Raw genomic sequence first — 57,671 nt, forward strand, 5'->3', positions numbered from 1 at the left:
GCCGATCTGGAAATCGGCGAACTCGACCACCAGGACCTCCCGGTCCCGGGCACGGCGCTCCAGATCCGGGTCCGGCGCCGACCGGCAGACCAGCGTGGCGGCCCGGCCCGGCCGCTCACGGCGCACCACCTCGGCCACGAAACGGTCCACCAGGTCGTCGTCCGGCGCGCCGTCGACGACGCCGATGCAGCGGCGGGCCCCCGACGGGTCGGCGACCAGATAGCCACCGGCCGCGCCCGGCCACTCCCGTTCCACCAGCGACACCCCCGGATGACGGGCCCGGTACGCCCGGGCGACCAGCGCCAGCAGATCGGACCGGCCCGCGTCACCGGGATCGTCGGAACTCCGCGCCGACGGCGGCGGATCGGCGGCCGCCAGCCACCAGTGATCGCCGTAGGCGTGCGTCTCGTCGTGCCCCGCCGACGACACCCGCAACGCGCCCGGGCGCAACTCGACCGTCTGCGCGCCACCCGGATCGCCGACCGACGGCACCCCGGTCAGGCCCAGCTCGCGGACCCCGCCGTCCCGGCCGTGCAGCACCACGTCCAGGAACGGCACCAGCGCCCCGGCGACGGCGGGATCGTGGTGCAGCACGCCGATCCGCAGCCAGCCACGGTCCTCGTAGTCCCGCAGCCGATCACCGAACCAGGTCGTCTGCGCGTCACCCAGGCCGCCCTCGCGGCCGCCCGGCAGGTGACTGACCGGCACCGTGGAGTTCAGCGCGGCGACGACCGTACGCAGGGCGGGGATCTCGAAGAGCTGCCACGGCTGATGCCGCTGGAAGGCGGTGCCGCCGGGCAACCGGGCGGTCAGCGCCGCGAACGGCTCCCACTTGGGCCAGTAGGGCGGCACCGGCTCCAGCCCGTCGGCCTCCTGATCACGGAAGTACGCGAGACAGCGGCCCGCGTTGACGTCGGACAGGCCCGGCACCACCACGATCCGCCCGGCCGGCAGCCGCAGCGCGGCCCTGAGCTCCTCCAGCCGCCGCACCGCCGCCCGGTACTCCGTCGGCGTCGCCCGCCCGGCCACCCCACCGGTCACCACGACCAGGTCGGGCGGTGCGCCGGTGCCGGGGACCGCCGCCGACGGCCCGTTCAGGTGCAGCACCGTCACCCGGTCCCGGGCCCGGCGCACCGGCAGCGCCGTGCCGGTCCCGCCGAGGAACCGCCGCAGCAGGTCGGCCCGGATGCCGGCGAACGGCTCCACGGCCCCCGGAACCTCGCGGCCGGCCGGCGGCGGTGCGGCCACCGGCGGCGAGGCCAGCGCGGTGAACAGGGCGCCGGTGCGTTCCGGATGCTGGTCGAGATAGGCCGACACCGCCGTGTAGACGCGCTCCGGGTCCTCGTCGGCCAGCGTGCCGCCCAGCACGTGGCGCACCCCGGGCAGGAAATCGAACTGCTGCTCGTCGGCGTCCGCGGTGGCCGCCGACAACGGGCGGAGCAGGTTGCCGTAGAGGACCTCGGCCAGGTGCGACGGGCGGGAACCGGGCACCATGACGGTCTGCAGCAGCCGCATCACGGCCAGGTTCAGCGGCCGGGCCACGGTCAGGTAGCGGGCCAGCTCGTACGCCGGGGCCGACGCGCCCGCCCGGAAGTCGCGGACCCGCTGCTCCGCGGAGGGCCGGCCGGTCCGGGGCCGGGCCGGGGCGCCCCGCCGGCCGGTCACCGCCGTCACCACCGCGTCGATGCCGCCGGCCGCCCGGCCCGCGACCAGCCGTGCCCAGGCCTCCAGCCAGCGCGGCTCGATCTCCAGCACCGGCACCGGTACGCCGTCGGCGGGGAACCGGCGGCGGCGCAGCGCCGAGACGAACCGGTAGGCGGCGGCCGGTGCCCCCGGGCGGGGCGCGAAGAGACGTCCCGGCATCGGGGCCAGACCGGTGCGTGACCAGAGCCGCTCGGGCAGGGGCTGGAGGATCGCGACCGGGGCGCGACGGGACCAGCGCCGGAGCAGACCGGCGAAGCCACCGTCGTGCCAGGGCGGGCCGACACAGTCGCTGAGCAGGAGGATCAGGTTCTCACCGGGGCGGTCGGCCAGGCCCGCGGGTGATCGGTGGGTGCCGTCCGGCCGTACCAGATGGATGGTCGTCGCGGTGAGGCCGAGGCGCACCACCCGCAACGTGCGGAAGGCGCCGAGCCGTTCCAGCATGGTCTGGATCTCCTGGCCGAGCCGCCGCCAGACACCGCTCACCGACGTCTCGTCGAGGACCAGCGTCAGATGCAGCCAGCGGTCCGGTGCGGGCCGCCACACCGGCGTCCACAGGCGCCGCTCGGCGATCTGCCGTGCGGTCGCGTCCTCGTCGAGGACGAAACGCCGCGCCGAGAGACGCCGGCGTTTCAACGGGCGCAGCGCGCGCATCACCCGGCCGCTCTGCGGCAGCGCCCCGGCGGTGTGCACCCGCATCGGCCGGCCCGGCGCGGCGGAGAAGCCGACCCGGCCGCCGGACCCGGGCACGTCCACCTCGGCCGGCGGATCCGGCTCCACCGGAACGGGATCGGTGGGCCCGGGCGCCTCGGCCCCGTCGGGCAGCCGCAGCTCGACCTGCCCGGACGGGCCCGCCGGATCCGGGGTCGCCGGCTCCGGACCGGACAGGTCGACCCGCAGGGCGAGCCACAGCGCCTCGGCCACCTCGACCGGGGTCAGGTCCACTCCGGCGGTCCGCAGGACACGCAACAGCCGGTCGAGTGGGGCGGTCACGCCGGACCGGTCAGCCGGCGCATGATCGCCTCCTCCAGCTCGCGGCGGTCCGGCTGCGCCGCGCCGCCGGCCTGGTGCAGCAGGTAGACCGCGTTGAGCAACTGGTCGGTGGCGAGCTGGCCCTGCTCGCGGCGCTCCAGGAAATCGGCGATCAGATCGTGCGCGGCGGCCAGCGCCTCGGCGCCCATCTGCGCGTGGACGATGGCCCGCAGCCGCTCCGGGTCGGGCTGGGCGAGGTCCAGCTGGACACAACGGCGCAGGAAAGCGGGCGGGAACTCGCGATCGCCGTTGCTGGTCATCACGACGAAGGGGAACTCCCGGCAGCCGACCCGGCCGTCCTGGATCGTCACCCGATCGCCGTGATCGGCCGGCCGGACCAGCACCCGCGGCGTCGAGTCGGCGATCCGCTCCAGCTCGGGGATGCCGTACTCGCCGACCTCGAAGATGTCGAGCAGCTCGTTCGGCAGATCGATGTCACCCTTGTCGATCTCGTCGATCAGCAGGACCCGGGGCAGCTCGTACGGCGCGAACGCGGTGCCGAGCGGGCCCAGCCGCAGGAACCGGCCGATGTCGGACTCCTCCACCGACCGGTTGCTCGCCGCCTCGATCCGGCCGACCGCGTCGTAGTGGTAAAGCCCGGACGCCAGCGTCGACCGGCTGGTGATCGCCCAGCGGAGCACGGCGCCCAGCCGCAACTCGTGCGCGACCGCGTAGGCCAGCGTCGACTTGCCCGTCCCCGGATCGCCGGTGACCAGCAGCGGGCGCCGCAGATGCAGGGCCACGTTCACCATCCGTACGGTCGCCTCGTCCGCCTGATAGGAGGCGGACCGTGCGCGGTCCGGCAGACGGCGGCCGACCGGGGCGTCCCGGTCCAGAGGGGTGACCGGGCCACCGGCGAACACCCGCCACGGGGGAGGGTCGGCCCGCCGCCGGATCCGCTCGCCCTCCTCGTCGACGGTCCCCGCCCCGAGATAGATCGGGAACTCACCCACCCGCGTCCCCCCTCGGTGCCGTCATCGGTGACCGCCGCGGCCGGCGACCCGGATCGTCCCAGAACAGCACCAGGTCGTTGCCGCACTCCGGCTGCCCGCCGGCCGCCGCCTGGTTCCGCAGCCGCATGATCTGCTCGGGCACGTCGTCCCGCCCCGACTCGGCCAGCGCCCCGCGCACCGCCGAGGCGAGCCGCGCCCCGGCGCAGTCGTCGTGGTCGACGCCGTCCCCGCCGCCGCAGCCGCTGCGTCGCCACACCATGATCGGGACCCCGGTGTAGAGGCCGACGTCCAGAACGGTGCGCAACGCCGTCCGCTGCCGCGGCGTGTCCGGCAGCACCACCGCGCCCAGCACGGTGTGCAGCTCCAGCTCGGAGTAGAGCGCCGTCTCGTCGCGCCGCTCGTCGCAGTCCACCTGCAGCACCGTGCCGCCGATCCGCCGTCCGGCCAGCGCGTCCCAGCGGGCCTGCCAGTTGACCAGGATCTCCTCGTCCTCCGGCTCCACCGGGTCCAGCTCGAACCGCTCCTGGTCCCGGACCACCACCGGGTTCTTCTGCCCGATCAGCGGCCACGGGTTGCGGCCGGTCCGCGGCCAGCGCTCGACCTCCTCGTCGATCAGGTCCGCCGGCAGCACCAGCTCGATCATCGGCGCCGGCCCCTCGGCCTGGCCGCGCCGGATCAGCCCGGGCAGCCGGTCCCGCAGGTAGCCGCGCAGTTCCTCCGCCGAACGGTCCGGGCCCTCGGTCTCCACCGGGGACAGATCGTCGCCGTCGTGCCGCCAGATCTCGCACCGGTACCGCTGCCTGTCCGGACCGGACGGCCGTACGTGCACCAGCACCGACGGCACCCCGGCCGGCCGCTGGTCACCGTCGCCGCCGGCGGGCACCGCACCGGCCAGGCGGCTCTGCACCAGCTCCCGCTCGTCCGGCGACGGCGCGGCCATCAGCGCCCACTGGGTGAGCTGCGCCGCGATCCGCGGATCCGCCGAACGCGCCCGGTGCAGCGCATAGGCCAGCAGGTCCGGGAACGGCTCGTCGGCCGGCGGCAGCCCGGCCAGCTCGGCGACCACGTCACCGTGGTCGTGCAGCCGGTGGCTGACCGGGACCGCCCGGTCACCGGCGATCGCCAGATAGTCGTCGAACAGCTCGTCGTGCCCGGCCGCCGGCAGCATGCCGAGGATCAGCCGCAGCTCACGCTCGGCCCAGCCGGCGACCGTGCCCGCCTCCAGCGGCAGCCGCCCGGCCAGCAGCAGCCAGCTCCGGTTCCGGCGGTGATGGTCCTCCTGGCGGCGGCGCAGACGCCGGTACTCCTCCGCCGGCATGATCTCGCGCAGCGCCCGCACCGGGACGGCGACACCGCCCGCGGCCGGCTGCCCCTTCATCCGCGCCGCCTTGGTGATGCCGCAGACCCCGCCGGTCACCGTGTTCAGCACCGGCCCGCCGGACATGCCCGGCTCGATCAGGTCGTCGGTGAGCCGGATCATCTCCGCGTACTCCCCGCGATGCGTGTACCACCCGGTCACCGGCTCCGGCGCGCTGCTGTACACCCGGGCGTGCCCCGCCGCGACGAGCTCGGTGTTCGGCCGGGCCCGGTGGTCGTCCAGCCAGACCGAGCGATGGCCGCCGTCCGGCAGATCAACTTCGATGAGAGCGACATCGGGGTACGGCGTGACCTGCCCCCGCCCACCCGGCGCCGAGGCCCACCGCACCACACCCGCCAGGCTCCGCCCCTGCCAGCCGACGGTCACCTCGGCCCCGGACGCACCGGCCACGTGCGCGCAGGTGGCGATCGTGTTCGGAGCGATGAAGAATCCGCTGCCCCGGTCCAGCCCGGAGATGAGGACCAGGGACCTCTTGAGGTGTTCGGTCAGATGGTTGATGACGGGCGAGCCGGTCACCGGCGTCACCGCGGCTCGTCGGCCGGCGGCTCCACAGGTTTCGCCGGGAGGCCCTGACCCCAGGTGAACGTCACCTTCATCGCGGTCTTGGCACCGGCCCCGCCGAGCGCCGCGACCAGGCCCTTGTTACCGACGCTGAGCTCGACATTGACCTCGACCGTCACCCCGTCGGGCTTGGCGTTCCGCAGACCGGCCGTGACATTGGAGGTCACCCACTCGACGATCTCGGGCAGGCCTGGCAGATCGGCCAATCTGTCACCGAGCCCGACGTCGACGGCCTCCTCCCCGGACTCCACCATGACCCACATGGTGTTCCCGGACGGAAGCTCCACCTCGACCGGTTCACCCACGCCGTGTCCCTCCGTTTCGATGAGGTGACTCCACGTGCAACCGTAGTGGCCGGGCCCACCTTCGCATAAGGCCGATCGGCGGCCGTCCTGATAGCGTTCCGCCCCGTGAAGATCGACAGAGCTGCCGCGTCCCGGGTCTGGCACGGGGCCCTGGCCCTGATCGTGTCGGCGTCGCTGATCACCCAGATCACCCTGACCGCACTCAAGGACGACGCGCCCGCGGTCACCCGGTTCGAGCGGCTGTTCAGCTATTTCACCATCCAGAGCAACCTGCTGCTGCTCGCCGCGATCGCCGCCCTCACCCTGAACCCGCACCGCGACGGCCGGCTGTGGCGCGTCATCCGCCTCGACGCCCTGCTCGGCATCGTGATCACCGGCATCGTCTACAGCACGATCCTGGCCGGCCAGGCCGACCCGCAGGGCGCCGCGTGGTGGGCCGACCTCGGCTTCCACTACATCGCCCCGTGGACGGCCCTGGCCGGCTGGCTGCTGTTCGGCCCGCACGCCCGGATCGACGCCCGGACCATGGCGTGGGCAAGCCTGTGGCCACTGCTGTGGATCACCTGGACCCTCGCCCACGGCGCGGCGACCGACTGGTACCCGTATCCCTTCACCGACGTCGCCCGGTGGGGTTACCCGGCCGTGCTGATCAACCTGGGCGTCGTCGTCCTCATCGCGGTGCTGCTCGGCACCGCGCTGCGCCTCCTCGACACACGTCTGCCCGGCGGATCGGCGGCCGCCCCCGAGGCGACGGCGGCCGTCGTGGCAAGCCCGGGTTCCGACGCGGAGTCCGAGACTCGCCGCGTCACCTGACGGCTCCGCCGATGGTCTTTCCTTGTGTTTCCAGGATCAGTGTTCTCCTCGCGGGATGGAAGCTGACCGTGGTTGTCTGCGTAGTCCCGGGATATGTATTCGGCAGCGGTACGCCTATCTGATCCACAACTGTCATTCGGCTCAGGTGTGTGAGGCGGCGTTTCGTGCGGAGATCGACTCAGGATCGCCAGGCGGTGACCACGTCGTCCGGCGTCCAGGTGACGTCGACGGCGCCGTCCGGTAGGTCGGTGCCGGATCGGCTGACGGCGATCAACCCGGTTCGGTCGGGGTCGAAGCCGGGAACCTGAGCCGCGCCGTTCTGGAGTTTCCGCAGGTCGTGGGTGTCGAACGGTTTACCGAGCCATTCTAGGTAGATTCAATCTACATGGCCGCCGGATTCTGGGACGCCCTGACGCGAGCATTGTTTGATGCCCCTGACGGACGTCGCCCGCTGGGGCTACCCGGCGGTGCTGATCAACCTGGGTGTCGTCGTGCTGATCGCCGTCCTGCTCGGCGCCGCGCTGCGTCTGCTCGGCACACGTCTGCCTGCCGGATCGCCGGCTCCGCCCGAGGCGACGGCTGCCGACGTGCCGGGGCCGGGTTCCGCGGATCAGGGAGATGGGAAGCCCTGACCTGGACGGCCATGTCGGCGCCTACTTCGGTGTGGTCAGGGTCAGGGCGTCGTAGAGGTAGTGAGCGAGTGCCCGCGCTGCTGGCGACTGGTCGGTTCGCCTGGTGGTGGCGTAAATCTGCCGGGTCAGGCCGGTCGGCCTGGCGATCGGCAGGTAGCTCACGCCGTGCTGGGCGACGGCTGCGAGCTGGGGTACCAGCCCCACCCCGAAGCCGGCGCCGACCATCGCCAGGAGCATCGGATAGCTGTGCACCCGAATGTCGACTTGGGGCTCGAAACCGGCTGTCCGGCAGGCCATCTCGGTGGCGGCCTGGAAGCCGGTGCTGGTCAGCGCGGCGACCCAGGGAGTCGCGGCGAAGTCGGCGAGGTCAGCGTGCGCGGTTCCAGCGGGTGCCAGACCCGAGGGTACGGCCAGCAGCATCGGCTCCCGGTAGAGCGGCCGCTGGTCGAGTCCGCGCAGATCGGGTCGCGACAGGGGGGTGTACTCATGGGTGACCGCCAGGTCGATCGTCCCCGCCCGCACCTCAGGGAGCGCCTCGGCCGACTCCAGCTCGGCGAATCGTAGCTCGATGTCGGGGTGCCGGTTCCGGAAGACGGTCAGCGCGGGGATGACAAAGCTGATCCCGGCGGTAGCGAATGCCGCGACCTGAATGGTGCCACCGCGCAGGCCTGCCACGTCACGGACGGCTCGTTCGGCGTCGGCGAGCGAGCTCAGCAGCCGTCCGGCATGGTCGGCCAGGACCCGGCCCGCCGTGGTGAGCCGGACGCTGCGCGCGGACCGTTCCAGCAGTGCGGCGCCGAGGTCGCGTTCCAGGGCGGCGAGTTGCTGTGAGGCGGCCGCGGCGGTGCAGCCGGCACGTTCGGCGGCGGCAGCGATGGTGCCGGTGGCCGCCACGTCACGCAACAGGCTGAGCCGACGAGGATCAAGCATTAGCAGATCTTATGCTCAGCCCTAATCAAACGATATGGATCTTTCGCTCCACTTTCGGCACGCTGAGGCAATGCCCCTGGATCCGCATTTGCTTGCCGCATTCACCGTCGCCACGGTCGTCGCCATGATCGCGCCTGGCCCGGACATGCTGTTCGTGCTCAGCTGCGGAATGCGCGGTGGGCCGCGGGCCGGACTGCTGGCCACCGCGGGGTTGGCCACCAGTGAGGCAATCCACGTACTGCTGGCGGCGGTCGGCTTGACCGCCCTGTTCGCTGCGGTTCCGGCGGCGTTCACGGTGCTGCGTATCGCCGGTGCGGTGTACCTGGCGTACCTCGGCATTCAGATGATCCGGCAGCGCGGTGACATGATCCCCGGGGCGGAGGGGGCCGGAGTGTCCGGCCGTCGCGCCTTCCTCAGCGGTTTCCTGACGAACCTTTCCAATCCGAAGATGATCGCTTTCTCGGTGGCCTTCCTGCCGCAGTTCGTCGATCCGGCGCTCGGGTCCGTCGGGGTGCAGTTCGCCGTTCTCGGGCTGATCCTGATCGCGCTGGAGTTCGTGGTGGACGGCGCGATCGGGGTCTTCGCCGGCCGGATCGGGATGTGGCTGCGGCATCGCCGCACGTTGAGCCGCCGGATCGACACGGTCACCGGTGGCGTCCTCATCGCCCTAGGCCTGCGCCTGGCCGCCGAACGGTAAGGATGTCCGGCCGTCCCCTGGCACCCGGATTTGCCGCTGTCCGTGTGCTTCGGCCGCGCGAGGCGCCGACGTATGAGTTCACCCATCCCGTAACAGCAGCGAACGAAGGAACATCCAAAGGCTAGGTCCGGCCACGTACTCGATGTTGTCGGGATCCGAGATCGTGTCGATGAAACCAACCTGGTCGGCGAACTCGCCGCTGGTTACCAGGACGTAGTAGTTGCCACAGCCATCGCCTGCCACTGGCAGCCAGCCGGATTGCCGCCACTGTGGGAACATCGCCAGGTACGTGGCCATATCGAGAAACTCGTGATCGGTCCTGGCACCAAAGACGCCACCAGCGCAAATCCCTTCGCCCTTACAGACGCGCAGCCAGTCGACAAGCGCCTTGGGCAGAGGTATACCGAGCCGCCGTTCCAAGTCGACGATCTCCTGGTCCTCAGCGCCACCGGGAAACGGCTCGCCCGGCGGCCGTTCGGCCTCAGGCAATAGTCGCAGGACATCCCGGCGAGCCTCATGATCGTTCACCGCAGCAGAATGACACCCTTCCAGATCCGGCACGCATCCGGATCTCCCGCAACCCGGGTGGCTGCACAGAGCTTCCCGCAACGGCTCTACGGCGTTACCGGCCGATGCTCTCGATCACGGCGAGGGCATCTCGCCCCAGCTGGGCCGACTCGTCGTCCCCGAGTTCCTCGTAGAGCCGGATAGCGTGGCGGGCCTCATCGGCAGCGAACATCCATTCGGCCACGGTCAGTCGGATCGAGATCACCTGGTCCATGGGAGGCCAGGCGCCATTGACCCAAGGCACCTGGTCCCAGCCGGCCTTGCGGATACGTTGACCCACCTCGACCACCGCCTCGTCGCCGTTCCCGGCCGCCGACGAGATGACATTGTCGATTCCCGCGTCGATGCCAGCCCAGATACGCGTCGGCATGTCCAGCGCCACCACGTCGTCCTTTCCCGCCTCCACGAGAACAATCATCTCGTACTTGCCCTCGAGGACGTCGTTCCGGGTCCAAGCCGGTTGGCGACCGTTGGATCCCGCGCTTCCGGGCAGGACGTGACTACGCCACTAGCTCAGCGAGCCCTCCACGGGCGTACGCCCAACGTCCTCTCCAGCCGCCGGTAGCGCACCGGGAGGTTACAAATAGTGGTGCAAATCCCTCAAAAGTGACGGCGCAATGGCGTAGCCGGCGTCGGGGCGACCGCGTCTCGCCAGATTGTGGACAGTGGCTGGTCGGCCGCAAGGATCTGCTTGCCTTCGGTGTCAGTGCTGGAACCGGATCCAGTCGATGTTGCCGAATTCCTCCTTCTGGGTGCTGGTGAACGTCAGATACACGGTGTGCACCCCGGTGGTGGGCCGGATGGTCATCGAGTAGGTGACGAAGTCGAACCAGGAGTGATTGTTCGGGATCGTCATCGTGCCGACGGGATCGGCGGCGCGGTCGTCCAGGCGTACCTCGACCACTCCGGTACCGTCGTCCTTCGCCCAGTTGGCGGCACTGATCTGCAACCTGGTCGCCGGCACGTCGGTGAACCCGACGTCGTCGTACCGGATCCAGTCGCCCTTGGTGATGAAGCCGACGTGGCGTCCCGAACCGGTCGGTGCGTTCTCGACCTTGATGCCGTTCTGCTCGTCGAACGTCTCCGCCTGGATGACGGTGTAGGCGGTGGCGTTCTGCGGTGGAGCGTCCGGACGGGCCGACTGTGCCGGTGGCTTGTCGCCGGTGCGGCGGGGAACCGCGGCCGTCGCACCGGTGACCGCCGGCCGGCCGTCGTCCCCCGTGCCGTCGCCGCCCTGGGGGTAGGACGGTCCGCTGGGGTCCGGCGGAGAGTCGGTGGCGCCGGTCGGGACGGCCAGGTCCGGGACGAACCAGTACGCGCCGGTTCCGCCGGCGGTCGCGGTTCCCGAATCCGCTGCCGTCGCCCGGGCCACGAGGACGATGGCGAGGGCGATGAGCGCTGCTGCCATGGCGACGAGCAGATTGCGGTGGGAGGGGCGCAACACCGGCGGGCTGTCCACGGCCTCGGAGCGGAGACGGTGCGGCCGGGGTGGCTCACTCGCCGGTCCGGAGTCGCCGGCGGGAACGGTCGCCGGGTCGGCATCCGGCTCGGTGGCTGCCGCGGGCGGGGCCGGCCGGCGAGCGGATGTGCCGGTGGGGGAGTCGGGGTGTGAGTGGGATGGCGTCCCATCGGGTGTGAGGACGTAGGGCCGGAACAGCGAAGCGCTCGGACGCTCCTCCACCGCGATGCATCTCCCTCGACGGAACCTATTCGGTTGTGTGTTCGGCCGGGCTGGACCGGCCGGCCGACGCGCGGTTGATCATAAGGGGAAACCCGGCACCGGTACAGATTCACTCTGGTAATTATTTTCAGGAGTCGATCACCCTCGGGTGTCGCCGCCGGATGCCGGACGGCTCCGGCGGTGAAGTGATCCAGATCAACAGCGCCGGGGTGCGGGCCGCAGTAGCGTGGCGGCGTGTCCTCGACAGCAGATCTGACCAGCGCCGACCTCAATGAGATCCGGCAGTCCGCTCTCGGTGCCGCCGACCCGCTCGGTGTCGCCGCCGACCTGGCCGACGCGGCCCGGGCCGGGCGTCTCGCCGACCCGCAGGACGCGGGTCTCGCGCTGACGCTCGCCGCGGAGATCGCCGAGAGCCGTTCCAAGCTCGACGCCGCGCTGCGGTATGTGGACGGAGCCCTCGAGGCCTTCGGTGAACGTGACGACAGCGCGGCCGCCTCGGCACGGGCGCTGCGGGCGCGGGTGCTGTACCGGACGGGCCGTGGCGACGAGGCGTCGGCCGAGGTCGAGCCGCTGCGCCCGCTGCTCACGCGGTACACGGATGCCGCCGCCTACGTCACCGCCGCTCTGGTGGTCGGCGGGCGGGCCGTCGAGGCCGAGAAATGGCTGACCGAGGCGGTCCAGGAGGTCCTGGCCGAGCGCGGCGCCACCGAGCCGGCCGACGCCGACGACGCGGGTGTGCTGTTCTTCCTGCTCCAGCAGCGGCACCGGCTGCGGCACGCGCTCGGCCGGCAGCACGACACGCACGACAACCTGGCCGAGCGGCTGGAGACCCGGCTCGCCGGCGCCGGGTCCGCGGCCACCACGGTGGACCTGGTCTTCCTGGCGGGTCCGGAGTTCGACCGGCTGGTGAAGCAGACCGAGGCGTACGGCGCGACGTGGGACGATCACCGGGCCGGGCTGGAGCGCGAACTGGTCCGTCTGGCCGGGACCGGCCGTGCCGACCTGGTTCTCTTTCCGGGTACGGCGGACGGGTTCACCGGTGACCCGGCGTCGGCGGAGGACCGGGCCGCCTACGCCCGCAAGCTGTCCACCGGCTCCGCACGGCTCCCGTGGCCGCCGGAGCGCAACGGCGCCTGCTGGTGCGGCTCCGGGCTGAAATACAAGAAGTGCTGCCTGCCGCGCTCTCGCGGCTGACGTCCTCGCGGAGGGCCGCGCCCGCGACGGCGCGGCCCGCGGCTCACGCGGTGTGGACCGGCGTGCGGTCGGTGACGAGTGGATACCGGCCCAGCGCCCGCAGTGCCCGGGAGGCCCGCGTCTCCGGGTGGGCGGTGATCGCCCGCAGCAGCGCGGCCGTGTCCCGCTGCCCGCCCGTCCTGAGCAGGTTCCGCAGCGGCACCGCGTCCTCGCCGGTCCCGGCCGCGATCGCGGCGGCCAGTTCGCCGGCGTCGACCTGGGCGAGCAGGGCGCGGGTGCCGTCGTACCGGTCGGTGGCACCGGCCAGGTGCGGGTAGGCCTCGGCGACCTCGAACGTCGTCACCATCGCCAGCAGCACGTCGTCGGTGCGGGTCGCCCGCCCGTCACGTCGCGCCGTCTCGTCGGCCTCCAGCGACGCCCAGACGGCCGGATCCGCGCCATGGCCGGCGTCCGCCCGGGTGAGCACCGACCGGAGAAGGTCACGCAGGCCACGTCCGCGGTACTGCTGCCGCCCGATCAACCGGTCGCGGACCGGCCACAGCGGTGCGGGCAGCCGTTCCGTGCGGGCCGGCGCCTGACCGGTCCGCAGCGCCCGCCGTACCGCCGCGATGTCGGCGCCGCACAGCCGCAGCAGGGTGACCGCCCCGGCGCCCGGATCGTCGAGAATCGTGTCCAGCAGCTGCCGTGAGCTGCGGGCCCCGGGGTGGTAGGCGGCGCACCGGACCAGTGCGGCCCGCACCCCGGCGGTCAGCGGGAGCGTCGCGTGACCGCGGACGATCGCCGCCACCGGGGGTGCCGGGCCGTCGCCGATGACCCGGTCCCGCAGCACGGTCCGGATCACGGCGGGCGTGATGTCGAAGACGCCGAGCAGCGCCGCGATGTCGGGCGCGGCGCCGGCCATCCCGGCCAGCAGGTGCACGGTGCCGAGCTCGTCGCGGGCGGCGGCCCGGGCGATGCCGAGAACCGCGGGGAACCGGTCGTCGCCGGTGAACGTGACTGCCATGCCCGAAACACTAGGGACGGCGGCGCTCCCGCACGTCTGTCCGCGAGCCGGACCCACCTCTACCGAAGGTCATAGACCGCAGCGGTACGGGTCACCCGCACGACACTGGCGGAAGGCCTCCGAGCGGCCCGGACCGCCGGTGGGACATCGCGGTGTTCCCGGCCCCGGCCGGTCAGTCGCGCCGGCAGCGGTAGGAGACCTCGGTCCCGGCCTGGACCGGCGACGGCTCGAGGATGTTGACGGTGGCGGTCTCGGTGGTCGAGCCGATCCCGCTGAACGTCCACGCCAGCGTCAGGGCGGCCGTCCGCTGGCCGCTGCCGACCCGCTCGGTGAGCACGGCCCCGGGCGGCGCGTCCGACCGGAACCACTGGTAGCGGATCACCCCGCCGCGCCCGTTGGTCTGCACGGTGGCGACCACGTCGACGGTCACGTCGCAGCGATTCCCGGCCGGTTCCGGGACGGACACCGACACGCCCTCCACCTCCAGCGGGCTGAGCCGCTGCCAGATGTAGAACCCGACGACCCCGATCAGCACGAGGGTCAGCAGGCTGGAGAGCAGGGAGACGAGTCGCCGCCACAGCGGCCGCCGTGGCGCGGCGGTGGAGGCGGCCGGCCAGCCCGGTGCGGCGGGCGTGGCGACCGGGGCGGCCGGCACACCGGGACCGAACCGCATCTCCTGCTGGGCACGCATGGTCGGCTCCGACTCACCCGCGAACGTCGCTGGACCGACCGGCCGCACGTGCGATGTCGGATCCGGCCCGGGCAGGTGAACGGTCCGGTCGGCCGGATGACCGGCGGGCCCGCCCGGACCGAGACGGACGGTGCCGTTGTCGGCGGGGCCGGGCAGGTGGACGGTGCGGTTGTCGGCGGGATCGGGCAGGTGGACGGTGCGGTGGGGGTCGCCGAGGTAGGCCGTGGGCGAACCGAGGTTCACGGTGGGCGACGGGGTGTCGGCGGCGGCCCGCCACGGATCGGCGGCCGGCGGCGTGCGGTCGTCGTGCGGTTCGTCCGGCCGGTTCACGCCCGTCTCCCCGTGACCCGCGAAACAGGATCTGGCACGGCGTGCTCCTAACCGGGAGTGCAGTAGTTCTCGAGGGTGACGATCGCCGACGACGAGGACTTGCCCTGGTTGCCGGCGGCGTCCGAGGCGACCACGGCGATCGGGATGCGGGTCGCCGACTTCGGGATCGGCAGCGGGCCGAGCACGCCTCGGAAGAGTCCCCGCGCGGACCCCTTCATCGCCACGGTCCGGCTGGTGCCGTTCAGCGTGTACTGGAAGCTGACCGTCAGCTCACCCGGCCCGCTCACGTCGTCGGTCACGGTCACCGACACGGTGCTGGTGCGCGTCCCGTACTGGCAGCCCTCGCCCTCGATCACCGTCGGGCTCGCGCCGACGCCGCCGACCGACGGCCCGGTGGTGTCGGCCGGTGGTGGGGGTGAGGTGCTGGTCGACGGGCTCGGCGACGTGCCGGTGGACACCGAGGCCGACGCCGGGGCCGAGGCGGACGGCGATCTGCCGGGCGACGGCGAGGTGCCCGGTGCGGCCGGCGTCACCGAGGTGCCCGGTGCGGCCGAGGGTGACGGCGTCGCCGGCGGGGACCCGGCCGCGGAGCTGTCCGCGGTGGCCGCGCCGGACGGCCCGCCCACGGCCGGATCGGTGGTCGGGCCGCCGGCCGGACCACCGGCGATGATCGGGCTCTCCTCGGCGGCCGACGCGTACTGATAGCCGGCCCCGCCGATCAGCAGCGCCGCGACCAGGGCGGCGCTGCCGGCCGCGGCCCACTTGCGGTTGCCGCGGAAGACACCGGACCGGCCGGTGCCGAGGGTCGTGGTGGCCACACTGGTCGCGCTCGCCGAACCGTCCGGGAAGGGCCACAGCGCGGCGAGCAGCGCGGCCCGGCGGGCCAGCTCGCGCAGGCCACGGTCCTCCCAGCTCCGCCCGTACGCCGCACCGGCGACCCGCTCCAGGATGTCGAGGAACGCGAGCGCGTGCGGCGGCCGGTCACCGGGCTGTTTGGCCATGCCCTGCCGGAGCAGCTCGTGCACCGGTGCCGGGGCCGGGTCGGTCGGTATGGGCGCGTTGGCGTGCTGGTCGTGCAGGGCGAACAGGTTGGTCCCGTCATACGGCGGCCGGCCCGTGAGGCACTCGAAGAACGTGGCGGTGGCGGCGTAGATGTCGCACGCGGGCGTCGCCGGCGCGCCGGTCCACTGCTCGGGGGCCATGTAACGGGGCGTGCCGGTGACGACGGTGCCGGTGCCCTGGCCGACCGTCGTGGCGATGCCGAAGTCGGCGAGTTTGCTCGACCCCTCACCGGTGACCAGCACGTTCTCCGGTTTGTAGTCACGGTGCACGACACCGTGGCCGTGGGCCGCGGCCAGCCCGGCGAGCGAGCCCTTCAGCACGACGAGCGCCGCCTCCGGGGTGGTCGCGCCGTGCTCGCGCAGCATCTGCCGCAGCGACACCCCGTTGACCAGCTCCATCACGATCGCCGCGCCGTCGGCGGACTCGACGTACTCGTACAGCCGGGAGATGTGCGGGTCGTCGATCTCGCCGAGCAGTTGCGCCTCACGCCGGAACGCGGCCCGGAACGCGGCGTCGTCGCCGAGGACGTGCACCAGGTACTTGATGGCGACCGGCGTCCCGGTCCGGTCGTGGGTGGCGAGCACGACGTTGCCCGACGCGCCGGCGCCGAGCGGACGAACAGGCGTGTAGCCGGTGAGCTGCCAGCCGCTCATTCGAGAGAACCCCACCATCCAGGGCGGATGCGTGCCTCCGCCGCGCCGATCATTCTGGTCGCGGCGCAACTATAGGGGATCCGCGCATCGGGTGCTTTCGATGACCGGACGGGGGACCGCCTACGAGGCCAGGCTCACCCGCGGGTCGGCGGAACCGCGGGCGCGCTTGACCGCGTACATGGCGGCGTCGGCGTGGGCCAGCAGTTCGTCGGAGTCGCCGGCGCCGTACGGTGCCCAGGCGACACCCAGGCTGGCGTGCGGGACCAGGGTGCTGCCGGCCACGTGGACGCGGGCCGCGCTGAGGGCCGCGAGCAGGTCGGCGCCGATCCGGTCGGCGTGGTCGCGGCCGGTCACGTCACGGCAGACGGCCACGAACTCGTCGCCGCCGATCCGGCCCACGATGGCACCGGACGGCACCGCGCTGCGCAGGCTGGCGGCGACCTGGCTCAGCAGCAGGTCACCGGCGGCGTGGCCGTACCGGTCGTTGATGGGTTTGAAGGAGTTGAGGTCGAGGAAGACGACGGCGGTGCCGGCGTGCCGGTCGGCGGTGCCGAGGGCGTCCTCCAGCGCGGTCATCGTCGCGGCCCGGTTGTGGCAGCCGGTCAGCGGGTCGAAGGTGGCCTGCCGCCACAGTTTCTCCCGTAGCAGCGCCTCCTCGGTGACGTCGGCGAGACAGATGATCGCGCCGGTGACCGCGCCCGAGTCGTCGGTCAGCGCGCGCAGGTTCGCCCGGATCCGGCGGTTGCCGGCGCCGGGTTCGCGATGGCCGTACTCGAAATCGGTGTCCTCCCCGGTCAGCACCCCGGACAACGCCGCGCCGACCAGCGACCGGTCCACCGGCTCGGTCTGGTCCAGCAGCGCCCCGGCGAGGGCGTCGCCGACCTGGGCCTTCACCTGCCGGGCGGCCCTCTCGTTGAGGAAGGTGATCCGGCCCTCCGCGCCGACCTGCACGATGGACAGCGGAATCGTCTCGGTGAGCCGGCGCATCAGCTGCTCGGCGGCCCGGACCGCCTCCTGCGCCGCCATCTCGTCGGAGATGTCCAGCATCTCGGCGGCCACCCGCGGGTTGTCCGGGTCGGCCAGGTAGTTGTGGTTGGTCACCTCGAACCACACGGTGTGCCCGTCGCGGTGCAGGTGGCGCAGCCGCACCCGGCGGGCCGAGCCGTGCGGGGTGCTCAGCATGTCCATCCAGCCGGTGATGGCCCGCTGCTGGTCGTCGGGGTGGACGAGTTCGAGGGTGCGCTGCCCGATCAGTTCCTCGGGGGCCCAGCCGAGCAGCGGGAGGATCTCGGGGCCGACCTCGGTGACCACCGAGACCGGGCTCTTGAGCATCGTGACCAGCCGGGGCCGGACCAGCTCCGGGTGCAGGGTCAGGTCCGCCGCGATCCCGGAACCGCTGATCACGGCGATGTAGACGCCGTACCGGTGGGTGGCGTCGAGGATGTGCATCCGGGCCTTGCGGTCGGGTGCGGCGACCAGGCGGACCAGGCAGTTCGCGACGCCCGCGGCGATCACCTCGGTCCAGGCGTCGATGACCACCCGCTGATCGGCGTCGACGACCAGGCCGAGCATCGAGGAGGCGCCCTCGACCGGTCGCAGGCCGACCTCGGCGATCTCCGGCGGCAGCGGGACGCACAGGCCGTTGCGGCCGATGGCCGCGATGAACGCGTCCGGGTGCTTGGCCACCACGGCGGCGAGGAGGGCGTCCCGGTCGCCGGGCTTCATCACGTTCTTGTCCGACACAGGCCCACTCATCGGCGGTGCGGGTCGGACCTGAGGGTTTTCGCGCCCGGGCCGTGGGGGACTGCCGGCAGGGCCAGCCGCAGCAGCGCCTCGGTGGCCGGGCCGGCCGGTGTCCCGGCGGGAAGTGCCACCGCCACCCGCCAGTCCGGGACCGGGCCGGTGACCGTGGCCGCGTGCAGCCCCTTCGCCTGCGGTTTGCGGGTCACCGGAGCCGGTACCAGCGCCACCCCGAGGTCCTGGTGCACGAAGTCGAGCAGCGTGTGCACGTCGTTGACCTCGACGGCCACCCGGCGGTCGGCGCCGGCCCGGGCGAACGCCAGATCGTTGACCCGGCGGGCGCCCCAGTCGCCGCTGAAGTCGATGAACTCCTCGGTGGCCAGGTCCTCGACCGCGACCGACCCGCTGTCGGCGAGGGCGTGCGCCGGGTGGCAGAGCAGCATCATCTTTTCGGACGCCACCGGCAGCAGGCGTACGCCGTCCGGCGCGGGACCGGGCAGCGCCACGAAACCGGCCTGGAGCACCCCCAGCCGGACCTGCTCGACCAGGTGCCCCGAGCCGGCGTAGCCGAGCCGGACCTCGACACCCGGGTGGGCCCGCCGGAACGCGGCGACCAGCGGCGCCATGTCGATCGCGCCGAGGCACTGCTCGGCGCCGATGGCCAGGCTGCCGCGCAGCAGGCCCCGCACGGCGGCGACCGCGTCCCGGGCGGCCGCCGCGCTGGCCAGCGTCCGGTGCGCCTCGGTGAGCAGGGCCCGCCCGGCGTCGGTCAGCTCGACCCGGCGGGTGTGCCGGGTGAACAGGTCGGCGTCGAGCTCCCGCTCCAGCGCCCGGATCGACGCGGACAACCCGGACTGGGCCACCCGCATCCGCTGGGCCGCGCGGGTGAAGTGCCGTTCCTCGGCCACCGCCACGAAGTACTCGAGATGCCGCAGTTCCACGATTGAGCACCCTAGCTGCTGAATCCGAGCGGTTTCTTCTGTTGGACGCCGCCGGGGCGGGCATACCAGGGTGGTAGCCGTACACATCTCCCGGGAGGAACCATGCAGAGCCGTCACATCGGTGACGTGCGGGTCGCGGCGATCGGGCTCGGTGGCATGCCGATGTCGATCGAGGGCCGGCCGGACGAGGACCGCTCGATCCGGACGATCCACGCCGCCCTGGACGCCGGCGTCACCCTGATCGACACCGCCGACGCGTACCACATCGGCGCGGACGAGGTCGGCCACAACGAGTCGCTGATCGCCCGGGCACTCGCCTCCTACGGCGGCGACACCTCCGGCGTGCTGGTCGCCACCAAGGGCGGGCACCTGCGCCCGGGCGACGGCAGCTGGACCGTCGACGGGTCGCCGGACCACCTGAAGCAGGCGTGCGAGGCGTCGCTGAAGCGGCTCGGCGTCGACGCCATCGGCCTTTACCAGCATCATCGGCCGGACCCGCGGGTGCCGTACGCCGAGTCGATCGGCGCGATCCGGGACCTGCTCGACGCCGGGAAGATCCGGATGGCCGGCATCTCCAACGCGAACCCGCGGCAGATCCGCGAGGCCCGGGAGATCCTGGGTGGGCGGCTGGTGTCGGTGCAGAACCAGTTCTCGCCGGCGTTCCGGTCGTCCGAGCCGGAGCTGGAGCTCTGCACCGAGCTGGGGATCGCCTTCCTGCCCTGGTCGCCGCTGGGCGGCATCCGGGCGGCGGGCTCGCTGGGCGGCGCGTTCGCCCGGGTCGCCGAGCGGTACGGGGTGAGCCCGCAGCGGGTCTGCCTGGCCTGGCACCTGGCCAGGTCGCCGGTGTCGATCCCGATCCCCGGGGCGAGCCGCCCGGAGACGATCACCGACTCCACCGCCGCCGGCACGCTCCACCTGACCGCCGACGACCTGGCCGAACTCCCGTGAAGAGGTAGGAACATGGAATACCGCCGTAGCGGGCGCAGTGGCCTCAAGCTGCCCGCCGTCTCCCTCGGCCTGTGGCACAACTTCGGCGAGGACAAGCCCCTGGAGACCCAGCGGGCGATCCTGCGCCGGGCGTTCGACCTGGGCATCACCCACTTCGACCTGGCCAACAACTACGGGCCGCCGTACGGCTCGGCGGAGGAGAACTTCGGCCGGATCCTGGCGACCGACCTCCGGGGCCACCGCGACGAGATGGTCGTGTCGACCAAGGCCGGCTACGACATGTGGCCAGGGCCGTACGGCAACTGGGGCTCGCGCAAGTACCTGACCGCCTCGCTGGACCAGTCGCTGCGGCGGATGGGCGTGGACTACGTCGACATCTTCTACTCGCACCGGCTCGACCCGGAGACGCCGCTGGAGGAGACGATGGGCGCCCTGGACGCGGCGGTGCGGGCCGGCAAGGCGCTCTACGCCGGCATCTCGTCCTACTCGCCGGCGCGGACCGCCGAGGCCGCGGCGATCCTGCGTGACCTGGGCACACCGCTGCTCATCCACCAGCCGTCGTACTCGATGCTGAACCGCTGGGTCGAGGGCGGCCTGCTCGACACCCTGGAGCAGGTGGGTGCCGGGTGCATCGCGTTCTCGCCGCTGGCGCAGGGCATGCTCACCGACCGCTACCTGCAGGGGGTGCCGGACGGCTCGCGGGCCGGCGCGGACAAGTCGCTGAGCACCGAGCTGCTCAGCGCGGAGAACCTCGACAAGATCCGGGCGCTGGACGAGATCGCCCGGCGGCGCGGCCAGACCCTGGCCCAGATGGCGATCGCCTGGGTGCTGCGGGACCCGCGGATGACCTCCACGGTGCTGGGCGCCAGCAGTGTCCGCCAGCTGGAGGCCAACGTCGCGGCCCTGGAGAACCTCACGTTCACCGGCGAGGAACTGGCCGAGATCGACAAGTACGCCACCGAGTCAGGCATCAACCTGTGGGCGGGCTCCAGCAGCCAGTGACAGCGGCGGCAGCGTGAAGGTGAAGCAGGAGCCGCCACCCGGGTCGTCGACGGCGGTGATGGTGCCGCCGTGCCGTTCCACGATGCGTTTGCAGATGGTCAGGCCGAGCCCGGTGCCGCGGTAGCCGCCGTCGGCGTGGGCCCGGTGGAAGTTGCCGAAGATCGCCTCGTGCTGTCCGGCGGGGATGCCGATGCCGTTGTCGACGATCCGGACGGCCACCATCCCGTGGTCGTCCTCGGCGGTGATCCGCAGGGCCGGGAGCACGCCGGGCGCGGTGTACTTGACGGCGTTGCCGATCAGGTTGTCCAGCAGCTGCCGGACCAGGACCGGATCGGCCCGCACCGCCGGGAGCGGGCCGATCGTGAAGCGGGGCATCGGGCTGCCGGCGGCCGCCGCGGCGTCGGTGCGGGCGAGGGCGATCTCGGCGACCACCTCGGCCAGGTCGACCGGGGCCGGGGTGACCATCGCCTCCCGTGCGGTGGCGTACGCGAGCAGCCCGTCGATCAGGCCCCGCATCCGGGCCGACGATCGGCTGACGCGGGTGAGGCCGTCGTACGCCTCACTGACGCCCGGATGGTCCGGCGCCTCCTCCAGCGCCTCCATCGCGGCCGTCGTCCAGCCGTCCACGCTGGCCAGCGGGTTGAGCAGGTCGTGCGCCACGACACCGGCGAAGCTGGTCAGCTCGTCACGGTGCCGGCGCTCGGCGGTCATGTCGTGGAACAGCACCACCGCGCTGTGCGTGCCGTCCGGGTGCGGCAGCGCGGTGGCGGTCACCCGGATCACCCGGCTCTCCGGTTCGCCCGGGCGGTTCACCACGATGTCGGTGCTGGTGTCGTCCTGGTCGGCGAGCGCACGCAGCCGGGCCAGGTCGTTGTCGGCCATGCCGGCGACGGCCGGGTTGCGCAGCGTCACCCGGTTCTCCGGGCCGATCACCGCCAGCCCGTCGGGCATCGAGTCGATGATCGCGGCGAGCAGGTCGGCGTGCCGTTTGACCTGTTCCTTCTCCTGGGCCAGGGCGGTCACCAGCGTCCGGCGCTCCTCCCGGCCCAGCGCCAGCGCCAAGCCGACGAGAGCGACCAGGGTGACGAACAGCTGCACCACGACCGCGCGCAGGGGCACGTCACCGACCTGGGCGAACGGCCCGTACCCGGCCAGGGTGTACCGCAACGCGACGACACTGACCACCAGGTTGTGCAGCAGCACCCAGCCGGTGCTGAGCCGTACCCCGACCAGCACGGTGATGCCGAGCAGCGCGAACGACACCGGGAACTGGTGCTCGTAGGCGAAGACGGCCAGGTGACCGGCGATGCTGAGCGTCCCGAGTCCGGCGATCTCGGCGATCCGGCGTGGTGGGGCCGGGGACCGGAGGGGGACGCGCCTGGTGAGGGCGGATCCGGCGCAGATCCCGGCGGCTCCGATGATCAGGATGCTGGCGGTGTGCCGGGCCACCGACATGGTCGTGACGGTCAGTGGCGCGGTGCCGGTGATCAGCCAGCGGCCCACCAGGCTGACCGCGCTGGCCGCGAGTGTCGCCCCGAAACCGGCCTTGAGCAGCGCCCACAGGTCGCGCGGGCACCGCAGTGGCGCGTCACCGCCGCCGCCCCACAGGTGCGGCGCCCACCGGGTCAGCAGCCGGAGGAACACCAGGGCCTGCACCAGCCCGACCAGCCCGGCGACGACACCGACCGCCGGGCTGGTTCCGGTCCGCCAGTTGACGGCACCCAGGATCAGGACGAGCAACAGCATGTCCAGGCGCCGGGTGGGCGCCCGCCGGTGCGCGCAGAACCAGATCACCGCCACGCCGGCGGCCGGCCAGGCCAGGTTGTGGTTACCGACCACGACCAGGCGCCGCCCGGCGTAGCAGGCCACCGCGTAGGCGAGGGCGAAGCACACGGTTCGGGCCAGGGAGCGCCGGTGGTCGGCTTTCACCGCTTCCTCCCGGAGGACGGTCGACATCTCCTCATCGGCCGGTCCGGGACGAAGCTGAGACCCTCAGGCCAGGGTGATCCTCGTCCAGGAGACCTGTGGCAGCGTGATCGTCACGATGTTGCCGCTGATGGACGCCGTGTCGTTGGGGCGCGGGGTCACCCGGTCCGGTTCGGTCAGGGTGTTCGCGGCGTACGGATCGTCGTCCCAGATGCCGGTGGCGGTGGCCGACGACAGCTCCGGGAAACCGGTCAGGTCGACGGTCACCGTGGCCGGGCCGGTGGTGTCCCGGTTCTGCAGGAACAGGTGCACCGTGCCGCCGTCGTCGACCGTGGCGGCCGCCGCGACCGCGGGCACCTCGCCGTACCGCTTGGTCGTGACGGTCCCGGCGTCGATGGTGACGGCGAGTGCCGTACCCCGGGCTGCCCGGGAGGTGAGGGAGAACGGGAAGAACGTGGTCTGGCGCCAGGCGGGACCACCCGGCTCGGTCATGATCGGCGCGATCACGTTGACCAGCTGGGCGAGCGACGCCGAGGTGACCCGGTCGGCGTGGTTGAGCAGGGTGATGAGCAGCCCGCCGACGGTGACCGCGTCGGCGACCGTGTAGACGTCCTCCAGCAGGCGCGGCGCCACCGGCCAGTCGCCGATGTCGAAGGTGCCCTCCTGCGCGTTCCAGCGGGTGAAATACCAGACGTTCCACTCGTCGAAGGAGATCTGGATGCGCTTCCCGGAGCGTTTGACCGCCCGGACATGGTCGGCGGTGGCCACGACCTCCTCGATGAAGGCGGCCATGTCCACCCCCGAGGCGAGGAAGCTGCCCAGGTCGCCGTCGGTCTCCTGGTAGTAGGCGTGGCAGGAGATGTACTCGACGTCGTCGTAGGTGTGCTCCAGAACCGTGCGCTCCCACGCGCCGAAGGTGGGCATGTTCCGGCCGGACGAGCCGCACACCACGAACTGGAGACGGTTGTCGACCAGCCGCATCGCCTTCGCCACCTGCGAGGCGAGCTTGCCGTAGTCGTCGGCGGAGCGGTGCCCGACCTGCCACGGGCCGTCCATCTCGTTGCCGAGGCACCACATGGTCACCCCGAACGGCTCCTCGCGCCCGTTCGCCCGGCGCTGGTCGGAGCGCGTGGTTCCGGACGGAACATTGGTGTACTCGAGCAGGTCCAGGGCCTCCGGCACGCCGCGGGTGCCGAGGTTGACGGCCAGCATCAGCTCGCCGCCGACCAGGTCGAGCCACTGCTGGAACTCGTGCAGCCCGACCCGGTTGGTCTCGGTCGAGTGCCACGCCAGGTCGAGCCGCCGGGGCCGCTCGCCGGCCGGGCCGACGCCGTCCTCCCACCGGTGGTTGGAGACGAAGTTGCCACCGGGGTAGCGGATCGTGGTCACCCCCAGCTCCCGGACCAGCTCGACCACGTCACGCCGGAAACCGTCCGGCCCGGCCGTGGGATGCCCGGGCTCGTGGATTCCGTCGTAGATGTGCCGGCCGAGATGTTCGACGAAACCACCGAACAGCCGCCGGTCCACCGCGCCGACCCGGAACGCCGGGTGCAGTGTGAGATGGGCACGGGTCACGCGGGAACTCCTTCACGTCCGACCTTGATCAAGAAAGACTATGTACCCGTGACATCGTTTCGCACCGAACTGGCCTCCCCCCAGCCGGGCCGCGGCAGTCTGCCCGCCCGCGCCCACCTGCGCTCCGACGCGCCCCGTCAGTCGCTCGACGGCACCTGGCGGGTCCGGGCGCTCCCCGGCGGCGACTGGTCGGAGGTCCGGGTTCCCGGGCATCTGCCGCTCCAGGGCCACGGCTCGCCGATCTACGCCAACGTGCAGTTCCCGTTCCCGGTCGACCCGCCGCACCCGCCGGACGACAACCCGGTCCACGAGCACCGGCGCGAGTTCGAGGCCGACCCGGCGGTGCTGGCGCATCCGTCGGCCCTGCGCTTCGAGGGGGTCGACGGCGCCGCGACGGTGTGGCTCAACGACGTCGAACTCGGCACCGTCCGCGGCAGCCGCCTGACGCACGAGTTCGACACCACCGACGTGCTCCGCGCGGGCGTGAACGTGCTGGTGGTACGCCTGGCCCAGTGGTCGGCGCACAGCTACCTCGAAGACCAGGACATGTGGTGGATGCCCGGCATCTTCCGGAGCGTCACCCTGCTCGCGCGCCCGTCGGGCGGCCTCCGCGACGTCTTCGTGCACACCACCTACGACCACCGCGACGGCTCCGGCACGCTGCGGGTCGAGGCCGGCAGCGATGCGGTGGTCACCGTCAGCGTCCCGTCTCTCGGCCGCGACGACCTGGGCGCGGGGCAGACCCATCACTTCCGGTCCGTTCGTCCCTGGACCGCGGAGACCCCTTCGCTGTACGACGTCCGCGTCCACACCCCGGCTGAGGCGGTCACCCTGCGCATCGGTTTCAGGTCGGTGCACGTCGACGACGCGACCCTGATGCTCAACGGCCGGCCCCTGCTCCTGCGCGGCGTCAACCGGCACGAACACCACCCCCTGCACGGCCGGACCGTCGACCTCGACACCGCCCGGGCCGAGTTGCTGCTCATGAAAGAGCACAACATCAACGCGGTACGCACGTCGCACTACCCGCCGCAGGCGGACTTCCTGGACCTCACCGACGAACTCGGCCTCTACGTGATGGTCGAGAACGACCTGGAGACCCACGGTTTCGAGCTCAACGACTGGCGCGGCAACCCGAGCGACGACCCGCAGTGGCACGACGCCTACCTGGACCGGATGCGCCGCACCGTGGAACGCGACAAGAACCACGCCAGCGTGCTGTTCTGGTCGCTCGGCAACGAGGCCGGCACCGGCGTCAACCTCGACGCGATCGCCGAGTGGACGAGACAACGCGACCCGGAGCGGCTCGTCCACTACGAGGGCGACCGCCGCAGCCTGCACGTGGACGTCTACTCCCGGATGTACGCGACGACCGGCGAGGTCGAGCGGATCGGCGCGTTCACCGAACCCGAGGACGACCACCGGCGCGAGCTGCCGTTCCTGCTCTGCGAGTACGCGCACGCCATGGGCAACGGGCCGGGCGGTCTCAGCGAGTACCAGGAGCTGTTCCACCGCTACCCGCGGCTGGCGGGCGGGTTCATCTGGGAGTGGGTGGAACACGCGCTGCACGGCGGGACCACGGACGACGGGCGGACGATCCAGCTCTACGGCGGCGACTTCGGCGAGACGGTGCACGACGGCAGCTTCGTCATCGACGGACTCGTCCACGCCGACCGCACCCCGGGGCCGGGACTGGCCGACGTGGCCCGGGTGTTCGCGCCGGTCGGGCTCACCATCGACGCCGAGCGGTCCACCCTGACGATCGTCAACCGATACCACAGCCTCGACCTGTCCCACCTGGACGCCGGTTTCCCGCTCCCGGACGTCCCCGCGGGCGCGACCGCGACCATACCCCTGAAGGTGCCGTCGACCACCCCGTCGACCATCTCGCTACGGGACCGGGCCGACGGCCGGGAGGTGGCCTGGACACAGCACGTCCCACCCCGTCCACCCGCCACCATCGTCCCGTCAGCCGTCCCGTCACCCGATCTGCGGCTCGGGCCCGCTGTGTTCGATCCGCGGACCGGCATGCCGGTGCGGCTCGGCGATCTCGACCTGCACGACGTGGCGGTGAGTCTGTGGCGGGCGCCGACCGAGAATGATCGCGGCATCGGCTGGGAGGAGCGCGACCTTCCGTCGATGGCCGATCGGTGGTCCGCGGCCCGTCTCGCCGATCTGCGGACCCGCCTGATCGACGTCACGGCCGACGGCGCCGCGCTCGTCGTACGTACCCGCAGCGGCCCGCCGGTGATCGACGCCGGTGTCGACGCGATCTGGCGGTGGACGAGCGACGGCGCCGCGCTCGCCCTGGACCTGACGATCGAGCCCTACGGGCAGTGGCCGTGCGAATGGGCCCGGGCCGGTGTCGACCTGCGCCTGGACCGGCCGACCACCCGGGTGACGTGGGCCGGCTGGGGTCCCGGCCCGCAGTACCCGGACACCGGCCAGGGGGCCCGCTACGGCACCTTCACCGCGGGCCGGGACGAGTTCGCGGTCCGTACCGTCCGCCCACAGGAACACGGCGCCCGCCGCATCGACGACGCCACCGTCGACCTCGGCGGGATCGGCGTGCGGGTACGCGGGGTGGACGTGCCGCTGACGGTACGGCCATGGTCCCGCGGGGTGATCGCCATGACCGGTCACGATCATGAGCTGCCGATTGCCACGTCGACGTGGATCTCCCTGGACGCGGCCACCTCCGGCGTCGGGACGGCGTCATGCGGCCAGGGTGTGCTCCCGGCCTACCGCCTCCAGCCGTCCGCCCAGCGCCTGCGCGTCATCCTCCAGCAGCACTGACATCCGGGGTGCCGTGTCCCGGGCCGGTCCGGCGGGGGTCCGCCGAGGCCGGCCCGGGACGTGGCCGTGGGGTCAGCAGCCGATGCGGGAGCCGCTGACGGCCACGTCGTCGTAGTACAGGGTGTCGGCGCCCTCGCCGTAGCTCTCCCAGCCGAGCCGCAGATCGGTGAGCCGCGGCCGGTAGGTGCGGTTGAGCCACTGCCCGTCGATGTCGTGCGTGGCCACCCCGTCCTGCAGCAGGCCCGGCACCGACACCCCGTCGAGCCAGGTCTCCATCGTCCCGTCCGTGCCGTTCACCTTGAACTCCACGCAGGACCAGACGTTCACCGGCAGCGGCCGGGACAGCGCGACACCGGCCGGGCTCTGCTCGGGCAGCGTCGCGTCGTCGGAGGCGCGGTTCCACTGGAGCGCGCCGTTCTGCCCGCCGAACCGCAGATCACGGTCGCCGTCGGCGGCGTCGCGCAGCGCGACCATGGTGATGTGCGAGGCGGGCAGGGCGGTGGTGTGCCGCACCCAGTAGCGGACGTGCAGGGTGCTGCCGGCCGCGGCGAGCAGTGCTGTGTTGCGGACGAAGACGTGGTTGCAGTACCCGGCGGCGCCACCGACCCGCAGCGACGTGGACCCGCTGTGGGCGACGCTCCTGTCGACGGTGGCCGTCCCGGCGCCCTGGCAATCGGGGTAGGTCACCGCCCAGTCCCCGGCCGGTGCACCGGCCGCCTGGCTCTCGAAGCCGTCACAGAGCGCCCCGCTCGAACAGGCCGGTGCGGGGCTGGACGGGGCCGGGCTGGACGGCGCCGGGCTCGACGGGGCCGGACTGGACGGGGCGGGGCTGGACGGCGCCGGGCTCGACGGGGCCGGGCTCGACGGCGGGACGTCCCCCGCGCAGGACACCCCGTTGAGGGCGAAGTCGGTGGGCTTGACGTTGGCCCCGGAGTAGGCCGCCTGGAACCCGAACGACGCCGAGGCGCCGGTCGGCAGGTTGCCGTTCCAGTTCACGTTGGCGGCGGTGACCTTCTGGCCGGCCTGGGAGACCTGGGCGTTCCACCCGTTGGTGACGGTCTGGTTGCCGGCGAAGGTCCAGGTCAGACTCCAGGAGGTGACGGCCGCCCCGGTGTTGGTGAGCTTGACGTCGGCGGTGAACCCGGTCGCCCACTGGTTGACGGCGAAGTCGACGCTACAGACGGCGGCGGCGTGCGCGGCGGGCACCCGCAGCCCGGCGACGATGCCACCGGACGCGACGGCCACCGCCAGGGCGGTGAGGACGGAACGGAGACGCATGGGGGATATCTCCTCGGGGAACGGAGAGAGCGTGGGAGCGCTCCCATATATCGAGGATCGTACATCCCCCAAGCCCATGGTGGACGGCCGCGCCGTCCACCATGGGCGCCGGTCACCTCAGGCGGTCCGGCAGGTCAGCGCGGGCCAGGACCAGTTGCCACCGTGCTGGACGGTGAACCCGAACGAGTTGCCGTTGCCGTTCGGCCGGCCGGTCATGACGTTGCCGCTGGAGTCCCAGGTGGCACTGACGTTCCAGGTGGCGATGATGCGCTGCGGCGAGGAGACCGTCACGGTGACGATCCAGTTGGAGCTACCGGTGACGGTGACCTGGCCGTTGAAGCGGTCGTTCCACTTCTGGCCCTCGCTGTAGGTAGCGGTGCAGCCGCTCCCGCCGGGCGAACCCGAAGGGCTGGGGCTCGGGCCACCCGACGACTCACCCGGGTTGGGCTGGCCGGTGTTCAGCTGGGCGAGCACCGCGTCGTACGCCGCCTTCTTCTGGCCGTTGCCGTTGAACAGCAGCGGGGTGCCGGACGCACGCCACGAGTCGCTGTCGCGGACGCCCCACACGGTGATGCCGTTGCACCGGGTCACCGCCAGGCAGGCCTGGACGATGCCGCGGTACTGGTCGGCCTGGCTCGTCCCGGAGCCCTCGATGTCGAGCTCGGTGATCTGCACGTCGACGCCGAGGTCGGCGAAGTTCTGCAGGGTGGTGTGGTAGTTGCTCGGCACCGGGTTGCCGGAGTTGAAGTGCGCCTGGAAGCCGACGCAGTCGATCGGCACGCCGCGCGACTTGAAGTCCTGGACCATCCGGTAGACGGCCTGCGTCTTCGCGTGCGACCAGTTGTCGGTGTTGTAGTCGTTGTAGCAGAGCTTGGCGTTCGGGTCGGCCGCCCGCGCGGCCCGGAACGCGGCCTCGATCCAGTCGTTGCCGGTGCGCTGCAGGTTGGAGTCGCGGCGGGCACCGGAGGAGCCGTCGGCGAAGGCCTCGTTCACCACGTCCCAGGCGTAGATCTTGCCCCGGTAGTAGGTCGCGACCCGGGTGACGTGGTTGAGCATCGCCGACCGCAGCGAGGAGCCCTCCATGCGCTGCATCCAGCCCGGCTGCTGGGAGTGCCAGGCGAGGGTGTGGCCGCGGAGCCGCTTGCCGTTGTTGAGGGCCCAGTTGGCGATCTGGTCGCCGGAGCCGAAGGTGAACTGGTTCTGGTTCGGCTCGGTCGCGTCGAGCTTCATCTCGTTCTCGGCCGAGATCATGTTGAACTCGCGGTTCGCGATCGTCGTGTACTGCGAGTCGCTCAGTCGGCTGCCGGCGATCGCGGTGCCGAAGTATCGGCCACGCTCGGCGGCGGACGCACCGAGCGTCGACGCGGCGCTGGACGTGCCGGGCCACAGGACGGCGGTGGTGGCCGTCATGGCGACGAGCACGCCGGTGACGGCGAGGGCCCGCCAGCGGCGCCGGATGTTCGGTTCGTTCATAGGGGATGAGCCTCCTCGGCCGTGGGGAACGGGTCTTCCGAAACTTCCGGAAACCTATCGGAAGTTAGTCGGGATCCTACGTCGACATTTGTTCGGCAGATAGATGACAGCCGCTGCCAAAACGTCGAAAGAAATCCGGAACTATCGATTGGAAAATCGTTATGCCGGCGACCGCTGCGGAGTCGGTGGTGGCGAGATTCGCGCGAACATGTCCGAAGCTGTTTTCTTCTGTTGACTTCCGGCATGTAAATAGTTCAGTGTGTTTGCAATGTGCCATTGATCGAGGGGAAACAATCGATGCCGCGATTGCTCTGGAGACCTCTGCTCGCCACCGTCCTGCTGACCCTCTCCGCCCTCGTGGCGCCCGCCGGTCCCGCCTCGGCCGCGGCGGCCGCAGTGCACGGGCTCAAGGGGGAGTACTTCCGGATGTCCGCCCCGGGCGCCCGTGACTTCCCCGGCGCCGGGCTCGGCGGGATCGTGCTCGACCCGAACATCGACCTGCCGGGGCTGGCCGGGACGTTCGAGTCGCTGACCGGGCGCACCGAGCACACGACCGCCCGCTGGACCGGGAAGATCACCGCCCCGGCCACCGGTGACTACACGTTCCACATGATCGGCGACAACGGATTCCGCTTCCTGATCGACGAGCGGCCGGTGATCGACCACTGGGTCGGTGACTGGGACCGCGAGCAGGTCAGTGCGGCCGTGCCGCTGGTGGCGGGGGAGGCGCACACCGTACGCATCGAGATGTTCCAGGATGTCGGCGGCGCCAATCTGTTCCTGCGCTGGTCGGGCGCCGGCCTCGACAAGCAGATCGTCCCGGAGAGCGCTTTCACGCCGCCGGACGGATTCCAGATCTTCCCGGTCGCGTTCGGCGTCGAGCCCGACGGCAGGACACTGATCGCCGACTTCGACGCCACCGTGGACGACCTCGGCACGCTCGCCCAGCACCTCAAGGTGGAGGTCGACACGACCGCCTTCCCGATCGCGAGCGTCCGGAAGAAGCGGGACAAGGTCGTCGTCACCCTCGGTGAGAAGGTGCAGAAGAACCAGAAGGTCCGGGTCGCCTACGACGGCACCGGTGGCCTGGTCGTCGGCGGCGAGACCGTCCCGCAGACCATCCGCTCGGCCGCCAACGACTCCACGCACCGGCTCACCACGCCGTGGGGTGACCGGGTCGACGAGCGCCACCCGCTGCCGGAGTACCCGCGCCCGCAACTGATCCGCAAGGACTGGCTCAACCTCAACGGGCCGTGGGAGTTCGCCGGTGCCGAGGCCGGTGAGCAGCCGGTCTTCGGCGCGAAGCTGCCCGAGAAGATCATCGTGCCGTTCCCGGTCGAGTCGCAGCTGTCCGGCATCGAGCGGCGCGAGGACCACATGTTCTACCGCAGGCTCGTCACCGTCCCGGGCGGCTGGACGGGCAAGCGGATCAAGCTGAACTTCGGCGCCGTCGACTACCAGGCGAAGGTCTGGGTCAACGGCACACTCGTGGCCGAGCACACCGGCGGCTACACCGCCTTCACCGCCGACATCACCGGCGCGCTCAAGGGGCACGGCCGGCAGGAGATCATCGTCGGGGTCACCGACGTCACCGGGCCGGACCAGCCGAAGGGCAAGCAGTCGCTCAACCCCGGCGGCATCGTCTACGAGCCGTCGTCGGGCATCTGGCAGACGGTCTGGCTGGAGCCGGTCGCCGTGGCCGGGATCGACGGCCTCGTCCTCACCCCGGACGTCGCGACCGGATCGGTCAAGGTGAGGATCGATGCGACCTCCGTCGAGTCGGCGACAATCACCGTCAAGGACAAAAAGGGCAAATCGGTGGGTACGGCTAGAGGTCGAGCCAATACCGACCTCACCGTCAAGATCGCCAAGCCGCGACTCTGGAGCACCGACGACCCGTACCTGTACGACGTCGACGTGAAGCTGGGCGGCGACACCGTCCGCGGCTACTTCGGACTGCGTGAGGTGGCCGTACAACAGGTCGGTGGTTTCCCGAAGTTGACTTTGAATGGCAAGCCGGTCTTCTCGCTGGCCACTCTGGACCAGGGGTTCTGGCCGGACGGCCTCTACACCCAGCCCAGCGACGCCGCCCTGAGGTTCGACCTGGTCGAGACGAAGAAGCTCGGCTTCAACGCGGTCCGCAAGCACATCAAGGTCGAGTCCGCCCGCTGGTACCGGCACGCCGACGAACTGGGCCTGCTTGTCTGGCAGGACTTCGTGTCGGCCGACATCACCGGCACCGCCGGTCAGAAGGCGTTCCTCAGCCAGGGCCGGGAGATGATGCGCCAGCTGCACAACTTCCCGTCGATCATCGGCTGGATCGTCTTCAACGAGGGCTGGGGCGAGTGGGACCGCGCCGCCACCGGCCGGATCGCCGAGCAGATCAAGTCCGAGGACCCGACCCGGATCCTCAACGCGCACAGCGGTGTGAACTGCTGCAACTCCAAGGGCGACTCCGGTGAGGGCGACGTGATCGACCATCACGACTACGTCAACAACGACCCGGCCTTCCCGGACGCGACCCGCATCGCGATGGACGGCGAGCACGGCGGCTTCACGCTGCGCACCCCCGGGCACATGTGGCCCGGCCCGCCGGCCGTCATCTACAGCGGCGTCGCCGACAAGGCGGCCCTGACCGCCAAGTACGTCGACAACACCGAGCGGTACTACCTGGAGGCCGCGGCCAACGAGCTGTCCGGCTCGGTCTACACCCAGATCACCGACCTGGAGACCGAGCTCAACGGCCTCTGGACCTACGACCGCCGGGAGATCAAGGTCGACCCCCAGGCGGTACGGGCGGTCAACGCCCGTGTCATCGCGGCCGGAGCGGCGTCGGGGCAGACCCGGACGTACCCCGGCCACGGCGACTGGAACCTGGACGAGAACAGCGGCACCACCGCCCGCGACAGCGGCGGCGACAGCCACCTGACCCTCACCGGGAACACCGCGTGGACGCCCGGCGTGACCGGGTCGGCGCTGAGGTTCGACGGTGACGGTGACCACGCCGACACCGCGGCGCCTGTCCTCGACACCACGAAGGACTACACGGTCAGCGCCTGGGTGACGCTCGACAAGCTGCCCGGCAACTACGCGACGGTCGTCAGCCAGGACGGCCGCCGCACCGAGAACCCCTTCTACCTGCAGTACGGCCAGGGCGCCTTCGCCTTCAGCACGCCCGGTGGCAACCGGGCCCGCCTGGTGACGACGCCCGAGCTGAACCGCTGGTACCACCTGGCCGGGGTCCGCGACCACGCCACCGGCCAGATCCGGCTCTACGTCGACGGCGTCCGCGTCGCCACCGTCGCGGCCGGCCCCGACGTGGTCAGCACCGGGCCGCTGTCGGTGGGACGGGCCAGGTACGCCGGGAACCGGGTCGACTTCTGGTCCGGCGCCATCGACGGGGTGCACGCGATCGACCGCGCCCTGACCGACGAGGAGATCAGCGCGCTCCACCAGGCGCGCTGACCACGGGCCGGCGCCTCAGTCCTTGAGGCGCCGGCTCAACTCCTCGGCGAGCCGGGTGTTCAGATCGGCCAGCTGCTGGTCGGTGAGCGTGCCCAGGTCGCCGGTCTGGCCCTGCTGCGCCTGCTCCTGCTGCTTCTTCTGCTCCTCGATGCGCTTGAGCTCCTGCTCCTCGGCCGAGCCGGGCGCCGCGTACGCACACCGGATCAACACGCCCTCGGCCGTCTGCAGGCAGGTCGCCTCCCGGCCGTTCACCTGGCCACGGCCCACCACCCGGTAACGGATGCTCTGCCGGCTGCCGATCGTGGCGGTCCACGTGGTCCCGCCGGTCGGCACCACCTCGAACACCTCGTCCCCGTTCCAGCAGCAGGCGTCCCGGTACTCGGCCTTGATCAGCGCCACCACTGCCTCCGGCGACGACCACGTCGGGTTCAGCCGGTGCACCGTCATCGGGGCGAGGTCCAGACCGGTGTGCCGGGTCGGCACCGTGGACACGGCCACCACCGAACTCGCCTCGCCCTGCGGGGTGAGCGGTGTGACGTAGGCGCTGCTCGTGCCGTTGGTGTAACGCAGCGTGAACTCGGAGTTGTTGTCCTCGTTGGTGCCGTCGTCGGAGGCGTCCCAGCCGCCGCGCTCGAACCACCAGTCGGCGAAGCCGCCCACCGCGGCCGTGCCCTCACGCTGACGGGCGGCGAGACTGATCGGATAGGTCGACCCGGGGATCGAGGCCGTGTCGGTGGTGACGGTCAGCTGACCGGTGTGCCCGTTGTAGACCGCCGCCCCGGCCGGCCGCTCGGTCACCGTCAGCACCCCGACTTGCCGTTTCAACGGCACCACCACCATCGGGGTGTCGCCCGCGCAGTACACGTAGACGTCCCGCTCGTCGAACCGGACCCACCGCTGCTCGGCCGAGATCCGGCGCCCCAGGTTGTGGCCGAACCAGCCGCCGACCCGCGCGCCGGCCGCGTCGAGGTCGAAGGCACACCGCTGCGTGCTCCGGCCGTTGCTGCCCAGCGGCACCTCCTGGACCAGGCCCACCTCGTACCCGGCGAGCCAGCCGCGCCGTTCCACCAGGGTCCCGAACCGGTCCGTGTCCGGCAGATAGGTGATGTCGACGATCTCGCCGGTCACGTCACCCAGGTTCGGCGCGGCCTGGGCCTCACCGACCACATAGGGCGCGCGCGCCGCCAGACCCGGCACCGGGTCGTCGACCACCCGCATGGCCGACGCGTAGTCGCGGTCCTGCAGATACGAGTTGACGACGAGCCAGCCGACGCCGAGCACCAGCCCGATCACCAGGCCCAGCCAGCCCGTGGCCACCCCGAACCGGGCCCCGGCCGCGGCGAGCGCGGCGACCAGCACCGCCAGCACCAGCCAGGGAGTCAGATTGCGCAGTTCCCACACCGCGATCGTGGTGACGTAGGAGGCCCACCAGAGCAACAGGACGGTCACCGCCAGGACCGGAAGACCCCACCACAGCGCACGACCCACCGGAACCCCCTCGCCACGTCGTGGAGGCTCCGATTCTGGTGCACCGTGTCCAGTCCGGAGCAGGTCAGGATCGCGAGCCGTCGCTCCGGCAGGTCATGCGCGGCCGTTGAGGTCGCTGGGCCACGGCTCTCAGCGGCCCGTCACGGTCAGGGCGGCGTCCACGATCGACGCCGTGTCGATGCCGTGCAGCCGGTAGGCGTCGGCCAGGCTCGACGACTGACCGAACTCCGTCACGCCGAGGCACCGGATCCGGTCGCCGCGGACCGCGCCGAGGAACGCCAGCGTGTGCGGATGACCGTCGAGCACGGTGACCAGCGGCGTGCGGGGCCCCTCCGGGAACAGCTCGGCCAGGATGTCGCCGCCCACGCCCGCGTCCCGGGCACCCCGCTGCTGGAACGACCGGAACACCAGATCCGGACTGGTCAGGCAGACCACACCGGCGTTCACCCCGGCCGCGGCCAGCGACCGGGCGGCGGCGATCACCTCCGGCATGATCGCGCCCACCCCGACGAGGGTGACGTCCTCCGCCTCCGCCGCGTGCTCCGCGGGCAGCCGGTAGCCACCCGCGACCGCCTGCCGGCGGCGCCGCTCCCGCAGGGCCGGGTCGTCCGGCACGGCCGCCGCCAGCGGGTCGATCGGCCGGGTGGAGAGCCGGAAGTACGCCGAGGTGCCGCCCCGCACACCCACCCGGTCCATCGCGTGCAGGAAGCACCACTCCAGGTCCTGCGCGAACGCCGGCTCCCACGCGACACAACCCGGCTGCTCCAGCCCGATCGACGGCGTGGTGATCGACTGGTGCGCGCCGCCCTCCGGCGCCAGGGTCACCCCGGACGGCGTGCCCACCAGGATCGACTGGCCGCCCGCGTAGATGCCGTAGGACCACGGCTCCAGCGCCCGGGACACGAACGGGTCGTAGAGCGTCGCGATCGGGATGAGCCGCTCGCCCCACCGCGACCACGTGGCGCCCAGCTCACCCAGCAGCGACACCAGGTTGACCTCGGCGATGCCCAGCTCGATGTGCTGGCCGTCGCGGTTCTCCTGCCAGCGCAGCACCCGCTCGGCGTCGTCGGCGAACCAGTCGTGCCGGTCCTGCACCGCCCAGACACCGGTCTTGTTGATCCAGCCGCCCAGGTTGGTGGACGACGCCACGTCGGGGGAGCAGGTGACCACCCGGGCGGCCGCCGACGGGGCGTCCCTGGGCAGGTCGGCCAGCAGCCGGCCGAGCGCGGCCTGCGTGCTGATCGGCTTGCGGTACGGATGCCCCAGCTGGGCCGGAACGGTCACCGGTGCCGGTGCGGCGACCGGCTCGCGGCGCAGCGCCCGCCCCCGGTCGGCGCACAGCCGCGCGGCCGCGGTGCCGTCGGCGAACCGCTGCCACGGCGCGGCCCGGTCCACACCGGACGACGCGGCCAGCACGTCCATCTGCGCGCCGGTCAGCAGGGCCGAGTGGTTGTTGGGATGCCCCTCGGTCGGCAGGCCGCGGCCCTTCACGGTGTAGGCGAACACCACCGTCGGCCGGTCCGCGTCGACCGTCCGGAACGTGTCGACGAGCAGCCCGATGTCGTGGCCGCCCAGGTCGCGGACGGCGGCGGCCAGCTCGGCCGGGTCGATCTCGTCCAGCAGCGCCTTCAGCTCCGGCGCGCCCGGCAGCGCGTCACCGGCGGCGAGGATCCGCTCGGCCGTCTGCGCCGGGCCGGCCCGCAGCATTCGCTGGTACTCCTCGTTGGGCATCGCCTCCAGCCGGGCCCGCAGCACCTGCCCGCCGGGCCGCTCGAACAGCTCGGAGATGATCCGCCCCCACTTGAGGACGACGACCTGCCAGCCGGCGGCGGCGAACATGCCCTGCAGCTTGGCGATCTGGATGTCCGGCACCACCCGGTCCAGGGACTGCCGGTTCAGGTCGACGACCCAGAGCAGCTCGCCCATCCGCGCGACGGCCGGGTCCATCACCGCCTCCCAGATCGCGCCCTCGTCGAGCTCGGCGTCACCGAGCAGGCTGACGAACCGGCCGCCCGCGGGGGTGCCGGCGAACCGCGAGGCCAGATAACGGTGCGCCATCGCCGCCCACAGTGCGGCGGTCGCGCCGATCCCGACCGAACCGGTGGAGAAGTCGACCGTGTCCGGATCCTTCAACCGGGAGGGGTACGACTGGAGGCCACCCTTCTCCCGCAGCCTCGGCAGGTACGACTCGTCGAGGTCGCCCAGCAGGTAGTTGACGGCGTGCAGCACCGGCGACGCGTGCGGCTTGACCGACACCCGGTCGGCCGCGGTCAGCTCGGCGAACCACAGGGCCACCATGATGTCGACCATCGAGGCGCTGGACGCCTGGTGGCCGCCGACCTTCACCCCGGAGTCGTTGGGCCGGCCGGCGTTGGCGGCGTCGACGATCGACGCCGACAGCCACAGCACCCGGCGGGCGATCTCCCGCAGCACGTCGACGTCGGGGGCGGGGTGGGTCATGACGGTCTCCGGATCGGGCTGGTGAGGGCGCGGTCGAGGTCGGTGATCAGGTCGTCGGCGTGCTCCAGGCCGACCGAGAGCCGGACCAGGTCGGCCGACGGGCGGGCGTGCGCCGCCACCGGCCGGTGGGTGAGCGCGGCCGGGTGCTGGATCAGCGAGTCCACCCCGCCGAGCGAGACGGCGTGGGTGAACAGCCGGGTGCCGGTGGTCAGGCGGCAGGCGGCCTCGAAACCGCCGCGCAGCGCGACCCCGATCATCGCGCCCGGCCCGCGCTGCTGCCGGCAGAGCAGGCCGCGCGGGTCGCCGTCGAGGCCGGGATAGTGCACGCGGGCGACCGCGGGGTGCCCGGCCAGCCAACCGGCGATCCGGCGCGCGCTGTCCTGCTGGGCGCGCATCCGCACGGGCAGCGTGGTCAGGCCGCGGTGCAGCAGATAGGCGCCCCAGGGGTGCAGCAGGCCACCGGTGACGGCCCGCACCTGGCGCAGCCGCGCGGCGGTCTTCTCGCCGCACGCGATCACCCCGGCGACGACGTCGCCGTGGCCGCCGAGGTATTTGGTCGCGCTGTGCAGGGCCATGGTGGCCCCGAGACTAACCGGATTCTGCAGCACCGGGGTGGCGAAGGTGTTGTCCACCAGCAACGGAACCTCGCCGGCCTGCTCGGCGACGGTGGCGATGTCGACCAGGTCCAGCGTCGGGTTGGCCGGCGTCTCCAGGATCACCAGACCCGTGTCCGGCCGGATCGCCCCGGCGACCTCGTGTTCCGCGCAGAACGTCACCTCGGTGCCGAGCAGGCCGGTGGCCAGCAGATGGTCGGTGCCGCCGTACAGCGGGCGGACCGCCACGACGTGCCGCTTGCCGGTCGTCGTGGTGTGCGCCAGGATCGCCGCGGTCATCGCCGCCATGCCGGACCCGAACGCCGCCGCCGTCCCGGTCCGCTCCAGCTGTGCCAGGGCCGCCTCGAATCGGGCCACCGTCGGGTTCCACAACCGGGCGTAGACGGCGCCGCCGTCGGCCAGCGGATGGCCGCCGGTCGCCATCGCCTCGTAGGACGCGCCGCCCCGGGACGGATCGGGCAGCGGATAGGTCGACGACAGGTCCAGGGGCGGAGCGTGCACGCCGAGGGAGATGAGGTCCTCACGGCCGGCGTGCACGGCCACCGAGTCGCTGTGCAGAGGGCTCGTCATGTCCGTAGGGTTCCGGAATTCGCAACCCGAACATAGAGTCGCCGTCGAATCGGTAACCAGCCGGTCATAATTCGACTTTTTCAGCAGCGAAACAGCGAAGGGGAGCGATCACCTTGCGGAACCCGCAACAGCCGGTCACCCTCGATCACGTCGATCACCAGCTGCTGCGGGCGCTCTCCGACGACGCCGGAGTCACCAACAAGGCGCTCGCCGGCCGCCTGGGCCTGGCCGAGTCGACCTGTGCCTACCGGGTCCGGGCACTGCGCGAGGCCGGCGTCATCACCGGCACCCGCGCCCAGCTCGACCTGGCGCTCCTCGGCCGGCCGCTGCAGGCGATGGTCAAGGTGCGGCTGGGCAGCCACACGATGGCCAACGTCAGCCAGTTGTACGACGCGCTCGCCGCGACACCCGGGGTGCTCCAGGCCTTCCACGTCGCCGGGGCCGACGACTTCTACCTGCACGTGGCCGTCGAGAACGCCGAGGCGTTGCGCGACTTCGTGCTGCGCCACGTCACCAGCCACCGGGTGGTCCGCCAGACCGAGACACACCTGGTCTTCGAGGTCCGCACCGGTGCGGGAGTGCTGCGCACCTGACGTGATGCGCGTGGCTTCCGTCAGCAGCCCAGCCGGCGGGTGCCCAGGGCGAGGTCGTCGATCCACAGGTCGAACGTGCCGGGTGTGGTGCCGGCCTGGTAGAGCTGCCAGCCGATCTTGACGGTGGTCACCGCGGGCAGGACGAACGGCACGCCGGCTCCGCCGTGCTCGGTGGTGGACGCGGTCAGCTCCGGGTTGGCGGCCCCGTCGATCCACACCGCGACCCGGTCGCCGGACCGGTCGAGCATCCACTCGAAGCACTGCCAGGTGTCCTCGGTTACCGGGGCGGACTCCCGCCAGTTCGTCCAGTCGCCGGTCGGCCCGCCGTCGGCGCCGACGCCCCAGAAGGTCCCCGGAACGGTCGGCGCGAACTGCCCGCCGACCGGCCGGACCACCTCGGTGCTCCCCGTCCCGGTCGCCTCCACCAGCGTGAAGTGGGCCCAGTCGGGGGCCGTCGGGAAGGCGTCGACACGCAGTCGCATCCGGCCGAACAGGCGGTCACCGGGCACCGCGAGGTCGTCGACCCGGAGGAAGGCGCGCCCGTTGTCGACGGTGTGCACATGCAGCACCCGGCCCTGGCGGGACCGCTCGACGGTGAGGGTGCCGTTGCGGGTGTCGACGCCCCAGTCGACGGTGGCCGGCCCACCGAGCGGCCGCCGGTCGAAGTCCTCGCAGAAGAGCAGCCCGCGGGTGCAGGATCCGTGACCGGCGGCGCCCGCCACCCCGGCCGGGACACTGCCCGCCACGACGCCGAGCATCGCGGCCGTGACAGCCGCGGCGATGAGCTTGCGCATCATTGCCTCCTAGGTGTGGGAGCGCTCCCGGCATCGTAATCCATCGATGCGTCGCGCCGTCCCGACGCCGCCGGCCGGCGGCGCTAGGCGGTGAGGGGCAGGTAGTAGGCGGCGAAGGTGTCCGGCTCGAAGCCCTCGGCCCGGTAGAGGGCCTGCGCCGTGTGGTTGTCCGGTGCGGTCTGGAGCTGCACCCCGACGGCGCCGGCGGCCCGGGCCTCGGTGGCGCACGCGCGGACCAGGGCGCGGCCGGCGCCGGTGCGGCGGGCGGTGGGGGCGACGAACAGGTCGTTGAGTGTCCACACCGGAGCCATCGAGAGCGACGAGAACGTCGGGTAGACGTTCGCGAACCCGGCCGGTGTGCCGTCGGCGGTGCGCGCCAGCAGGAGCACCGCCTCGCCGCGGTCCTGTCGCTCCCGCAGGAACGCGAGCACCCGCTCGGCCGGTGCCGGCCGCTGATAGAAGTCGAGGTATCCGGCGAACAGCGCGGCCACCTCGGGCATGTCCCCGGCGCCGGCCCGGCTGACCGTGATCATCTCGGTGTTCCTCTCGTCATGACATCGCGACGGGGTCATCCTGCCCGCGCGCCGATCGGGCGGGCGGGCGTGGGCGGTGCCGTACCGCACACCGGGATCCCGGCGAACAGTCACCTATTGTGATAGTCAGTATCGGTGACTACCTTGAGGGTATGACGACAGTTGAACTGACCCGCTTCCGTGTCGAGCCGGCCCGCGTCGAGGAGCTGCTGAGGGCCCGCCCGGCGATGCTCGCCGACTTCCGGGCCGACCGTGCCGGGTTCCTCGGCGCCCGGCTCGTCCGGCTGCCCGGTGACGAGTGGCTGGACATCGTGACCTGGAGCACTCCCGAGGACTTCGCCGCCTCCCGGGCGAAAGGCGCCAACCTTCCCGGTATCGCCGCTTTCTTCGCCGCGATCGCCGCGCTGATCAGTGCCGAGGAGGGTGCAGAGCCGCCGTTTTCGGGCAGCTGAGGCACGGATCCGGGATATCGCGCGGGATCCAGATCTGTCACGATGATGACCCTCGAAATTTTGATCGACTCCGCAGGCAACGTTTCGAGCCGCAGCCCCGTCATCTAGTCCGTACGGCCATGGATGGCGCACCCGGGACCCCTCGATTGTGAGAGCCATGATTCAGCGACGCAAGGTCATCATCGGCACACTGAGCGTGGCCGCGGCCGCTACCGCCGCCGGATGCACCTCCTCCGGCAAGGGTGCCGACGGCGGCACGGCCTGGGTCGAGCCGGTGGCCGAGACCGAGCAGGCCGCCGCGCCGGTCCGGCTGAACATGACGCCGGTCTCCGGGGCCAAGGACTGGTCGCCGGTCAAACCGATCGTCGTGGCGGCCGAGGAGGGCACCCTCAAGTCGGTCACGGTCACCGCCGGCAAGACCACGATCAGCGGCTCGATCCAGTCCGACGGGACGTGGCGGTCGGACGACGAGCTGGCGTACGGCAAGAGTTACAAGGTGGTGGCGACGGCCGCCGACAGCAAGGGCGTGGACAGCGAGCACACCTCCACCTTCTCGACGGTGAAGCCGGCGAACGTGGCGAAGGTGACCTTCCAGGCCAACTCGATGACGGCCCTCAAGGACGGCAAGACGTACGGCGTGGGTCAGCCGGTCATCGTCGCGTTCAGCCGGGCCGTCAACAAGGCCGCCGCCGAGAAGGCGATCGAGATCGAGACGTCGCCGTCCGTCGAGGGCAAGTTTTACTGGCGTGACGACCGGACCGTGCACTGGCGGCCGAAGAAGTACTGGGCGGCCGGCACGAAGATCAAGGTCTCGGTCAAGGCGTTCGGCGTCAAGCTGGGCAAGACCGTCTACGGGGCGAAGAACACGTCGGCCAGCTTCAAGATCGGGCGTGAGCTGATCGCGATCAGCGACAACCGGACCCACATGACCAAGGTCTACATCGACGGCAAGCTGGTCCGCTCGATGCGCAGCAGTCTCGGCAAGGGCGGCTACACCACAGGGGCCAACGGGCAGAAGATCAACTACTGGACCGCCGGCGGCCCGCACGTCGTGCTGACCAAGGAGCGCGTGCACGCCATGAGCTCGGCGAGCTACGGCGTCACCGACCCCGACGACCCGAACTTCTACGCGCCCAAGGACATCGAGTACTGCGCGCGGATCAGCTACTCCGGCGAGTTCCTGCACGCCGCCCCGTGGAACGGGTCGCTCGGCCGGGCCAACCTGTCGCACGGCTGCATCAACCTGAGCACCGCCGACGCCAAGTGGGTGTACGAGAACTTCATGCTCGGCGACATCGTCGACGTGAAGAACAGCCCGCGCGACCTCGAGGTGTGGAACGGCATCGGCGACTGGACGATCCCCTTCGACAGGTACGGTGACTGACCCGGCGGTGCACTGACCGGTGGACGTCCTCTTCGACACCGTCGACCGGGCGCTGGAGAGCGCCCGCCGTCGATGGCCACGGACGCTGTTCGTCGTCGGCGCGGTGCTGTGGGGTCTGGTCACGGTGGCCGTGGTCGGGGTGGCGCTGCTCGACAGCAGCCCGGTCGCCGGGGTGCTGCTCTGTGTCCCGCCGGCCGCGTTGCTCGCCGTCGTGGTGGCGCGCGGGATCACCCGGCTGCGATGGCCGGTCTGGCCGGTGGGTGTCGCGCTGCCGGTGTTCCTCGCCGGTCTGGTCGCCCCGCAGGCCGCGCGGTTCCCGGAGCCGTTCGACTGGCTGGTGCCGATCGTCGTCTTCGTCTACGCGCAGATCTTCCTGGGGACGGTCGCGGCCGGTGACGAGTTGTTCCGGCAGCGGGCCGGGCGTACCGGCAAGGGCCGTGACCGGATGAGCGCGATCGGACGCCGGCGGATCCTCCAGGTCAAGGTGCTGGTGGCGACGCTGGTGGTGCTCGCCTCGTCGCAGCTGGTGGTGGGCGACGACTACGCGGGGGACAACGCGGTCGGGCGGACGTCGTTCGAGTACGCGTTCTTGTGTCTCTCGGTGCCGATGTTCGTCGGGGTGTGGTGGCGGAAGCCCGCGTTGGCCTGGTACGCGGTGGTCGTACTCCCGGTGGTCTTTGCTCTGAGTCTTCTGCCGCGCACACCGGAGGCGCGGTGGGAGGCGCTGCTCGCGCAGGGTTGGATCGTGGTCGCGGCGGCGTGGCAGTGGTCACGTGCGGCCGTGAAACCGTTCTGGCGGCACCGGCGAAACCTGGCGCGACCGGCGGCGCCGCCGTTCTAACCTATTTGCCGCGATCGATTTTAAATATGGTGAAACTCGGCCATCGTTTGCTGCGGATCTATCAGGATATTGCCTGCGCTGACCCCATTCATTGATCGAAGGAGATCAGCGTGATCCGCAAGAGAGTGCCGGCCGCCGTCGCCATGACCCTCGCCGCCGGAGCGGGTGTGGTCGGCCTGACCGCCTCGCCCGCGGCGGCCCAGGCCGTGCCCTGCGTCCAGAAGGTGGCCGTGGTCAACAACGGCGGCTTCGTGGTGAATTTCCAGATCACCACGCGGGACGGTCAGCTCTCCGCGCCGACCGACGACTACCCGATCAACCAGTGGCGGATCGTGGACCTGGCGTCCACGCCGTTCGCCGAGGGTGTCGACGTGCGGCCGCTCGTCCACGCCCAGGCCGGTGACGACGTGCCGGGCAACGTCTTCGTGTCGTACTGCGCGAACGGGCAGACCGCGACCTACACCGCGAATGGCACCACGCTCGACTACTCGGTGACCCTGCTGACCTGAGTCAGCCGCTGAGGCGGGAGCGGAACTCGGCGCGTGTCAGCACCGCCGCGTTCCGCTCCTCCACCGGGAAGATCGCGATGTCCGCGTCGTCCTCCTCCAGCTGCGGCAGCCACTCGTCGAGGAAGACCCGCACCGGGATGCGGATGGCGTGCTCGCCGTCGACGTCGCCCTCGTTCTCCAGGCGGGCGACCGTCGCGAACGGCCAGATCGGCAGCAGATCGCGGCGGCGGCCGTCCTCGGTGAAGAGGATGTCGCCCTCGTCGCCCCAGACCCACAGGGCGCCCCGATCGGCGATGGCCTCGAACGTGGCGGCCACACGAGCCGCGGCGTCCAGCCCGAGCAGTTGCTCCGCGTCACGCCGGGAGATGTCATCCGATGCCATGCCGCTGATCGTATCGGCCACCGGGCGACCGTCCGACGGCCGCCCGGTGGGACCGGGGTCAGGCGCGTGTGCAGGCGGTTCCGTTCAGGGCGAACGACGAGGGACTGGCGAACGTCCCGCTGTAGGTGCCCTGGAAACCGAACGACGTGCTGCCGCTCGCCGGGATGCTTCCGTTGTGCGCGGCGTTACGCGCCGTGATGGCTCCCGACGTGCCGCTCAGCGCCGCGTTCCACGAGCCGGTGATCGACTGGCCGGACGGCAGCGTGAAGGCGAGCGCCCAGCCGTTGATCGCGCTGCCGCCGGTGTTGGCCACCGTGACGGTGGCGGTGTAGCCGGTGTTCCAGACGTTGGTGGCGTAGGTGACCCGGCAGGAGGCACTGCCCGGCGGTGTGGAGGGAGACGTGGAGGGAGACGGTGACGGGGACGAGGTTCCGCCGCCGTTCACCGTCGCCGAGAAGTCGGTCACCGCGAGGCCCGCGCCGCCGATCCACGGCTCGAAGCCCGCCTGGACGCTGGTCAGGTACCAGGAGTTGGTCACCGACGTCCGGGTCTTGGTGTCGTTGATGAAGTCCAGCACGCTGAAGTTCCAGCTGCTGATCGCCGACGGGGCCAGGTAGGACACCACCGCGTTGGCGCCGTTGCTGCCCTGCCACACCTGCCAGGTCCGCCCGCCGATGGTGGCGTTGCCGACCGGGGAGCCGATCGGTTGGATCGAGCCCTGCCGGTTGAACCAGATCATGATCTCCTGCGCGTTGACGCCGTCGGTCCGCGGTGACGGGTCGAGCCAGATGTCGTAGGCCGCGTCGTAGGTGGCGCCGGAGACGTACTGGAAGCTGACGTTGCTGGTGGCGCTGCTGATCGAGCCGACCTGGATCGGCAGGTTGGTGCCGGGGGAGCACCTGGTGTAGTGGCATCCGAAGTAGACGGCTGGGTAGGACACCGGCGCGCCGCTGGTGTTGCCGGTGCCCTGCTGGCTGGTGATGGAGAAGCCGGTGCCGGTGACGTTGATGCACTGCTGGGCGGAGGTGCCCCAGCGGTTGTTCATCACGACGTATCGGCCGCCGATCGTGGTCGTGCCGTACTGCTCGCAGATCTGGGTGTCGGCCTCGGCCGGACCGGCGAGCGTGAGCGCGGTGATGCCGGAGACGGCCAGCAGGCCTATCGCCAGCAGGGAACGGAGGGGACGGATCACGGGGGAGCTCCTTCTCGGGGACGTGTGGGAGCGCTCCCAGAAGCCTACGTCCATCCCTGTTTCGTGCCAACGGGCATCTATCTCACAGGAAATTCATAGCTGTCCGATTCGGATGGTCGCGCCGCGGCCGGAGCACCGCCGGCCGCCCGACCGGAAGGACAGCATGACTCAACCGACGAACCGGCGCGGACGCTCCCGCCTGATGGCAGTGGGCGCCGCGACGGGCGCACTGGCGCTCACCGCGGCCGGGGTGGGTGTGGCCCGGGCCGCGACCACCCCGCCGGCGCTCTCCTTCGTGGCCGCCACCTCGGCGGTCACCGCGGAACGCTACGAGTACGACGGCGACGTGTGGCTCTCGTTCGACCTCGGCCTGCACGTCATCGCCGGCAAGGACCCGTTCGAGATCTGGGCCAAGCGCACCGGTTACGACAAGCCGATCGTCGCCGAGCAGGTGGTGGTCCAGAACGGCAAGAAGAAGAAGGTCACCCTGCCGGCCGGGACGGTGGCCGACTTCACCGGGCTCAAGGACTTCACGAAGTTCACCATCGTCGACGAGGCCGGCCGGACGGTCAAGGAGTACACGACGGCGTTCTGCGGCAACACCTGGGGCTCGGCGCGCACCCGGCCGGACGCCCCGGCGACCAGCCCGTACCCGACCGACTGCGGTGGCTACAACCCGTTCACGCTCGGCGCGGTCTGGGGAGTGCAGGCCGGCTGGAACTCGTCGGTGCCCGACCGGCCGTTCAGTGACGGTCGCGGCGACGACGGCTTCGACCTGCCGGTCGGCAGGTACACCGCCACGGCCACGGTGAACCCCACGTACCAGAAGATGTTCGGCATCCCGGAGAAGTCGGCGACCGTCAGCGTCGCGGTCACCGTGGTCGACATGTCCGACGAGGGCAAGGGCGGCCTGGTCCGGGCGAAGAAGGCGGAGGCGAAGGAACTGGCGCCCGCCGACGAGCACTCCCTGCACGCCGGCGAGGGCGACGCCACCCGCCAGGTGTCGTCGTACCTGCCCGAGTTCCGGGCACCGGCCAAGCGCCCGGCCACGCTGAAGGCCGCGCCCGCCGGCGGCCCGAAGCCGGACCTCCGGTCGCTGCCGGCCTGGGGCATCGACCTGTCCGAAGAGGACGGCAAGTGGTACGTCAACTTCGGCGCCACGGTCTGGAACGCGGGCACCTCGCCGCTGCTCGTCGACGGCTTCCGGCGTTCCGGCACCGAGCTGATGGACGCCTACCAGTACTTCTTCGACGCCAAGGGCAACCAGGTCGGCTCGAAGGAGGCCGGCACCATGGAGTGGGACGCGCGTGAGGGCCACAAGCACTGGCACTTCACCGACTTCGCCCAGTACAACCTGCTGTCGTCGGACCAGAAGCTGGCCGTGCGCAGCGGCAAGGAGGCGTTCTGCCTGGCCAACACCGACGCGGTCGACTACACGATCACCGGCGCCAAGTGGCGCCCGGAGAACACCTCGCTGGAGACCTCGTGCGGCGCCGACACCGTCGTCGCGGTGCGTGAGGTCCTCGACATCGGCAACGGCGACACCTACAGCCAGAGCCGTCCCGGCCAGTCGTTCGAGATCACCGATCTGCCGAACGGCACCTACTACATCCAGGTTCTGGCCAACCCGGAGAAGAAGCTCGCCGAACTGAGCACCACCAACAACACGGCGCTGCGCGAGATCATCCTCGGCGGCACACCGGAGGCACGGACGCTCACCGTGCCACCGGTGCACGGCATCGAGGGCTGACGTATGCGGTGGCCGTCCCTTCCTGCGAAGGGGCGGCCACTCAGCGGACGAAGTCCTCGTAGGCCTTCAGCACCAGGCCGTGGAAGTGGTGCACACCGTGCTCGGACAGGCCGGAACCGTCCGGGTCGTACACGATCCGTCCCTGATCGAAAGCGGGCGTCGCCATGCCCCGCTGGACACTTTCCACGATCGCGATGTCCTGCTGCTGGAGCACCTCGTCGATGTAGCGGACCGCCTCGGTCTCGGCGCCCTCCAGCTCGGCCGTCTCGAAGAAGAAGTCCCACGTCTCCAACGTCCGGTCCGGCCCGTCCGGGATCACCTGGAACACCATGAAGTTGCCGCGCCCGGGATAGCGCAGCAGGCAGGTGTTCGGCCAGAGCCACCACACCGCGTGCTGGGTGACCGACGCGCCGGACACGTCGTAGGCGGAGTTCTCCTGCTTGCCGGCCTCGGCGAAGTGGCTGGACCAGATGCCGTGCGTCTGCACCTCGTAGGTGTCCATGTCGACCAGCGCCACGAACTCGCGGTGCGCGATGTGGCAGTGGTAGCACTCCAGGAAGTTGTCGATGACGTTCTTCCAGTTCGACTTCACGTCGTAGGTGAGCCGCTTGGCGAAGGTCAGCCCGGCCACGTCCGGCGCCCACCGTTCGATCTCGGCGAGCAGATCCGGCGCCTGCTGCGCCAGCGGGGCGGCCGAGCCGTCCAGGTTGACGTAGACGAAACCGCCGAACTCCTCGACCGCGATGCGGTCGAGACAGATTTCCGCGCGATCAAAACCGGGCATGCGGTCGGTCTGGCGGGCGCGGCGCAGCGAGCCGTCCAGGTCATACACCCAGGCGTGGTACGGGCAGACGATGGTCCCGGTGACGCCGGAGCCGGACAGCAGCTCGTGCGCCCGGTGTTTGCACACGTTGTAGAAGGCCCGCAGCCGGCCGGAGCGGTCACGCACGACCGCGATCGGCGCCCCCGCCACCGTCGTCGCCACATAGCTGCCCGGCGCCCTCAGTTTCTCCACGTGACAGACCCACTGCCAGGTGCGGGCGAAGATGGCCTTCTGATCCACGTCGAGCCACCGCGGGTCGACGTAGGCCGCCGCCCGCAACGACATCGAGCGGGCCGGGTCCGGGTCGTACCCCGAACCGATGTCCTTGACGTCCTGCCGATTGACCGTCATGACTCGCTATTGTGGCGGCTCCGGCAGGATGCGCTCGAGAGCCGCGCCGGTCGCGTCGGCGAGGGCCGACAGCAACGCGATCTGCTCACTGGTGGCCCGCCGCGTCGTCGACCAGTAGACGCCGACCGCGCCGAGCGGGTCGGCCGCCCGGACCGGGATCATCGCCAGCGACCGGACGAAGGTGGGACGGTAGGCCTCCTGCGGGATCCGCTCGTCCACGCGGATGTCGGGGATTATCGCCGGCACCCGGTTGAGCATCGCCCAGCCGCTGATGCACTCGGTGATCGGGAACCGCTGGCCCTTCCACAACGGGCTGATCGCGTCCTCGTCGGCGTAGAAGCACTTGTCGCCCTCGCGCAGCACGATCGTGGCGCCGTGCGCGTCCACCAGCGCCCGCGCGTTCCCGCGCACCAGACGCTGGACGGTGGTCAGGGTACGGGCCTGGTCGAGGGCGGCGATCACCTCGCGCAGCATGTCGTCCGTGGAGTGCACAGCTAACACAGTAGGGGCGGTGGTGGGATGTCGGCGCCACTCCGGAGAGTGATGGCCTGACCGTTATGCCGGTTCCATGCCCGGGTGTGCCGGGGCTGGACCGACGATCGAGCCCGATTCGGCCCGCGGGTCGGGCGCGACCGGCCGAACGGGGGCGTTGAAACGATCTTAAGTCGGGCTTCCGGGGCAGTTGTTCCCCGGAGCAAGTTTCCTGTGCCACGGTTGTCGCTTCCCGCCGATCAGTGCCGGCGAAATCCGGTGCGAGAAATGTGGAGGATTCGTGGCGAACATCGAGACCGCGCTGAAAGAGGCCATGGCCCTCGAAGGCGCCGTCGGCGTCGCGCTCGTTGATTACACCAGCGGGCTCACCCTCGGTTACCTGGGCGGCGACGGGGTCATGGACATGACCGTCGCCGCGGCCGCGAACACCGACGTGGTCCGGGCGAAGATGCGGGCCCTGGAGCTGCTCGGCCTGCAGGACGGCATCGAGGACATCCTGATCACCCTCGACTCGCAGTACCACCTGATCCGGCTGCTGCGCTCCCGGCACAGCGGCGACGCGCTCTTCCTCTACCTGGCCCTGCACAAGAGCCGGGCCAACCTGGGCCTGGCCCGGCACCAACTGCGCAAGATCGAGTCGGACCTCGACGTATGACTGGCCCTCATGGCGGTCTGCCGAGCCGCCTCGCCCCGAGGCACTCCGCGCCACCGCAGTCCACCCGGTCCGTCCAGCTCGACCCCGTGACGGACCCGCGGCGGCCGCTGCGGCTGGAACTGGCCGGGTTGCGGCACCAGGTCGTCGGGGTCACCGGCTGCCTCATCGCCGGCGTCGACGGCCTGCTGATCCTGCACGACAGCCGGACACCGGGTGAACCGCACGACGTGGCCGCGATGGCCGCCGCCGCCCACGGCATCAGCCGCACCTGCGGCGGCGCCCTGGGCCAGGGGCAGTTCCAGGAGGTGACGATCCGCAACCGGGACGGATGCCTCGCGGTCTACGGGATCGGCGACCTGGCGCTGCTGGCCGTGGTCGGCGACGGGATGGTCAACATCGCCCGGCTGCACCTGGAGGCCCGGCCGGTGCTGGGCCGCCTGGCGCAGATGCTCGACCTGACCCAGCTCCGGTGACTCAGTTGTAGGAAATGATCTTGTTGATCAATCCGCCGCCCGGGAAGTCCATCATCAGCACCCCGGTACGGGTGAACGAGCCGGAGTTCAACCGCCCCAGCAGGTACGGGTTGACGCCCTGCTGGAACAGCGCGCCGCCGGCCACCCAGTAGGGCGGGGCCAGCGCGCCCGAGCCACTGGTGAAGTTGACGTAGATCTTCGTCGGGTCACCGGAGTTCGTGGTGGTCAGGAAGTTGTTCACGGCCGCGCGCTTGTCGGCGATCTGGGCGAACGTCGGCACACTGTACTGGTCCTGGACGTAGGTGGACGATCCGTCGGCCCACCCGGAGAACTGAGCGAGCCCGTAGTCGGCGAACCGGCCGCCGCGCGGGCCGTTCAGCACCGCCAGCACCACCTTGCCGCGGACCGCGCCGAGGGTGGGCACCGCGGCGGCCGACGAGCGCGTCACCGACGGCGTCCAGAACAGGCCGGGGCGGGCGGCGACGTACGAGTCGAAGATGTCCGGGAAGCTCTTCTGCCCGGTCGCGTCGGTGCAGGACCCGGTCTCGCCGGTGCAGTCGTGCTTGAAGCGGAGCAGCACCGTCTCGGCCGGGTGCGCGGTGAGGAACGCCGACAGCTTGCCGAGCACGTCGTCGAAGTTGGCGACCTGGTAGACCGCGCCGTGGTGGATGGTGAACGTGTTGCCGTCGTTGATCCTCGCCCGCACATCGATCGCCCGGATGCCGGCGTTGAGCTGCGCGGTCAGCGTGCCGGCACTGGAGCCGTAGTCCTCCTGGGTCTGCGTGTAGTCGCCGCCGTGGATCGAGATCGTCTCGTGGGTGCCGGGGATCGACAGCGCGGCGAGGCTCCGGCCGTCCGGGATCCGGGCCATCCAGTCCGGGTTGCTCGCGCTGCTCAACGTCCGGTACGAGGTGTCGGCCGCGTACGCGGGCTGGGGCACGAGCAGCAGTGCGGCGGTGGCGAACGCCGCGGCGAGAAGACGCTTCATGCGACGAGAAGATATCGACTGCGCTTTATAAGCGCTAGATACAGCCTTGATCCGGAACCTCGCGCACCGTGCCGACGAGCGAGGTGGCCGCGTCGGTGTGCTTCGCGTAGGCCTCCGGGAAGGCCGAGATCTGCACCGCCTGGGCGGCCTCGGTCAGCCGCATCTGCTGCCAGCCGCGGACGTCGAGCAGCTTGTCGTAGAACTTGTTGGTCTGGTACGCCGGGTCGGAGAGCTGCTTCGGCGTGCCCCACCCCTGGCTCGGCCGCTGCTGGAACAGGCCGATCGAGTCCCGGTCGCCGCCCTTCAGATTGCGCAGCCGCGACTCCTGCATGGCCGTCGCCACGGCGATCACCAGGCCCTGGTCCGGCACCCGCCGCTCGGTGCCGATGGTGACGATGAGGCGCACGTTGGCGAGTTGCTCGTCGCTCCACCGGCCGGCCGGCGAGGCCACGGGCGCGGGGGTGCAACCGGCGTCGGCGCGCACCAGAGGGCTGATCAGAAAAGCGACGAGAACGGCGACGGCGGTCACGAACAACGCGCGCACAGGGGGCTGCACCTTCCGGAAGATCACGGGACCGGCGAAGGGTACCGATCTATCAATGCCGAGGGAAAGCTCACGGGATCGGCCGTTCGGCCGATGAAGTCTCTGTGGAGAGCACGGAGGCGGCCGTGCCGCGCTGGAGGCCGACCCGCACAGTCGTCGCGTCGATCGGTGTCGCCGCGGTGGCCTGGGTGTGGTTCGCGATCGGCCTGTTCGTCCACACCCCGCCGGTGGCCGGGTGGGCCCTCCTGATGCTCGCCGTGCCGATCGCGATGTCCGCTGCCTGGCGGGCCGGCGCCGCGGGACGCACGTTCTGGCGGTACGCCTCGGGCGGCATGGCCGGGCTGGGCCTGGCCTCGATCTCCGCGGCCCGTGACTACTTCAGCGGCGAACAGGCCGGCCAGCACATCGGTGGTGTCACCGCGGGGCTGTACGTGGCGAGCCTGATGGCGTTCCTCATCGGCCTGCTGCGCATCCCCGGGGCCCAGCGCTCCCGGGTCGAGTGGACCCGGTTCGGCCTCGACGTCGCCACCATGGTCGTCACGGTGACCACGTTCAGCTGGTACCTGGTCCTGCCGCGCTGGGAGAGCTGGACCCGGGGCACCGCGGCCGGCGCCGCCTCGATCGTGGTCATCACCACCGCCGCGATCATCGGCATGCTCGCCTTCGTCAAGGTGTCCTTCACCGGCACCGGCCCGATCGACCGCCGCGCCCTGTACGTCCTCGCGATGACCGGCGCGGTCGGGGCCGGGGGCGGTGCGATGGCGCCGCTGCTGGCCGACCGGCCGTACCTGAACACCGGCCACGTGCTGCTGCCGACCACGTCCCTGCTGGTCTGCCTGGCCGCCGACCGGCAGATCCGGGCCTCCCGGGTGGGTGTCCCGCCGCCCCGGCCGCTGCCGCGACGGCCCAGTGTCATGCCGTACACCGCGGTCCTGGCCACCGGCGCGCTGCTGCTGTCCGCCGCCGCGTCCGGCACCGGCAACCTGCTGGTGGTCGCGGCCGGATCATTCGTCGTCACGCTGCTCGTCGCGACCCGGCAGGTGCTCGCGCTCCGCGACAACGTCCGGCTGCTCGACGACCTCGACGCCCGGCAGCGGCAGCTCGCCCACCAGGCCGGCCACGACGGCCTCACCGGCCTCGCCAACCGGACCGTGCTGGTCCGCGAGATCACCGCGGCCCTGGCCGGCGGCTCACCGGACGTCACCGTCGCGCTGCTCGACCTGGACGACTTCAAGGCCATCAACGACGACCTGGGGCACCCGGTCGGCGACGCGCTGCTCGGCGCGGTGGGGGTACGGGTCTCCGCGCAGATGCCGGACGGCTGCCTGGTGGCCCGTCTCGGCGGCGACGAGTACGCACTCCTGCTGCGCGGCGACCACACGCCGGTGGTCGCCGCGATCGCCGCCGACCTGCGCCGCCCGCTGCACGCGGGCGGGCACGAACTGGTCGTCGAGGCGAGCATCGGGCTGGCCCCGGCACAGCCCGGCGACACCGCCGACGAGCTGCTGCGCCGGGCCGACGTCGCGATGTACGAGGCGAAGAGCCAGGGCAAGGGCCGGCACGTCGTCTACCACGAGCGGATGGACCACCGGACCGCCGAGCAGTCCCGGGTCGCCGCCGACCTGCGCGGCGCCCTCGACACCGACCAGCTGCACCTGCTCTACCAGCCGATCGTGGCGATGCCCGGCGGGGAGCTGTTCGGCGTGGAGGCGCTGGTCCGGTGGACCCATCCGGTGCGGGGCCCGATCGGGCCGAACCTGTTCATCCCGGCCGCCGAGCGCACCGGCCTCATCGTGCCGCTCGGCGCGTGGATCCTCGAGGAGGCGTGCCGGCAGGCCGTCAGCTGGCGGCAGACGATGGGAGCCGCCGCGCCGCGGACGGTCAGCGTCAACGTGTCGGCCCGGCAGCTGCGCGAGGCCGGGTTCGCCGAGGAGGTGGCGGCGGTCCTGCTGCGTACCGGGCTGCCGCCGGACGTGCTGACGGTGGAGATCACCGAGACCGCGGTCTTCGACGGCGGCACGGCACTCGACGAGCTCAAGTCGATCGCCGCGCTCGGTGTGAAGATCGCCCTCGACGACTTCGGTACCGGCCACTCGTCGCTCGGTCTGCTGCGGACCTGCCCGGCCGACATCCTCAAGGTCGACAAGTCGTTCGTCGACGACGTCACCGGGGGCGGCGAGCCGGCCGTCATCGTGGCCGCGCTGCTCACCATCAGCGACGGCATGCGGCTGCGCGCCGTCGCCGAGGGTGTGGAGACCGCCGAGCAGGCCGCCGAGCTGCACCGTCTCGGCTACCGCTACGCGCAGGGCTACTTCTACGCCCGCCCGCTGCCGGCCGGTGAGATCGACACCTACCGCCCGGCCGGTCTCACACCTGCGCCGGGTCCCGGTGCTCTCGTTTGACCTGGTACATCCGGGCGTCGGCGGCGGCCATCAGGTCGTCCGCACCGGTGGACGGCCCGGCCACCGCGACACCGATGCTCGCGCCGATGCTGACCCGGTGCTCCGGCAGGTCGAAGGGCAGCCCCATGTCGGCCATCAGCCGCCGGGCCCGCGCCTGGGCGTCCGCCGCGTCCGTGATGCCGGTCAGCACGGCGGCGAACTCGTCCCCGCCCAGACGGCCCAGCAGGTCCTCCTCGCGCAGCCCGGCCCGCAGCCGGTTCGCCGCGGCCACCAGCAGGGCGTCGCCGGCGGCGTGACCGTAGTCGTCGTTGACCGCCTTGAACCCGTCCAGGTCGATGAAGAACAGCGCCACGGCCGCGTCGTCGGCCGAGTCGCGCAGCGCCCGGCCCAGGACCCGCAGCACCTCGGCCCGGTTCGGCAGGCCGGTCAGCGGGTCGTGGGCGGCGGCGTGCGCGAGCCGGTCCTGCTGGGCGCGGCGGTCGCTGATGTCGCGCTGGTTCGACACGATGCCCCGGACGGCGGGATGGTCGAGCGCGTTGCGCAGCAGGACCTCGTGCCAGTGCCAGGTGCCGTCGCGGTGCGCGACCCGTACCTCCAGGCTCGCGTGGCTGTCCGGGCCGTCGTCGGTCAGCCCGGCCAGCGCCGCGCCGACCCGGTCCCGGTCGTCGGGGTGGAACAGGTCGAGGTAGGCGGTGTCCTCCAGCTCGCCGGGATCCCAGCCGCTCACGTGTTCGACGGCGGCGCTGACGTGGGTGAGCCGCCCGCCGGCGTCGATCACCGAGACCACGTCGGAGGAGTCCTGCACCAGCGCCCGGAATCGTTCCTCGGCGCGCTGGAGGGTCATCGAGGCCTCCTCGGCGCGGGCCGCGGCCAGTCCCAGGTTGCTCAGCCCGAACCCGGCGAGCAACAGGTTGACGATGGCGGCGAGGTGCGACTGGGCCGGCTCGACCACCGACGGCGTGAGGCCGAGCTGCACGGCGATCTGGGCCGCGAGGGTCACCACGGCGGTGACGATCGTCGCCGGGAGCCACGTGCGGGAGCCGGACCAGCCGATGTGCAGGACGCCGATCAGGACGACGGCGGCCGGCAGCAGGAATCCCCAGCCGCCGAGCAGCAGCACCGACCCGATCAGCAGGGTGGCGTGGAACAGTCGCAGCACCACCCGGTTGTGCAGGTGCCCGCCGCCCAGCCACCGCTGGTAGCGTTCGCTGCCGCTCGCGGCGAAGACCACGACCAGCGCCGACAGCACCAGCGGCGACCCGAGGATCGCCCCGTGCCGCTGCCCCCACGCGGTCAGCGCCCAGGTCCCGAGGAACAGGACGGGCGCGCCGATCACCGGCGGCACGGCGTCGGTCGCCGGGCGCGCGCCGAGGAAGGGCCGGCCGGCAGGCACCTGCGTCACGTCGCTCCTCCACCCTGGAACCGGTCCTCGGTCTGATCGGGCGGCGGCAGCGCTACATGAGAACTTTCCCGGACGGTTACTGGTCGGTGTAGCCCTGGCTGATCTCGACGATCACCCCGTCCGGATCCTTCACCCACACGGTGCGCCAGCCCGGGATGAACTCGTCGAAGGCCAGCGGCCCCAGCGACACCTCCAGTTCGCCGGGTACCCGGGACAGGAAACCGTCCAGGTCGTCGACCTGGAAGGCCAGGTGCCGGACCATGCCCGGATGCTGCGGCCCGTCCGCGTCGAACGTCTCCGGGGCCTGGCCGGCCGCGTCGAACAGCTCCAGGTGCACGTCGCCCTGCCGCAGGAACACGATGTCCGTGCCACCGGCGCTGACCACCCGGGACCGTTGGAAGCCGAACAGGTCGGAGTAGAACCGTTCGGTCTCCCGCTGGTCCCGGCAGTTGAGGCCGACGTGCGCCCAGCGCACCGCCGTCGAGGTGGCCATCACTTGCCGGCCAGGACCGGCCCGAACGGCACCGTGTCGTGGAAGTTGGCCATGTACGTGATCTGCCCGTCGCTGACCTCGAAGTAGTTGCACACGTCCGCCTCGACGGTGGCGCCGTGCCGGGTCCGGCCGGAGATGTGCGAGACGACCGCCGCGTGGGTGTCCGACACGACCACGTGCCGGGGGAGGTTCGCGAAGGCGGCGTACGTCTCCGGGAAGCCCTTCATCATCTCCCGGAGCGTCTCCCGGCCCTCCACGTGACCGGCGAGCTGCTCGTCCATCCGGGTGTCGGTGGCGAACAGGTCGCACCAGTCGTCCCAGTTGCCGGCGTTGGCGAGTTCGTAGTAGCGGTCGATGACCTGCCTGGTGTCCATGGTCCCCCCTGGGATCACTGCGGAAGAGTGACGCCGACCTGCCGCATCAGCCCGGCCGTGTCGGCCTGCACCCAGCGTTCGGCGACGAGGTCGTTCTCGATGCGGTACACCTCGATGCTGGTCCAGCTGACGTCCTTACCGGTCGGCTCGACCCCGAAGATGGGTTTGACGTGCCGGCCGGTGAAGGTGATCTGCATGATCACCCGGTCGTCGGCCGCCGGGTAGAGCGCGTCGAGGCCGGCCCGGAAGTCGAGCGCGTCCTGGGCACCCGCGATCAGGCTCTTCAGCGCCTGCAGGTTGTCGACGCTCCAGGCCGGGTTGTGGTCGACGAAGTCCGGGGCGAACAGCGCGTCCATGTCGTCGTAGCGCCGGGCGTTGACGGCGTCGCTCACCTTGCGGCAGAGGGCGAGGTTCTGGTCGGTCGCGGTGCTCACAGCGCGGCCAGTTCGTCGACGCGGTACTCGGTGATCACGAGCCCCTGCTCGGAGTTCGTCCGTGCCAGCCGCCACGTCTGCCGCGCCCGCATCGCCAGCCGGGAGTCGTCGGAGGTCTGGGTGGCCCGCCACACCACCACGACGGTCACGTCGATCCGGTCACCGGTGGCGGCCGGGGTGACCTCCTCGATCTCGTGCGTCTCGTCGGTGTAGAGGTCGCAGACCTTGGCGTACCAGTCGCGGAAGTCGGCCACCGAACGCAGCGTGCGCTCCGGGAACACCATCACCAGGTCGTCGTTGGAGAGGCAGCTCGCCAGCTGGTCGGCCGGCGCGTGCCTGTCGAGGTACTTGAACCACTGTGCGGCGAACGCCGACACGGCGTCGGACAGGGTTTCGGACTTGGTTGTCACCGGTTCTCTCCAGGGTCGTCGAGGACGGCCTCCACCAGGTATGGGCCGTCGTGGTCGAGCATCGTTCGCAGGGCCCCGGGCAGGTCGGCGGCGTGCCGGACCCGGGCGGCGGGCACGCCCATGGCGGCCGCGAGGTGCACGTAGTCGACGCGCGGCTCCCGCACGTCGAAGAAGGGCGGGAACGCGGCGTGCGGATCGGTGTTCTGGTCCCGCCGGTAGCGCGCCAGATTGTCCTTGAGCAGCTGGTAGCCGCCGTTGTGGCAGATCACGAACTTCGCGGCCACCCGATGGTGTGCCGCCGTCCACAGCGCCTGGCAGGTGTACATTCCTCCGCCGTCGCCGGTGAACCCGACGACCGTACGCTCCGGATGGGCGATCTTGGCCCCGATCGCGCCCGGAACGCCGACGCCGAGCGTGCCCCCGGGGGTCTGGAAGAAATGCCCCGGCCGGGTCGGCGGCAGCCAGCGGGTCAGCGCCGGCGAATTGGTCAGCGCCTCGTCGAAGACGATGGCGTCGTCCGGCAGCATGCCGGCCAGCGCGGCGGCGACCGCGGGCATCCGCAGCGGTGCCTTGTCGGCCTCCAGGCCGGTGCCCAGGTCGTCGGTGAGTGCCTTGTCCAGCGCCGACGCCCGCAGCGCGCCGCGCCGCCGGACCCGTTCGGCCGCGGCCTGCCGCTGCGGCTCGGTCATCGCCTCCTCGATCGCGGCGGTCAGGGCCCGCAGCGTCAGCCGCGGGTCGCCGATCATCCCGGCGGTCACCGGATGGTTCTTGGCGATGGCGTACGGATCCAGGTCCACGTGCACGACGGCGGCGCCCGGCCGGAACGGGCTGTCCAGGGACGGGAACACGTCGGGGAACACATAGGTTCCGCAGATCAGCACCGCGTCGGCGTGTGCCACCAGCTCGGCGCTGGACGTGCCGAACATGTGCCCGGTCAGGCC

Annotated in this window: 51 protein-coding genes (1 of these 51 cut by a window edge); 17 read left to right on the forward strand and 34 right to left on the reverse strand. The window is 71.5% G+C overall.

Going from position 1 to position 57,671, the window contains the following annotated elements; all coding sequences use genetic code 11:
- The 4 genes from ACFO0C_RS00195 to ACFO0C_RS00210 form a co-directional block, all read right to left on the reverse strand.
- Positions 1-2,694: SAV_2336 N-terminal domain-related protein (locus ACFO0C_RS00195; RefSeq protein ID WP_378064329.1), on the reverse strand; the 2,694-nt coding region annotated here is incomplete at its 3' end.
- Complete coding sequence (locus ACFO0C_RS00200) at positions 2,691-3,686, reverse strand: AAA family ATPase (RefSeq protein WP_378064330.1); 996 nt, start codon at positions 3,684-3,686, stop codon at positions 2,691-2,693. The genes ACFO0C_RS00195 and ACFO0C_RS00200, both read right to left, overlap by 4 nt.
- Entirely contained in the window at positions 3,679-5,580 is a 1,902-nt protein-coding gene (locus ACFO0C_RS00205) for a VMAP-C domain-containing protein (protein WP_378064331.1), read from the reverse strand. Before ACFO0C_RS00205 ends, ACFO0C_RS00200 begins: the two co-directional genes overlap by 8 nt.
- A gap of 5 nt (positions 5,581-5,585) precedes the next feature.
- Positions 5,586-5,930 (reverse strand): CU044_2847 family protein, encoded by a 345-nt coding sequence (locus ACFO0C_RS00210; protein WP_378064332.1) that lies wholly within the window; start codon positions 5,928-5,930, stop codon positions 5,586-5,588.
- A 105-nt stretch (positions 5,931-6,035) separates the two neighbouring features.
- Here ACFO0C_RS00210 and ACFO0C_RS00215 point away from each other — a divergent pair, with 105 nt between their 5' ends.
- Together ACFO0C_RS00215 and ACFO0C_RS00220 are read left to right on the forward strand one after the other, a co-directional pair.
- The gene (locus ACFO0C_RS00215) at positions 6,036-6,743 is read left to right on the forward strand and encodes a Pr6Pr family membrane protein (RefSeq protein WP_378064333.1); all 708 of its coding nucleotides are present in this window, start codon (positions 6,036-6,038) and stop codon (positions 6,741-6,743) included.
- Positions 6,744-7,171: 428 nt separating this feature from the next.
- Positions 7,172-7,375 (forward strand): hypothetical protein, encoded by a 204-nt coding sequence (locus ACFO0C_RS00220; protein WP_378064334.1) that lies wholly within the window; start codon positions 7,172-7,174, stop codon positions 7,373-7,375.
- Between the two features lie 21 nt (positions 7,376-7,396).
- On the opposite strand, the gene ACFO0C_RS00225 is transcribed toward ACFO0C_RS00220, so the two are convergent.
- Positions 7,397-8,305 (reverse strand): LysR family transcriptional regulator, encoded by a 909-nt coding sequence (locus ACFO0C_RS00225; RefSeq protein ID WP_378064336.1) that lies wholly within the window; start codon positions 8,303-8,305, stop codon positions 7,397-7,399.
- 70 nt (positions 8,306-8,375) lie between these two features.
- On the opposite strand from ACFO0C_RS00225, the gene ACFO0C_RS00230 reads away from it, so the two are divergent.
- Positions 8,376-9,002 carry a LysE family translocator gene (locus tag ACFO0C_RS00230; RefSeq protein ID WP_378064337.1) on the forward strand — a complete coding sequence of 209 codons (627 nt, stop codon included), beginning with the start codon at positions 8,376-8,378 and terminating at the stop codon, positions 9,000-9,002.
- Between the two features lie 78 nt (positions 9,003-9,080).
- Here the strand turns inward: ACFO0C_RS00230 and ACFO0C_RS00235 are convergent, their stop codons facing one another.
- From ACFO0C_RS00235 to ACFO0C_RS00245, 3 genes are all read right to left on the reverse strand, one after another.
- Positions 9,081-9,530, reverse strand: a complete 450-nt coding sequence (locus ACFO0C_RS00235) for an SMI1/KNR4 family protein (RefSeq protein ID WP_378064338.1) — start codon at positions 9,528-9,530, stop codon at positions 9,081-9,083.
- 94 nt (positions 9,531-9,624) lie between these two features.
- Entirely contained in the window at positions 9,625-9,987 is a 363-nt protein-coding gene (locus ACFO0C_RS00240; protein ID WP_378064339.1) for a hypothetical protein, read from the reverse strand.
- 285 nt (positions 9,988-10,272) lie between these two features.
- Positions 10,273-11,250 carry a carbohydrate-binding protein gene (locus tag ACFO0C_RS00245; protein ID WP_378064340.1) on the reverse strand — a complete coding sequence of 326 codons (978 nt, stop codon included), beginning with the start codon at positions 11,248-11,250 and terminating at the stop codon, positions 10,273-10,275.
- Between the two features lie 234 nt (positions 11,251-11,484).
- Between ACFO0C_RS00245 and ACFO0C_RS00250 the strand changes: the two genes are divergently transcribed.
- Entirely contained in the window at positions 11,485-12,444 is a 960-nt protein-coding gene (locus tag ACFO0C_RS00250; protein ID WP_378064341.1) for an SEC-C domain-containing protein, read from the forward strand.
- A gap of 43 nt (positions 12,445-12,487) precedes the next feature.
- Here the strand turns inward: ACFO0C_RS00250 and ACFO0C_RS00255 are convergent, their stop codons facing one another.
- From ACFO0C_RS00255 to ACFO0C_RS00275, 5 genes are all read right to left on the reverse strand, one after another.
- Complete coding sequence (locus ACFO0C_RS00255; RefSeq protein WP_378064342.1) at positions 12,488-13,447, reverse strand: Clp protease N-terminal domain-containing protein; 960 nt, start codon at positions 13,445-13,447, stop codon at positions 12,488-12,490.
- A 172-nt stretch (positions 13,448-13,619) separates the two neighbouring features.
- Positions 13,620-14,468: a hypothetical protein gene (locus ACFO0C_RS00260; RefSeq protein WP_378064343.1), complete on the reverse strand. Its 849-nt coding sequence runs from the start codon at positions 14,466-14,468 to the stop codon at positions 13,620-13,622.
- 47 nt (positions 14,469-14,515) lie between these two features.
- Complete coding sequence (locus ACFO0C_RS00265) at positions 14,516-16,183, reverse strand: serine/threonine-protein kinase (protein ID WP_378064344.1); 1,668 nt, start codon at positions 16,181-16,183, stop codon at positions 14,516-14,518.
- A gap of 120 nt (positions 16,184-16,303) precedes the next feature.
- Positions 16,304-17,926: a diguanylate cyclase domain-containing protein gene (locus tag ACFO0C_RS00270; RefSeq protein ID WP_378064345.1), complete on the reverse strand. Its 1,623-nt coding sequence runs from the start codon at positions 17,924-17,926 to the stop codon at positions 16,304-16,306.
- Positions 17,927-17,934: 8 nt separating this feature from the next.
- On the reverse strand, positions 17,935-18,864 hold the full coding sequence (locus ACFO0C_RS00275) for a LysR family transcriptional regulator (protein ID WP_378064347.1): 930 nt from the start codon (positions 18,862-18,864) through the stop codon (positions 17,935-17,937).
- A gap of 102 nt (positions 18,865-18,966) precedes the next feature.
- On the opposite strand from ACFO0C_RS00275, the gene ACFO0C_RS00280 reads away from it, so the two are divergent.
- Positions 18,967-19,812, forward strand: coding sequence for an aldo/keto reductase (locus ACFO0C_RS00280; protein ID WP_378064348.1), 846 nt, complete (start codon positions 18,967-18,969; stop codon positions 19,810-19,812).
- A gap of 12 nt (positions 19,813-19,824) precedes the next feature.
- Positions 19,825-20,814 carry an L-glyceraldehyde 3-phosphate reductase gene (gene mgrA / locus ACFO0C_RS00285; RefSeq protein WP_378064349.1) on the forward strand — a complete coding sequence of 330 codons (990 nt, stop codon included), beginning with the start codon at positions 19,825-19,827 and terminating at the stop codon, positions 20,812-20,814.
- Here the strand turns inward: mgrA and ACFO0C_RS00290 are convergent.
- Both ACFO0C_RS00290 and arfA read right to left on the reverse strand, forming a co-directional pair.
- A complete protein-coding gene (locus tag ACFO0C_RS00290) occupies positions 20,776-22,770 on the reverse strand; it encodes an ATP-binding protein (RefSeq protein WP_378064350.1) in 1,995 nt (664 codons plus the stop codon). The genes mgrA and ACFO0C_RS00290 overlap by 39 nt on opposite strands.
- Before the next feature lie 36 nt (positions 22,771-22,806).
- Positions 22,807-24,315, reverse strand: coding sequence for an arabinosylfuranosidase ArfA (gene arfA / locus ACFO0C_RS00295; protein WP_378064351.1), 1,509 nt, complete (start codon positions 24,313-24,315; stop codon positions 22,807-22,809).
- Positions 24,316-24,363: 48 nt separating this feature from the next.
- On the opposite strand from arfA, the gene ACFO0C_RS00300 reads away from it, so the two are divergent.
- Positions 24,364-27,111, forward strand: coding sequence for a glycoside hydrolase family 2 TIM barrel-domain containing protein (locus ACFO0C_RS00300; protein WP_378064352.1), 2,748 nt, complete (start codon positions 24,364-24,366; stop codon positions 27,109-27,111).
- A 72-nt stretch (positions 27,112-27,183) separates the two neighbouring features.
- Here the strand turns inward: ACFO0C_RS00300 and ACFO0C_RS00305 are convergent, their stop codons facing one another.
- Together ACFO0C_RS00305 and ACFO0C_RS00310 are read right to left on the reverse strand one after the other, a co-directional pair.
- Positions 27,184-28,389 carry a cellulose-binding domain-containing protein gene (locus tag ACFO0C_RS00305; RefSeq protein ID WP_378064353.1) on the reverse strand — a complete coding sequence of 402 codons (1,206 nt, stop codon included), beginning with the start codon at positions 28,387-28,389 and terminating at the stop codon, positions 27,184-27,186.
- A gap of 117 nt (positions 28,390-28,506) precedes the next feature.
- The gene (locus ACFO0C_RS00310; RefSeq protein WP_378064354.1) at positions 28,507-29,862 is read right to left on the reverse strand and encodes an endo-1,4-beta-xylanase; all 1,356 of its coding nucleotides are present in this window, start codon (positions 29,860-29,862) and stop codon (positions 28,507-28,509) included.
- A gap of 297 nt (positions 29,863-30,159) precedes the next feature.
- Between ACFO0C_RS00310 and ACFO0C_RS00315 the strand changes: the two genes are divergently transcribed.
- Positions 30,160-33,327, forward strand: a complete 3,168-nt coding sequence (locus ACFO0C_RS00315) for a LamG-like jellyroll fold domain-containing protein (protein WP_378064355.1) — start codon at positions 30,160-30,162, stop codon at positions 33,325-33,327.
- 15 nt (positions 33,328-33,342) lie between these two features.
- On the opposite strand, the gene ACFO0C_RS00320 is transcribed toward ACFO0C_RS00315, so the two are convergent.
- The 3 genes from ACFO0C_RS00320 to ACFO0C_RS00330 all read right to left on the reverse strand — a co-directional run bounded on the left by ACFO0C_RS00320 (position 33,343) and on the right by ACFO0C_RS00330 (position 38,459).
- Positions 33,343-34,815, reverse strand: a complete 1,473-nt coding sequence (locus ACFO0C_RS00320; RefSeq protein ID WP_378064356.1) for a hypothetical protein — start codon at positions 34,813-34,815, stop codon at positions 33,343-33,345.
- A gap of 129 nt (positions 34,816-34,944) precedes the next feature.
- Positions 34,945-37,275, reverse strand: coding sequence for a transketolase-like TK C-terminal-containing protein (locus ACFO0C_RS00325; protein WP_378064357.1), 2,331 nt, complete (start codon positions 37,273-37,275; stop codon positions 34,945-34,947).
- Positions 37,272-38,459: a trans-sulfuration enzyme family protein gene (locus ACFO0C_RS00330; RefSeq protein ID WP_378064359.1), complete on the reverse strand. Its 1,188-nt coding sequence runs from the start codon at positions 38,457-38,459 to the stop codon at positions 37,272-37,274. Before ACFO0C_RS00330 ends, ACFO0C_RS00325 begins: the two co-directional genes overlap by 4 nt.
- Before the next feature lie 113 nt (positions 38,460-38,572).
- Here ACFO0C_RS00330 and ACFO0C_RS00335 point away from each other — a divergent pair, with 113 nt between their 5' ends.
- The gene (locus tag ACFO0C_RS00335; protein WP_378064360.1) at positions 38,573-39,052 is read left to right on the forward strand and encodes an Lrp/AsnC family transcriptional regulator; all 480 of its coding nucleotides are present in this window, start codon (positions 38,573-38,575) and stop codon (positions 39,050-39,052) included.
- Positions 39,053-39,072: 20 nt separating this feature from the next.
- On the opposite strand, the gene ACFO0C_RS00340 is transcribed toward ACFO0C_RS00335, so the two are convergent.
- Positions 39,073-39,846, reverse strand: coding sequence for a hypothetical protein (locus ACFO0C_RS00340; RefSeq protein WP_378064361.1), 774 nt, complete (start codon positions 39,844-39,846; stop codon positions 39,073-39,075).
- Between the two features lie 83 nt (positions 39,847-39,929).
- A complete protein-coding gene (locus ACFO0C_RS00345) occupies positions 39,930-40,379 on the reverse strand; it encodes a GNAT family N-acetyltransferase (protein ID WP_378064362.1) in 450 nt (149 codons plus the stop codon).
- A 152-nt stretch (positions 40,380-40,531) separates the two neighbouring features.
- Between ACFO0C_RS00345 and ACFO0C_RS00350 the strand changes: the two genes are divergently transcribed.
- From ACFO0C_RS00350 to ACFO0C_RS00365, 4 genes are all read left to right on the forward strand, one after another.
- The gene (locus ACFO0C_RS00350; RefSeq protein WP_378064363.1) at positions 40,532-40,831 is read left to right on the forward strand and encodes an antibiotic biosynthesis monooxygenase; all 300 of its coding nucleotides are present in this window, start codon (positions 40,532-40,534) and stop codon (positions 40,829-40,831) included.
- Between the two features lie 157 nt (positions 40,832-40,988).
- Entirely contained in the window at positions 40,989-42,215 is a 1,227-nt protein-coding gene (locus ACFO0C_RS00355; protein WP_378064364.1) for a L,D-transpeptidase, read from the forward strand.
- 19 nt (positions 42,216-42,234) lie between these two features.
- Positions 42,235-43,056 carry a hypothetical protein gene (locus tag ACFO0C_RS00360; RefSeq protein ID WP_378064365.1) on the forward strand — a complete coding sequence of 274 codons (822 nt, stop codon included), beginning with the start codon at positions 42,235-42,237 and terminating at the stop codon, positions 43,054-43,056.
- Between the two features lie 110 nt (positions 43,057-43,166).
- Positions 43,167-43,565 carry a hypothetical protein gene (locus ACFO0C_RS00365; RefSeq protein ID WP_378064366.1) on the forward strand — a complete coding sequence of 133 codons (399 nt, stop codon included), beginning with the start codon at positions 43,167-43,169 and terminating at the stop codon, positions 43,563-43,565.
- A 1-nt stretch (position 43,566) separates the two neighbouring features.
- Here ACFO0C_RS00365 and ACFO0C_RS00370 read toward each other — a convergent pair whose 3' ends face one another.
- Complete coding sequence (locus ACFO0C_RS00370) at positions 43,567-43,947, reverse strand: DUF2750 domain-containing protein (RefSeq protein WP_378064367.1); 381 nt, start codon at positions 43,945-43,947, stop codon at positions 43,567-43,569.
- 58 nt (positions 43,948-44,005) lie between these two features.
- Positions 44,006-45,139, reverse strand: a complete 1,134-nt coding sequence (locus tag ACFO0C_RS00375; protein WP_378064368.1) for a GH12 family glycosyl hydrolase domain-containing protein — start codon at positions 45,137-45,139, stop codon at positions 44,006-44,008.
- Positions 45,140-45,302: 163 nt separating this feature from the next.
- Between ACFO0C_RS00375 and ACFO0C_RS00380 the strand changes: the two genes are divergently transcribed.
- Positions 45,303-46,889 (forward strand): lysyl oxidase family protein, encoded by a 1,587-nt coding sequence (locus ACFO0C_RS00380; RefSeq protein WP_378064369.1) that lies wholly within the window; start codon positions 45,303-45,305, stop codon positions 46,887-46,889.
- 40 nt (positions 46,890-46,929) lie between these two features.
- Here the strand turns inward: ACFO0C_RS00380 and ACFO0C_RS00385 are convergent, their stop codons facing one another.
- Both ACFO0C_RS00385 and ACFO0C_RS00390 read right to left on the reverse strand, forming a co-directional pair.
- Positions 46,930-48,063 carry an aromatic ring-hydroxylating oxygenase subunit alpha gene (locus ACFO0C_RS00385; RefSeq protein WP_378064370.1) on the reverse strand — a complete coding sequence of 378 codons (1,134 nt, stop codon included), beginning with the start codon at positions 48,061-48,063 and terminating at the stop codon, positions 46,930-46,932.
- 6 nt (positions 48,064-48,069) lie between these two features.
- On the reverse strand, positions 48,070-48,555 hold the full coding sequence (locus tag ACFO0C_RS00390; RefSeq protein WP_378064371.1) for a GAF domain-containing protein: 486 nt from the start codon (positions 48,553-48,555) through the stop codon (positions 48,070-48,072).
- Between the two features lie 280 nt (positions 48,556-48,835).
- Here ACFO0C_RS00390 and ACFO0C_RS00395 point away from each other — a divergent pair, with 280 nt between their 5' ends.
- Positions 48,836-49,210 (forward strand): hypothetical protein, encoded by a 375-nt coding sequence (locus ACFO0C_RS00395; protein ID WP_378064372.1) that lies wholly within the window; start codon positions 48,836-48,838, stop codon positions 49,208-49,210.
- A gap of 86 nt (positions 49,211-49,296) precedes the next feature.
- Positions 49,297-49,683 (forward strand): roadblock/LC7 domain-containing protein, encoded by a 387-nt coding sequence (locus ACFO0C_RS00400; protein WP_378064373.1) that lies wholly within the window; start codon positions 49,297-49,299, stop codon positions 49,681-49,683.
- Between the two features lies 1 nt (position 49,684).
- On the opposite strand, the gene ACFO0C_RS00405 is transcribed toward ACFO0C_RS00400, so the two are convergent.
- Together ACFO0C_RS00405 and ACFO0C_RS00410 are read right to left on the reverse strand one after the other, a co-directional pair.
- Complete coding sequence (locus ACFO0C_RS00405) at positions 49,685-50,671, reverse strand: phosphatidylinositol-specific phospholipase C (RefSeq protein WP_378064374.1); 987 nt, start codon at positions 50,669-50,671, stop codon at positions 49,685-49,687.
- Positions 50,672-50,705: 34 nt separating this feature from the next.
- Entirely contained in the window at positions 50,706-51,215 is a 510-nt protein-coding gene (locus ACFO0C_RS00410; protein ID WP_378064375.1) for a peptidase M23, read from the reverse strand.
- Positions 51,216-51,340: 125 nt separating this feature from the next.
- Here ACFO0C_RS00410 and ACFO0C_RS00415 point away from each other — a divergent pair, with 125 nt between their 5' ends.
- Positions 51,341-53,617, forward strand: coding sequence for a putative bifunctional diguanylate cyclase/phosphodiesterase (locus tag ACFO0C_RS00415; RefSeq protein WP_378064376.1), 2,277 nt, complete (start codon positions 51,341-51,343; stop codon positions 53,615-53,617).
- Here ACFO0C_RS00415 and ACFO0C_RS00420 read toward each other — a convergent pair.
- The 6 genes from ACFO0C_RS00420 to ACFO0C_RS00445 all read right to left on the reverse strand — a co-directional run.
- Entirely contained in the window at positions 53,583-55,019 is a 1,437-nt protein-coding gene (locus tag ACFO0C_RS00420; protein ID WP_378064377.1) for a diguanylate cyclase domain-containing protein, read from the reverse strand. The two genes, ACFO0C_RS00415 and ACFO0C_RS00420, sit on opposite strands and share 35 nt — an antisense overlap.
- Before the next feature lie 76 nt (positions 55,020-55,095).
- The gene (locus ACFO0C_RS00425; RefSeq protein ID WP_378064378.1) at positions 55,096-55,512 is read right to left on the reverse strand and encodes a VOC family protein; all 417 of its coding nucleotides are present in this window, start codon (positions 55,510-55,512) and stop codon (positions 55,096-55,098) included.
- Entirely contained in the window at positions 55,512-55,886 is a 375-nt protein-coding gene (locus ACFO0C_RS00430) for a nuclear transport factor 2 family protein (protein WP_378064380.1), read from the reverse strand. The genes ACFO0C_RS00425 and ACFO0C_RS00430 overlap by 1 nt, the downstream gene beginning before the upstream one ends.
- 14 nt (positions 55,887-55,900) lie before the next feature.
- Entirely contained in the window at positions 55,901-56,320 is a 420-nt protein-coding gene (locus tag ACFO0C_RS00435) for an ester cyclase (RefSeq protein ID WP_378064381.1), read from the reverse strand.
- Positions 56,317-56,730 (reverse strand): nuclear transport factor 2 family protein, encoded by a 414-nt coding sequence (locus ACFO0C_RS00440; protein WP_378064382.1) that lies wholly within the window; start codon positions 56,728-56,730, stop codon positions 56,317-56,319. The genes ACFO0C_RS00435 and ACFO0C_RS00440 overlap by 4 nt, the downstream gene beginning before the upstream one ends.
- Positions 56,727-57,671 carry the 3' portion of a thiamine pyrophosphate-binding protein gene (locus ACFO0C_RS00445; protein ID WP_378064383.1) on the reverse strand. It continues 780 nt past the right edge of the window, so the window shows 945 of its 1,725 coding nt (coding positions 781-1,725); the start codon falls outside the window, past its right edge; its stop codon occupies positions 56,727-56,729. Before ACFO0C_RS00445 ends, ACFO0C_RS00440 begins: the two co-directional genes overlap by 4 nt.

Source organism: Actinoplanes subglobosus, from assembly GCF_042650585.1.
In the GTDB taxonomy this organism is placed as follows: domain Bacteria; phylum Actinomycetota; class Actinomycetes; order Mycobacteriales; family Micromonosporaceae; genus Actinoplanes; species Actinoplanes subglobosus.

Coding starts and splice junctions, on each gene's coding strand:
- ACFO0C_RS00310 (WP_378064354.1), bottom strand. CDS start 29,862: ATGAACGAACCGAACATCCGGCGCCGCTGGCGGGCCCTCGCCGTCACC.
- ACFO0C_RS00315 (WP_378064355.1), top strand. CDS start 30,160: ATGCCGCGATTGCTCTGGAGACCTCTGCTCGCCACCGTCCTGCTGACC.
- ACFO0C_RS00350 (WP_378064363.1), top strand. CDS start 40,532: ATGACGACAGTTGAACTGACCCGCTTCCGTGTCGAGCCGGCCCGCGTC.
- ACFO0C_RS00340 (WP_378064361.1), bottom strand. CDS start 39,846: ATGCGCAAGCTCATCGCCGCGGCTGTCACGGCCGCGATGCTCGGCGTC.
- ACFO0C_RS00385 (WP_378064370.1), bottom strand. CDS start 48,063: ATGACGGTCAATCGGCAGGACGTCAAGGACATCGGTTCGGGGTACGAC.
- ACFO0C_RS00220 (WP_378064334.1), top strand. CDS start 7,172: ATGCCCCTGACGGACGTCGCCCGCTGGGGCTACCCGGCGGTGCTGATC.
- ACFO0C_RS00265 (WP_378064344.1), bottom strand. CDS start 16,183: ATGAGCGGCTGGCAGCTCACCGGCTACACGCCTGTTCGTCCGCTCGGC.
- ACFO0C_RS00305 (WP_378064353.1), bottom strand. CDS start 28,389: ATGCGTCTCCGTTCCGTCCTCACCGCCCTGGCGGTGGCCGTCGCGTCC.
- ACFO0C_RS00240 (WP_378064339.1), bottom strand. CDS start 9,987: ATGATTGTTCTCGTGGAGGCGGGAAAGGACGACGTGGTGGCGCTGGAC.
- ACFO0C_RS00370 (WP_378064367.1), bottom strand. CDS start 43,947: ATGGCATCGGATGACATCTCCCGGCGTGACGCGGAGCAACTGCTCGGG.
- ACFO0C_RS00325 (WP_378064357.1), bottom strand. CDS start 37,275: ATGACCCACCCCGCCCCCGACGTCGACGTGCTGCGGGAGATCGCCCGC.
- mgrA (WP_378064349.1), top strand. CDS start 19,825: ATGGAATACCGCCGTAGCGGGCGCAGTGGCCTCAAGCTGCCCGCCGTC.
- ACFO0C_RS00330 (WP_378064359.1), bottom strand. CDS start 38,459: ATGACGAGCCCTCTGCACAGCGACTCGGTGGCCGTGCACGCCGGCCGT.
- ACFO0C_RS00405 (WP_378064374.1), bottom strand. CDS start 50,671: ATGAAGCGTCTTCTCGCCGCGGCGTTCGCCACCGCCGCACTGCTGCTC.
- ACFO0C_RS00225 (WP_378064336.1), bottom strand. CDS start 8,305: ATGCTTGATCCTCGTCGGCTCAGCCTGTTGCGTGACGTGGCGGCCACC.
- ACFO0C_RS00230 (WP_378064337.1), top strand. CDS start 8,376: ATGCCCCTGGATCCGCATTTGCTTGCCGCATTCACCGTCGCCACGGTC.
- ACFO0C_RS00290 (WP_378064350.1), bottom strand. CDS start 22,770: ATGTCGACCGTCCTCCGGGAGGAAGCGGTGAAAGCCGACCACCGGCGC.
- ACFO0C_RS00255 (WP_378064342.1), bottom strand. CDS start 13,447: ATGGCAGTCACGTTCACCGGCGACGACCGGTTCCCCGCGGTTCTCGGC.
- ACFO0C_RS00355 (WP_378064364.1), top strand. CDS start 40,989: ATGATTCAGCGACGCAAGGTCATCATCGGCACACTGAGCGTGGCCGCG.
- ACFO0C_RS00430 (WP_378064380.1), bottom strand. CDS start 55,886: ATGGACACCAGGCAGGTCATCGACCGCTACTACGAACTCGCCAACGCC.
- ACFO0C_RS00425 (WP_378064378.1), bottom strand. CDS start 55,512: ATGGCCACCTCGACGGCGGTGCGCTGGGCGCACGTCGGCCTCAACTGC.
- ACFO0C_RS00280 (WP_378064348.1), top strand. CDS start 18,967: ATGCAGAGCCGTCACATCGGTGACGTGCGGGTCGCGGCGATCGGGCTC.
- ACFO0C_RS00380 (WP_378064369.1), top strand. CDS start 45,303: ATGACTCAACCGACGAACCGGCGCGGACGCTCCCGCCTGATGGCAGTG.
- ACFO0C_RS00345 (WP_378064362.1), bottom strand. CDS start 40,379: ATGATCACGGTCAGCCGGGCCGGCGCCGGGGACATGCCCGAGGTGGCC.